Genomic DNA, 45,436 nt, shown 5'->3' on the forward strand with positions numbered 1-45,436 from the left:
GTAGAGCTTCCCATCGAGGTGGTCGCATTCGTGCTGCAGCGCCTGCGCGAGCAGCCCCTCACCCTCGATGACGATCTGTTCGCCGTCGACATCCATCCCGGTGACGCGGGCCCACGGATGCCGGAGCGCGTCGTGCCACAGCCCCGGCACCGACAAGCACCCCTCCCCCGTCGGCACCGGCTCTCCGGCGACCTCGAGGACGGGATTGAGCACGTAGCCGATCGTGCCGTCGACGTTGTAGCTGAAGGCGCGGGCGGCGACACCGATCTGGGGGGCCGCAACGCCGGCGCGGCCGGGCAGTTCGACCGAGTCGAGGAGATCCTGCACGAGCGACCGGGTGCCGTCATCGACGACGTCGACCGGCGCGCAGGTCGTCCGCAGGACCGGGTCTCCGAAGATGCGGATCGGGCGAGCGGTCACGTCAGCGCCCCGATCCCGGGTTACGGAGCCCCTCGACGACGAGCGCCGCCAACTCGCGCGCCGCGAGACGCGCACTGGGCGCCAGATCACGGAACGAGATCGCTCCACCGGTGGCGATGTGGGCGTCGTACGGCAGGGTGACGACAGCGCGGACGCGGCTGCGGAAGTGCGCTTCGAGCTCCTCCGGCTTCACGAGGCTCGCGCCCGGGCGCGAGGTGTTGAGGACGACGATCGCCGAACGCACCTGCTCGCTGTAGCCGTTCGACTCGAGCCACGTGAGCGTCTCCGACGCCAGTCGCGCTTCGTCGATGCTCCGCCCCGCGACGACCACGAGCTGATCGGCGAGTTCGAGCGTGGCATCCATCACCGAGTGGACGATGCCGGTGCCGGTGTCGGTCAGGACGAGCGAGTAGTAGTGCGCGGCCACGGCGGAGACGTCGTGGTAGTCGCGGTCGCTGAAGGCCTCGGACAGGTGCGGGTCGGCGTCGGAGGCGAGCACATCGAGGCGGGTCTCGTCGCGCGCGACGATCGACGACAGGTCGTTGAACCCGGTGACGTCCGCGCGCATGCGGACGAGATCGCGCACCGTCTTGCCGCTCGTGCGACCGATCCGCTCCGCGAGCGTGCCGCGGTCGGGGTTCGCGTCGACCGCGATGACGCGGTCTTCCCTGGCATCGGCGAGAGCCATACCGAGGAGCGTGGTGACACTCGTCTTGCCGACGCCACCCTTCCGCGACAGCACGGGGACGAACTTCGCTCCCCCGTGGAGGGGGGCGGCGATGCGCCGGTCGAGCTCCTTGCGCGCACGGGCGCGCTTGCTGTCGCCGAGGTTCACCCGACGCGCGGTGGCGGCGTAGACGAATTTCTGCCAGGGCCCGTCCGGCTCGGCGTCGGCGACGCGCGAGCGGTCGATCAGCCGGTCGGCGGTCAGCAGGTCGGCGGTCTCCCGGTCGGCGCCGAGCTGGTCGAGACGTCGGGACTGCAGCGGCTCCTCCTCGACGCGCGCGGGGTGCACGCGCTCCAGCGAGTGCTTGTCGACCTCGTTGGCGTGATGCATCGCTCGGCGGGTCTGACCCGTGACGACGGTGCCGGTCGGAGTGGGCGAGGCGACGACGTCGGCGTCGATGACGTCCTCCGCCACGGGCACATCGGAAGCAGGTGCGGGAGCGGACTCCTCGATGGGCTCTGCCGTCAGGGCCGCGTCGCCCAGGTCTTCCTCTGCGAGGTACGCGTCCTCGTCGTGGAGCGTCGGCAGGGAGACCTCGACCTGCGCGGTGGAACCGTCGACGATGCCGATCCCCGTCGTCTCGAGGCTGTCGGTGCTGGTTAGCACGCCGTTGTCGACGTCGTCCGACGTCTCGTTGTCGCGGTCACGCATCACGGGCTGTTCACTCCAGGTTCATGGCGGGCGAGAACGCCCGACCAACCAGGTTAGTCTGCGGGCCGGATGACCAGCAAAAGGTCACCCGCCTCGACCTGCGCCGTTCCGGGGATCACGAGGCGCTCCACGACGCCGTCGACGGGCGCGGTGATGGCCGCCTCCATCTTCATCGCCTCGATGGATGCCACGGGCTGACCCGCCTGAACCTTCGCCCCCTCCTCCGCCTTCAGCGTGACGACACCGGAGAACGGAGCCGCGACCTGACCGGGCTTGGAGGTGTCGGCCTTCTCGGCCTGGCGGGCCTCGACCTTGACCTGGCGGTCGCGGACGGCGACGGGGCGGAGCTGGCCGTTGAGGGTGGCCATGACGGTCCGCATGCCCTTCTCGTCGACTTCGCCGATGGCCTCCAGCCCCACGTACAGCTGCACGCCGCGCTCGATCTCGACCACGTGCTCCTGGCCCGGGACGAGGCCGTACAGGTAGTCGATCGTGTCGAGGACGCTGAGGTCCCCGTACGTGTCGCGCACCTCGTGGAACGCCTTGGTGGGAGCGGGGAACAGCAGCCGGTTGAGCCGGTCGCGGCGGGTGGCCGAATCGGCATCCAGTGCCTGCGCGTCCTCCTCGGAGATCTCCGTCACGCCGACCTTGACCGAGCGGCCCGCGAGCACCTTCGAGCGGAACGGCTCGGGCCATCCGCCCGGCAGATCGCCGAGCTCCCCCGCCATGAAGCCGACGACGGAGTCGGGCACGTCGTACTTCTCGGGATTCGCTTCGAAGTCGGCGGGGTCGGCCTTCACCGCGGCGAGGTGCAGGGCGAGGTCTCCGACGACCTTCGACGACGGCGTCACCTTGGGCACACGGCCCAGGATGCCGTTGGCGGCGGCGTACATGTCCTCGATGAGCTCGAAGTCCTCCGCGAGCCCCAGGGCGATCGCCTGCTGGCGCAGGTTCGAGAGCTGCCCACCCGGGATCTCGTGGTGGTAGACCCGTCCGGTGGGGCCGGGAAGACCCGACTCGAACGGCGCGTAGAGATTGCGAACCGCCTCCCAGTAGGGCTCGAGGTCCGAGACGGACTGGAGGTCGAGGCCGGTGTCGCGCTCCGTGTTCGCGAGGGCCGCGACCAGCGCGGAGAGGGAGGGCTGACTCGTGGTGCCCGACATCGGCGCAGCGGCCGCGTCGACGGCATCCGCTCCGGCGGCACTCGCGGCCAGCAGGGTCGCGAGCTGTCCGCCGGCGGTGTCGTGGGTGTGGACGTGGACGGGCAGATCGAACCGCTCACGGAGGGCGGTCACGAGGCGCGATGCGGCGGCGGGCCGCAGCAGGCCTGCCATGTCCTTGATCGCGATGATGTGCGCGCCGGCCTCGACGACCTGCTCGGCCAGACGCAGGTAGTAGTCGAGCGTGTAGAGGTCTTCCGCCGGGTCGAGGAGGTTGCCCGTGTAGCAGATGGCCGCTTCGGCGACGGCGGTGTCGGTGGCCAGCACCGCTTCGATGGCGGGGCGCATCTGGCTGACGTCGTTGAGCGCGTCGAAGATGCGGAAGATGTCCACACCGGATGCCGCGGCCTCGGCGACGAAGGCATCGGTCACCGTCGTCGGGTACGGGGTGTAGCCGACCGTGTTGCGGCCGCGGAGGAGCATCTGGATCGCCACGTTCGGGAGCGACGACCGCAGCGCGTCCAGACGCTCCCACGGGTCTTCGCCGAGGAAGCGGAGCGCGACGTCGTAGGTCGCGCCGCCCCACGCCTCGACCGACAGCAGCTGCGGCGTCAAGCGCGCCACGTGCGGGGCCACGCGGACGAGGTCCTTCGTGCGGACGCGCGTCGCAAGCAGCGACTGGTGGGCGTCGCGGAAGGTCGTCTCGGTGACCGCGAGGCCGGGCTGCGCGCGGAGCGCGTCGACGAAACCCTTCGGGCCGAGTTCGAGAAGCCGCTGGCGGGACCCCGCGGGGGCCTCGGCGGTGAGGTCGACGGTCGGGAGCTTGACGCCGGGGTCGGTCTGCACGGGGCTCTCGCCGTGCGGGCGGTTGACCGTGACATCGGCCAGCCAGGACACGACCTTCGAGCCGCGGTCCTTCGACTCGCGGCCGTTGACCAGCTCGGGCCGCTCGTCGATGAACGCGGTGCTCAGGTCGCCGGCGACGAACGCAGGGTCGTCGAGGACGCGCTGCAGGAACGGGATGTTCGTCGACACACCGCGGATGCGGAACTCGGCGAGGGCGCGGCGCGACCGACGCACGGCGGCGGCGAAGTCGCGGCCGCGGCAGGTGAGCTTGGAGAGCATCGAGTCGAAGTGCGGGCTGATCTGCGAGCCCGCGGCGGTGGTGCCGCCGTCGAGACGGATGCCGGCGCCGCCCGGCGACCGGTACGTGGTGATCTTCCCGGTGTCGGGGCGGAAGCCCTGCGCGGGGTCCTCCGTCGTGATGCGGCACTGTAGCGCGGCGCCGCGGAGGTGGATGTCCTCCTGACGGAGGCCGAGGTCCTCGAGGCTCTCCCCCGCCGCGATGCGCATCTGCGACTGCACGAGGTCGACGTCGGTGACCTCCTCGGTCACGGTGTGCTCGACCTGGATGCGCGGGTTCATCTCGATGAAGACGACCTCGCCCGTACGGGGGCCCGCGGTCTCCAGCAGGAACTCGACCGTGCCGGCGTTCTCGTAGGAGATGGACTTCGCGAAGGCGACGGCGTAGTCGTGGAGGCTGTGGCGGATCTCGTCCGACAGGTTCGGCGCCGGCGCGATCTCGACGACTTTCTGGTGGCGGCGCTGCACGGAGCAGTCGCGTTCGAAGAGGTGGACGGTGCGTCCGCTCTTGTCGGCGAGGATCTGCACTTCGATGTGGCGGGGGCGCTGCACGGCCTGCTCGAGGAACACCCGGGCGTCACCGAAGGCACTGCCGGCCTCGCGCATCGCCTCCGCGAGAGCGGGGGGCAGCCCGTCCTTCGATTCCACGCGGCGCATACCGCGGCCTCCACCGCCGGCGACGGCCTTCACGAAGACGGGGAAGCCGATGTCCTCGGCTTGAGCCACGAGGGCGTCGACGTCGTCGGATGCCTCGGTGGAGCGGAGCACGGGGACGCCGGCCGCGATGGCGTGCTGCTTGGCGGTCACCTTGTTGCCCGCCATCTCGAGCACCGTTTCGGAGGGTCCGATGAACGCGATGCCGTTCGCGGCGGCCTTGGCGGAGAGTTCGGGGTTCTCGGAGAGGAAGCCGTAGCCCGGGTAGATCGCGTCGGCGCCGCTCTCGATCGCGACACGGATGATCTCGTCGACGTCGAGATACGCGCGCACCGGGTGTCCGACCTCGCCGATCTGGTAGGCCTCGTCCGCCTTCAGGCGGTGCAGCGAGTAGCGATCCTCATAAGGGAAGACCGCGACGGTCCGCGCCCCCAATTCATACGCCGCTCGGAATGCACGGATCGCGATCTCACCGCGGTTCGCTACCAGAATCTTGCGGAACATGCTCTCACCTCGACTGGGTGCAGGGGGCGCCACGACATCGGGGTCACCGGAGATGTGCTGAGTACCCTCTCAGCCTAGGGGAAGGTAACGTAGTGCCTCGTGCACGTACTCTCCGTCAGCTCCCTCAAGGGTGGTGTCGGCAAGACCACCGTGACCCTCGGCCTCGCCTCGGCGGCGTTCGCACGCGGGGTGCGGACTCTCGTCGTCGACCTCGACCCTCAGTCCGACGTGTCGACCGGCATGGACATCCAGGTGGCCGGTCGACTCAATGTCGCGGACGTGCTCGCGAATCCGAAGGAGAAGGTCGTCCGTCAGGCGATCACCTCCAGCGGCTGGGCGAAGGTGCACCCGGGCACGATCGACGTGATGATCGGCAGCCCGTCCGCGATCAACTTCGACGGCCCGCACCCGAGCGTGCGCGACGTCTGGAAGCTCGAAGAGGCCCTCGCGACCATCGAGGCCGACTACGACCTCGTCCTGATCGACTGCGCGCCGTCGCTGAACGCCCTCACGCGCACCGCGTGGGCGGCATCCGACCGCGTCATCGTCATCACCGAACCGGGTCTGTTCTCGGTCGCCGCCGCCGACCGCGCGCTGCGCGCGATCGAGGAGATCCGCCGCGGCCTCTCCCCCCGGCTGCAGCCGCTCGGCATCGTCGTGAACCGGGTGCGTCCGCAGTCGATCGAGCACCAGTTCCGCATCAAGGAGCTGCGCGACATGTTCGGCCCGCTCGTGCTGACGCCGCAGCTGCCCGAGCGCACGTCGCTGCAGCAGGCGCAGGGCGCCGCGAAGCCGCTGCACATCTGGCCCGGCGACTCCGCTCAGGAGCTCGCGGCCGACTTCGACTCGCTGCTGGACCGCATCGTCCGCACCGGTCGCATCCCCGTCGCCGGAACCCCGGGCGCCGCAGCGACCCCCGCGTCCTGACGCCACGCGATCCGCGCACGACTTTCTGACGTCCGCGTCATCGGACGTCCACCGCGCCGATGCTTCGCCGCGTGACGGCTCCGTCGATGCGCTTCCGATGAGCGGATGCCGGGGCGCGTCAGGCCGTGCGCGCGGCGCGACGAGCGGCGAGCTCGTCGACGGGGTCGATGGCCTGCGGGTCGAACTCGACAAGAGTCGTCTCCACCTCGCGCAGGACCTTGCCGACGGCGATGCCGAACACGCCCTGACCGCGGCTCACGAGGTCGATGACCTCGTCGTTGGAGGTGCACAGGTACACCGAGGCCCCATCGCTCATGAGCGTGGTTCCCGCGAGGTCGCGGATGCCGGAGGCGCGAAGCTGGTCGACGGCGACACGGATCTGCTGAAGCGAGATGCCGGTGTCGAGGAGGCGCTTGACGAGCTTCAGGACGAGGATGTCGCGAAAGCCGTAGAGACGCTGCGAGCCGGAACCGCTGGCGCCTCGAACGGTCGGCTCGACGAGCTCGGTGCGAGCCCAGTAGTCGAGCTGACGGTAGGTGATGCCGGCGGCACGCGCAGCCTGTGCGCCGCGGTAGCCGACCTCGTCGTCCATCGCGGGGAGGCCATCGGTGAACAGAAGCTCTGTCGAGAACTTCTGCTCGCCCAGCGCGTCATGCGCGGTCATCGTGACCTCCTGCGGTGTTCGGTTCTTCCACGCTAGAGGAGGGAACCTCACGCGGCAACGACATCCGACTCCCGGGCGTCGGCGTGTCGCACGAGCGCATCAGGGCGTCAGCCGATCCAGCGCGGTCTGGACGAAGATCTCGCGGATCTCGTCGATGCGACGGATGAGTTCGGGGCCGAGCTCGTTCGCCCGTGCGTGCGATGCGGAGTCGTTCCGGCGCAGGAGGGGCGCCATCGCACTCTCGACGAGCGCGACCTCGCGTTCTGCGGTCTGCCGGACGCCTCGGATGTGGCGCGGTTGGATGCCGTGGGCGTCGAGCGCCACGAGTGAGCGGAGCAGCGACAGCGCGCGCTCGTCGTACATCTCCGCGGGCGCGATGAGACCGGCGGTGATGGCGTCGTTCAGGAGCCCGGTGGGGGCCCCGGCCGTGGCGATGAGCTCGTCGCGACGGTACCGCCGCGTGGACGGCATGATCGACGCCGGCGGAGCGGGCGCAACCTCGTCGCCGTGCTCCTCGAGGTACTCACGGATTCGTGCGAGCGGGATGCCGAAGTCGCGCTGCATCGTGAGCGCGGTACGCAGCCGGTCGACGTCGGCGGGTGAGAACTTGCGGTACCCCGACTCGGTGCGGACGGGCGTCACGATGCCCTGGACTTCGAGGAAACGGAGTTTGCTCGCGGTGAGAGCGGGGAATTCGGGACTCAGCCGAGCCAGGACCTGGCCGATACTCAGTGACCCCGAGGACGAGGAACGTCCACGGGGCGCGGTAGCCGGGCTCACGCGCCGATCGCCCGCTCTGCCGGAGCGACGAAGAAGTTCAGCCGGAACTTCCCGACCCGCACCTCGGCACCGTCGACCAGGACAGCGCGATCGACGCGCTCACCGTTGACGTACGTGCCGTTGAGGGAGCGCTGGTCGACGAGCTCGAACACCGAACCGGTGCGGGTGATCTCGGCGTGACGACGCGACACGGTCACGTCGTCGAAGAAGATGTCCGCCTCGGGGTGACGGCCCACGGTCGTCACGTCGGCGTCCAGCAGGTAACGGGCACCGGCGGTCGGACCCGACCGGACGATGAGGAGCGCGGATCGAGCTGGAAGCGCATTGATCGCCTCCACCTCAGCGGCGTTCAACTCGCTGCCGAACGGCACGAACGAGAGGTCGGAGTCATGTCCGAACGTCTGGGTCGCGTCCACCAGGCGCGGGTGCGCCGACGTCTCAGCGTTGCGATGAATGTCGCCGCCGGGTCGGTGAGTGTCGTCCACGATGTCCTCCTCATTCCACACTAACTGATCACCGCGTCGATCTGGGAGACGCGTCGGCCTCGAGGCGAGCCATCGCCGGGGGTCGTCACCGGAGCGAGCATGGTAGCGCCGATACGGGGCAGATGACAGACCCTGCAAGCAAATGCCCCTCCCCTCCTACGCTCGTTCCATGCCTTCCGCCACGCCCCTGCGCCCAGGTCGCATCCTGTCGACCATCGCCCTCGCCGCCGCACTCCTACTACCTGCAGCACCGGCAGCCGCGCACGACGAGCTCGTCGGCTCCGACCCCGCAGCCGACGCCGTCCTCGGCGAATCCCCCGAGCAGATCACCCTCACGTTCTCGAACGCGCCCATGACCGAAGACGGCGCCACGGAGGTCGCGGTCTTCGACGAGGAGTGCTCACCTATCTCCAGTGCCGACCCTGTCATCTCCGGCGTGGAGATCACGCAGACGGTCGACTCCCCCATCGACGGCGCCGCCGTCGTGCAGTGGAAGACGGTCTCTAGCGACGGTCACCCCATCTCCGGGCAGTTCACGTTCACCGTGGGCGCCGACGGCGCGCGAGCGGCAGCCGGCGACTGCGTCGAGAGCACCGGTCAGCAGGCCGAGGGCGGCTCCGAAGGATTCAACGCCGTGCCGTACGCGGTGGGTGGCGGCATCCTGTTCGTCGGTATCGGCGTCGTCCTCGCGATCGCGATCGCGCGAGGCCGTCGAGGCGGCGCGACGAAGAGCTGACCGTTACGGCGGAGGACTAGTCTGGGACCATGCCTCACTACGACGTCGTCATCCTCGGTGCCGGCCCCGGCGGCTATGTCGCAGCCGTCCGTTCCGCGCAGCTCGGTCTGTCCACCGCGATCATCGAAGAGAAGTACTGGGGCGGTGTGTGCCTGAACGTGGGCTGCATCCCCTCCAAGGCACTCCTCAAGAACGCGGACCTCGCGCACACCTTCACCCACAAGGCCGACCTGTTCGGCATCAGCGGTGATGTGAAGTTCGACTTCGGGACCGCTTGGGACCGCAGCCGCAAGGTGGCCGAGACCCACGTCAAGGGCATCCACTTCCTCATGAAGAAGAACAAGGTGACCGAGTACGAGGGTCGCGGTTCCTTCACGGGCCCGAAGGCCATCACCGTCACGAAGTCGGACGGTTCGACCGAAGAGGTGACCTTCGACAACGTCATCATCTCGACCGGCTCCTTCGTGCGCTTGCTGCCGGGTGTCGAGCTCAGCGAGAACGTCGTCACCTACGAAGAGCAGATCCTCACGCGTGACCTGCCCTCCTCGATCGTCATCGTCGGCGCCGGTGCCATCGGTATGGAGTTCGCCTTCGTGCTCAGCAACTACGGCGTGAAGGTGACGATCATCGAGTTCCTCGACCGCGCCCTCCCCAACGAGGACGTCGAGGTCTCGAAGGAGATCCAGCGCCAGTACAAGAAGTACGGCATCGATATCCTCACCTCGACGAAGGTCGAGTCCGTCGTCGACTCCGGCGACAAGGTCACCGTCTCGTACTCCGCGAATGCCGATGGCGCGAAGGGCCAGATCGAGGCCGACAAGGTCCTCATGTCGATCGGCTTCGCCCCGCGCGTCGAGGGCTTCGGGCTCGACAAGACCGGCGTGAAGCTCACCGACCGCGGCGCGATCGAGATCGACGACCACATGCGCACGAACGTCGAGGGCATCTACGCGATCGGTGACGTCACCGCGAAGCTGCAGCTCGCCCACGTCGCCGAGGCGCAGGCCGTCGTCGCCGCCGAGACCATCGGCAAGGCGGAGACGCAGACGCTCGGCGACTACCGCAACATGCCGCGCGCGACGTTCTGCTCGCCGCAGGTCGCCTCGTTCGGCCTCACCGAGCAGCAGGCCCGCGACGCCGGCTACGACGTGACGGTCGCGAAGTTCCCGTTCTCGGCCAACGGCAAGGCCAACGGCCTGGGCGAGCCGGTCGGTTTCGTCAAGCTGATCGCCGACGCGGAGCACCTCGAACTGCTCGGTGGCCACCTCATCGGCCCGGACGTCTCCGAGCTTCTCCCCGAGCTGACCCTCGCGCAGAAGTGGGACCTCACGGCTCTCGAAGCCGCCCGCAACGTGCACACCCACCCGACCCTGTCGGAGGGCCTGCAGGAGGCGTTCCACGGCCTCGCCGGCCACATGATCAACCTCTGACATTCCGGCCTGTCGAGACGCTCGCGTTTCGACTAGCCTGACGGTCACTGCTGACGCCGCCCCAACGAAGCCGGGGGCGGCGTCAGTTCGTTTTCCCGCGGTGTCGCGGGTTCTGCGGCGTCAGACGCCGAGGGCGCGACCGAGTTTCGACTCGGATGCCGCGACCTCGCCGCCCGCAGCGCGGACGAGCTCATCGGCGCGCGCGAAGAACGCGGCACGTGCGGCGTCGTCTGCCGGTGCCGCAGGACCCAGTTCGAGCTCCCACTCCCGCCAGGTGGTCTCCCGACCGGAGCGCTCGTCGGTCGCGGTGACGCGGTCGTCGACGAACTCCGCCAGGAGCGCACCCGAGGCATCGGTGAGCGCGTACGCGGTGCGGGTGTTGCGGATGCGCGCGAGCACGCCGAACGGCGGCGCGGCGATCTCGGCGATCGCCGCGGCGACGGCATCCGGCACCACGATCTCGTCGTCGCCGGCTTCGGTCAGCGGCCAGCGCGACTCCGCCTTGCCCGCCGGCGTCACGCGCTTGACGTGCCACCCCTCGTCAGGCCCTCCGGTGCGGCGGCGGAGCGCGATCTTCGCGCGCCCGAGCCGCCCGTCCGGGGTGTCGAGGTAACGGGCGTCGAGCTCCCGGGCCTCCGCCTCCCCGACGCCCGTCACGCCGGGCAGGGAGCTCCAGTCGGGGATGGGGGTCGCTTCGTCGACGTCGTACTTCCGCTCGATCTCGAGCGAGTGCTCCCCTGCGGAGCTCACGCGCCGGTGCGGTCGTCGCGCTCGGATGCCGCGGGGTCGATGTCGCCTTCGGCCTCGACGAAGTGGTAGTCGGCCGAGGTCGGGCCGTCGCTGTCCCCGGTGTTCTGGTCGTCGCCGGTGCGCTCGTAGACCACCTGGGTCTCGCTGTACGGCAGGATCAGCTGATCGGTCGTCTCGCCCTCGAGGGGGATCACCTGTCCGTCGAGCGGGCCGCCGTGAAGTCGTGCAATTGCCATGTCGATGCACCTCCTGCTTCGACTCTAACGGCGGGGTCCGCCACCGCCGCCCCGGTTGCGGAGCCCGTCCGCACGGTGCTAACCGCCGCGTACGCTGGCGTGGTGAAGCCCTTCCTGCTCCTGGCCACGCGCGCCGAGGATGTCCCCGCCGATGAGGAGTACGAGCTCTTCCTGCGCCACGCCGGGCTGCAGCCGAGCGAGCTCCGTCGCGTGCGGCTGGAGCGCGACCGGATGCCGCACATCGACCTCGATGCCATCTCGGGCATCTTCGTCGGCGGCGGCCCGTTCAACGCCTCGGACCCGGAAGACCTGAAGTCGGCCGTCCAGCGCCGAGTCGAAGCGGAGTTCGCGACCCTGCTGACGGAGGTGGTCGCCCGGGACGCGCCGTTCCTGGGCGCCTGCTACGGCATCGGCACCGTGGGCGCCCACCTCGGCGCCCGCATTGACCGGCAGTTCGGTGAGCCGATCAGCGTCGTCGACGTGACCCTGACCGACGAGGGGCAGGCCGACCCGCTGCTGCAGGGCGTCTCCCCCACGTTCGCCGCCTTCGTCGGACACAAGGAGGCGATCAGCCGCCTGCCCGAGACCGCGACGCTCCTGGCGGGATCACCGGCGTGTCCCGTGCAGATGTTCCGCGTCGGTGAGAACGTCTACGCGACGCAGTTCCACCCCGAGCTCGACCTGCCCGGCATCCTCACCCGCATCGACGCGTATCGCGGCTACGGCTACTTCGCCCCCGACGAGTACGCCGACACCGTCGCCGCCGTCCACCGGGCCCCGGTGACGGAGACGGCGACGGTACTGCGGAATTTCGTCGCCCGCTACGCCCGCTGACGCAGCGGACCGTGCCGATCAGACCAATGGCGGCGTGTGCCAGATCCGATCGATGTAGTCGCGCATCGACCGGTCGGAGGAGAAGAACCCGCACCGCGCGACGTTGAGGATCGCTGACCTCGTCCACGCCTCGGTGTCGGCGTAGAGCGCGTCGACCTTCTGCTGTGTCTCGACGTACGAGGTGAAATCCGCCAGCGCCATGAACGGGTCGTGGTGCAGCAGGCTCGACAGCACCGGTTCGAACACCGATCCGTCGCCGCCGGAGAACACCCCGGACGAGATGAGGTCGAGCGCCTGCGCCAGGTTCTCATCGGCTCGGACGAAGTCGATGGGGTGGTATCCGCGCTCGGAGAGCGCGGCCACGTCGGGCTCGGTCATGCCGAACAGGAAGAAGTTGTCGTCGCCGACGAGCTGCCGGATCTCGACGTTCGCACCGTCGTCGGTGCCGATCGTGAGCGCACCGTTGAGGGCGAACTTCATGTTGCCGGTACCGGAGGCCTCCTTGCCGGCGAGCGAGATCTGCTCGGACAGGTCGGCGGCGGGGACGACCCGCTCCGCGAGTGTGACGTTGTAGTTCGGCGGGAAGAGCACCGCCAGGCGCCCCTCCACGCGGGGATCGGAGTTGACGACGCTGCCGACTGCGTTGATCAGGTGGATGATCCGCTTCGCCATGTCGTAACCGGGGGCTGCCTTCGCCCCGAACACGAAGGTGCGCGGCGTGATGTCGGCGGCGGCGACGCGCCCCGAGATGATCTGGTCGTACAGGTGCACGATGTGCAGGAGCTTCAGTGTCTGCCGCTTGTACTCGTGGAGACGCTTGACCATGACGTCGAGCATGTGCCCGTCGTCGACGGTGAGCCCGTCGCGGGCGTGCAGGGCCTTCGCGAGCGCGCGCTTGTTGGCCGCCTTCACCGAGGCGAACGCGCTCCGGAACTGCGGGTCGTCGGCGTAAGGCTCGAGTTCCTGCAGTCGGTCGAGGTCGGTGAGCCACCCCGGGCCGATCGTGTCGGTGATCAGCCGCGACAGCGCCGGGTTCGCGAGTTTGATGAACCGGCGCGGCGTGACGCCGTTGGTGACGTTCGTGAACTTGCCGGGGTAGAACTCGTCGAAGTCCGGTAGCACCTTCTCGCGCAGCAGCTGCGAGTGGAGCTCGGCGACGCCGTTCACCTTGGAGCCGGCGACGGTGGCCAGGAAGGCCATCCGCACGGCACCGTCGGGCGCGATGATCGACATCCGCCGGATGCGGTCGAGGTCGTCACCGTAGGTCGCGCGCACCTCGTCGAGGAACTCATCGTTGATGCGATAGATGATCTCGAGGTGGCGGGGCAGCAGGCGTCCCATCAGCTCGGACGGCCACACCTCGAGCGCCTCGGGCAGCAGGGTGTGGCACGTGTAGGCGAAGCACTCGCGGGTGATCGCCCACGCGGCATCCCATTCCAACTTGCGCTCATCGACGAGGACGCGCATGAGCTCGGGAACCCCGATGACCGGGTGGGTGTCGTTGAGCTGGAAGATGACCCGCTCGGGAAGACGCGTGATGTCGAAATCGCGCGGCAGGATGTGGTCGACGAAATCGCTGATGGATGCCGCGACGAAGAAGTACTGCTGCTGCAGGCGCAGCTCCTTGCCCTGCGGCGTCGAATCCTCGGGGTAGAGCACCTTGGAGATGTTCTCGGCGTAGGTCTGCGCGCGGACGGCTTCCTGGTAATCGCCGGCGTTGAAGACGCGCAGGTCGAAGCCCTGGGTGGCCTGCGCGCTCCACAGGCGGAGCGTGTTCACGCGACCGTTGTGGTAGCCGGGGACCATGTAGTTGTAGGGGACGGCCTGCACGTTCCATGCGGGAATCCACCGCGTGCGCGTGACGCCCTCGTCGTCATAGGTCTCGGTGTGGCCGCCGAAGGAGATCGTCTGCGCCGCCTCGGGGTGGGGGAACTCCCACGGCGAGCCGAGGGCGAGCCACGAGTCGGCCTGCTCGACCTGGCGGCCGTCGACGAAGGTCTGCCGGAAGATCCCGTACTCGTAGCGGATGCCGTAGCCGACGTTGGGCACGCCCATCGTCGCGAGGGAGTCGATGAAGCACGCCGCGAGGCGGCCGAGCCCGCCGTTGCCGAGACCGGGCTCGATCTCGAGGGCGCGCACGTCGTCGATGTCGATTCCGCATGCCGCGAGCGCCTCCCCCGCGATGGCGGTCAGACCGGTAGCGAGGAGGTTGTTGTCGAGCTGGCGGCCGAGCAGGTACTCCGCCGACAGGTAGGCGACCCCGCGAGAGTCGCTCCCCCGCTGACGCTGCACATCTTCGAGCCACCGCGACATCAGGTAGTCGCGGACGGTGGCCGCGAGGGCGAAGTAGCGGTCGTTCGGCGTGGATGCCGAGAGGGTGACGCCTCGACCGCTGTTCAGGTTGCGGAGGAACTGCGCCACGAAGCCGTCGACGGTCGTGTCGGGGGCGGTCACGTGTGCCAGCGCGAGGGGGTGGCTGGCCTTCGGGCGGGACACGGTGCTGTCATTCGTCACGTCATCGAAGGTACACACCGATGCCTGAGAACGTGAGTCCGCGGCATCCGTCAGGCGAACTCTTCACACGCGCGTGATGTGACCGGAACGTGTCAGGGTCAGCTCGTGCGGTCGCGTTCTTCGGCGAGAGCCTCGCGCGCGGCGTGCAGCTCGTCGGTGGCGGCGCGCACCTGGTCTTCGGCGGTCTGCACACGGCGTTCGATCAGTGTGCTGGCACCGTGGACGGCGCGCACCCGATCCTCCGACTCGAGCGTCCCCGCGACGATGAAGGCGGAGGCGATGAGGATGACCTGCGACGACAGGTTGATCCACAGCAGGAGCGCGATCAGCGAGGCGAACGACGCGAGCAGCGGGTTGGACGATGCACCGCCCACGAACAGGCTCGACAGCTGCTGCAGGACGGTGAGTCCGAGCCCGCCGAGGAGGGCGCCGGTCCAGAGTGCCCGCGCGGGCGGGCGGAGACCCGACAGCACCCGGAACAGCAGCGCGACGACCAGGGTGTCGAGCACGAAAGTGATCAGGACACCGACGACACCGCTGAGCACCTTCGTGAGCGGCGCCTCGGCGGAGACCCCGATCAGGTCGGCGACGATCCCGACTCCCGCGGTGCCGACGATCGTCGCGGCAGCGGCGGCGGCCAGGCCCGCGCCGATCGCGATGGCGAGGAGGAGGTTCCGCCCCAACACGAGGAGGAAGAAGGTGTCGTCATGCACCTTGTCCGCGATGGTCCGGATCGCGAGGCGGAGCGAGCCGATCGCGCCGATCGCGGCGCCGATGAGACCGATGAGCGAGAGTGCGCCCGCGAAGGAGAGCCCGATGGGCTCCTTCAGGTCGTCGGGGTCGATGAGGTTGCCGGAGCCGATGAGTCCGGGGATCACGCTGTCGACGGCGTCGATCAGCGCCTCCCACGCCGTCGGGTTGCCGGCGAGCCACAGTGCGGCGATCGAGAAGCCGAGCAGGACGCCGGCGAAGACGCTGAACAGCGTGCGATAGGTCACGCTGTCGGCGAGCATCGGCCCGCGGTGCTCGCTGTAGCGGAGGTACGCCCGCACGATGCGCAGTGAGAGCGCCCACGCGATGATCCGCGCGAGGAGTGTCTTCTTCTCGGTGGTCTCGGTCATGTCTTCGCTCCTCGCCGTCGTGCCCGAGCGGGATGCCGCACGCCCAGGCGGCCGCCACGTTACCGATGAGCGGGCTGGGGCTTCATCCCCTTGCGCGCACGCCCGGGGCGTGTAACCGATCCCTGGTGAGGGACCTCGTTCAGATGGGGAAGGCAAGCAGCCGCGAGGCGATCTCCGCTCCGAAGAGAATCCCGATCCAGGCGCCGAGGAGCATCCACGGCCCGAAGGGCAGCGCGGTCTTCGCCGAGGCGCGGCCGAACACGATCGCGCCGACGCCGTAGAGACCGCCGAGGACGAAGCCCGCGATCGCGCCGACGGTGAGCGCCTCCCAGCCGGCCCAGCCGAGGGCCAGCCCGAGCACGCCGGCGAGTTTGACGTCTCCCCCACCCATGCCGCCCGGTCCGAGTGCGCGCAGGAGGAGATAGAAGGCGAACAGGAGGATGCCGGACACCGCGGCGCGCAGCAGCCCGCCCCACGGCGCGCCGAGGAGGCACGCCACCAGGAAGCAGGCGCCGAGCACGAGGTAGCCGGGAAGAACCCAGGCGTTCGGCAGCCGGTGCGTGCGGACGTCGACGGTGGCGAGCACGACAGACGTCAGCGCGAGCCAGAGGTACCCGAGCACCACCGCGATGACAGCGCCGGTCGGCAGGCCCTCGAGCAGGTTCACCGCCGACTACCCGTCGAGGACATCGAGATGCACCGGCACCGCATCGCCCTCCGAGATGGCCTCCGCCTCGCGGACGGCGCGCTTGATCGGGAGGACATACGTCCCGCGCTCGGCATCGGGGAAGATCGAGGTCCGCCAAGAGGAGCCGCCGATGGACGCCTGCACCGGGACGGAGCCGAAGCCGCGTCCGAGCCGCGGCACCTCTCGGACGTCGAGGCTGAGGGGTTCGGGGAGCGCGACGAAATACCAGGCATCGGTTCGGGCCTGCCAGCGGAACAGCTCGCCCTCGAAGTCGACGATCATCGTGCCCCCTTCCGCGTCCACCGTAGTGGCGGCGTGGTGTCGCCGGCCAGGCGTGTCCCCAGGTCAGCCCGCGGTCACCACTGGGGGTGGATGTCGGCGCGCAGCAGCCGGTCGTACACCTCGTGGACCGCGGCGTCGAAGCCCCTGAGATCGGTGCACTCCAGCAGCGCCGCGGCGGCGGCGTTCGCCCGCGCCTGACGCACGTTGCGGGCGCCCGGGATCACCGAGGTGACGCCGGGGAGCGCTGCGATCCACGCGAGTGAAGCCGCCGGCAGGGAGACCCCCTCCGGGAGTGCGCGGGTGAGCTCGGATGCCGCGTCGAGACCGGTCTCGTAGTCAACGCCCGAGAAGGTCTCGCCGCGGTCGAACGCCTCACCGTGGCGGTTGAACGACCGGTGGTCGTCGGCGGAGAACTCCGTCTCCCGGGTGTACTTGCCGCTCAGCAGACCGGAGGCCAGCGGCACGCGCGCGAACACGGCGACCCCCGCCGCGGCCGCGTCGGGCAGGACCTCGTCGAGCGGCTTGAGGCGGAACGGGTTGAGGATGATCTGCACGTTCGTGACGTTCGGTCGCGCGATGGCGGCGAGCGCCTGCGCGGTGGTCTCGACCGAGACGCCGTAGGCGGCGATCGACCCGGCCGCGACGAGGTCGTCGAGCGCGTCGTACGTGGCATCCGCGTCGATGACCTCCGACGGCGGGCAGTGCAGCTGCACCAGGTCGAGCGTGTCGACGCCCAGGTTGCGGCGGGAGCGGTCGGTCCAGGCGCGGAAGTTCTCGGCGCTGTAGTTCTCGGGCTCCTGCGGCATCCGCCTGCCCATCTTCGTGGCGACGGTGACGCCGTGCCCGGGACGTGCGGCGAGGAAGCGGCCGATGAGCGTCTCACTGCGCCCGTCGCCGTAGACGTCGGCGGTGTCGAACAGGGTAACGCCGGCGTCCAGTGACGCCTCGAGGACGGCGAGCGCATCCTCTTCGGACACGTCGCCCCAGTCGGCACCGAGCTGCCAGGTGCCGAGACCGATCGCGGAGACGACGCGGCCGGTGCGGCCGAGAGTGCGCTGCTGCATCCGTCCAGGCTAGCGAGGTGAGCGGCCCCTGCTCTTCTGGAAGGCGATGACGGCGCCTTGGTTCCCGCGCCGAACACGCCGTCGACGGTCACGCTGTGACCCCGGCCGCGCAGTCCGTGCTGCAGGATGACGACGGCAGCCTCTTCGCACTCCCCTGCTGCAGCGTGGGGGCGGGCTGCCCGGTGAGGTTCTTGCCGTAGGTGCCGATCGCGCTCTTCGCGCCGTCATGCCGCCGGCGCGGCATCCCCCTCATCGACAGGTTTGGCTGCGGCGATGTGCGAGATCGGGCGCCACACCAGCAGCAGCGTGATCGCAGAGCCCACGAAAGCGAACCACCACGGGGCCGTGGGCCCCCAGAACTGCGCGATGACGCCGCCGAGCGCCTGACCGATGACGAGGCCGCCGAAGACGCCGACCATGTTCACCGAGGCGATGCGGCCCTGCAGGTGGCGCGGCACGAGCCGTTGGCGCACCGTCGTGGAGATCGTCCCCCAGACGAACGCGTACGCGCCGAACGCGAACATGATGATGAACGCGACGACGCCCGAGGTCGTGAGGGCGAACGCAAGGTGCATGAGCACTTCGGCGGTGAGCACGACGCGCATGAGGACGGTGAAGGAGAAGTGCCGCTCCAGCCAGCCGAAGCCCGCGACCGAGAGCAGTCCGCCGAGGGCGGATGCCGTGGTCAGGGCGCCGTAGCCGATCGGCCCCATCTGGAGGTAGTCGGTCGCGTACAGGACGAGCACGCCCCATGGCGCGGCCCATGTGACGTTGAACGTCAGGATGATGATGACCAGGGTGCGGACGGGTGGGTTCCGCCACAGCCACCGGACGCCTTCGAGGATGTCCACGTGCACCGGCGTGCGAGGACGCGGCTCGGCGTCGTGTGCGCTCACGGTGGTGCGCGCGATGCGCGAGATGAGGACGACGGCGAGCGCGACGCACACCGCCTGGACGGCGAAGGGCCAGAAAGATCCGAGGGCGAAGAGGAACGCTCCCAGCGGCGGACCGCCGAACTGGTTCGCGACGAGATATCCGGCCTGGAGTCGAGCGTTCCCGATGCCGAGGTCGGCTTTGCGGACCATCATGGGCAGGAGGGTGCTGCTGGTGGTGTCGACGAATACCTCGGCGCAGCCGTAGAGGAACGCGACCGCGAGCACGATCCCGATGTTCGCGACGCCGGTCGTGAGGAAGACGCACAGGGCGACGAGGATCAGCGCCCGGATGCCGTTGGCGCACATGATCAGCACGCGCCGGTCGACCCGGTCGGCGATCGCTCCCGCGTGGAGGCCGAAGAGCAGCCACGGCAGGAACTGCAGCAGTGCGCCGGATGCCACGAGGATCGGCGAGTCGGTCATCGACGCGATCAGCAGCGGCGAGGCGGCGAGCGCGATGCCGTCGCCGATGTTACTCGTCCACGACGATGCCAGCAGCCAGCGGAAGTCGCGTCCGAGACGTCGCGGCGCGATCCACTCTCCGAAATTCACCGAACGAGCTTACGTGGGCGACCCGCGGCGGATGATGCGACATCTCCTCGATGGAGCGGACCGAGCCGATCGCGATGGCCGAGTCATCGAGCGCTTCGAACGTCTCGAAGCCGTCGGCTGTCCGGCTCGCCTCCACGACGATCACGTCGATCGGTTCCGATCATGCTTGGGCCACGATGTCGGGGTTCGACGCGATGAGCTCGGCCTGCTCGGTCCACGACAGGCCCACGATACTGAGCACGACTCGCGCGATGGCCGACGGACCACTCTCCGCGTCCAGGCGAGTCTGGCGCAGAGTGGCGCGGGCTGTCTCTTCGATGAGGATGGCGAGGACTTCGGGCGAAACGTCTCTTCGGAAGGCCCCCGCTGCCGTGCCGGTATCTGTGAGCTCGCGGATTCGTCGTCGAAGGGGCGCGAGCGAACGGACTGTGTCTGCGACATGGGCATCACTGAGGGCGATATTCGCGGCAGCGCGCACTGCTGAAGCTTCGCGCCAAAGGCGCACGGCGAGGCGGGCCAAAGCGACGCGCGGGTCGGTGTCGTCGATGACGTGGGCGATCGCATTGAACCGCTCAGCGCCGAGCGCGATGACCTCTCTCAGCAGGGTGTCCCTGTCGGGGAAGTGGCCGTAGAGAGCCCGTCGCGACAGTCCGGCTGCTTGCGCGATGGTGTCGAGGGAGGCCTGCGGATTCTCCGCGAGCACGGCCTGCGCAGCGTGCAGGAGTGCTTTGTGATTGGTTGTGGCGTCACTTCTGCGCTCGCGCGTAGGAACCGATTCCGGCCAGGCGGGAGACTCTTGCGTGGACATGATCACCTCTCGCGGACGCTCACATGAGCTTGGTTGATTCAAGCGCCTCCGACATGCCCCGGTTGTATGCGATCAAGGGCCGCCGCAGCACCAGGCCGAGCAGCAAGGTCGGGACGATGAAGAGGGCGAGGAGGAGAAGCGAAATCCAGAAGTCCGCCGCGTAGACGCCGGCAATCGCCGATCGCATGGCCTGGATCGCATAGGTGGCTGGCAAGAACGGGCTGATGTTCTGGAACCAATCCGGCAGCAGCTGGAGAGGGTACGCGCCGCCGGATCCGGAGATCTGGATGACGAGGAGGAGCACGCACAGCGCCTTTCCGGCATTGCCGAACATGACGACCGCGGTGTAGACGATGAGGGTGAAGACGAGGGAAGTCAGCCACCCGGCGAGGACCATGAGCAGTGGGTGTGCAGGCTCGATACGGACGAACAGGATGAGCCCGAGGGTGAGGAGCGTGCTCTGGGCGAGGCCGACGAGTCCGAAGATGCCATATCGCCCGAGGTACTTCTGGGTCGTGGTGAGTTCGGGGGCGCCAGGAAGCGTGTTGTGGTTGACGTCGACGCGGATAGTGACTGTCATCAGCAACGCTCCGACCCAGAGCGCGAGGATGGTGTACAGGGGCGCCATGGCAGCGCCGAAGCCGGCGACGGGAAATACCGCCGTGCGGTCGACCCGGACGGGTTCTGCCAGGGAGGCGGCGAGGACGCCGGGATCGCCTCCGATGATGTCGCGGAGTTCGCTGAGATCACCGGTGTCCGCTGCGGTTCCGAGCGCCCGGTCGAGCTCGTCGAACCGGTCGGCCAGTTCACCCAGTGAGGTGGAGATCCCGTTTGCGATGGTCTTTCCCCGGTCGAGGGCGGTCATCACGGAGTCCGATGAACCCGACAGGCTCGAGGTCACGCCGGCAAGGTCGTTGGACACGATGGAGATGTCCGAGTCGAGCCGTGAGAGCGTCGAAGACAGGAGGTCCAGTTGCGGCTTCAGTCCGTCGGTGTATGCGCTCTGTGCGTTCTGTACGGCGGTCTTCGCATCGGCGATCGTGGCGAGGATCTCCTGGTGAGATTCCTGCTCGGAGGCGTTGTCGTCCTGGATGTCCTGCGCAGCTTGGACGAGACTGTCGTGCACAGCCTGCTGCCTGGCGATCGCGTCGTCGAGGGCGGCGATGACGGTATCAAGGGCGCCTTCCGCGGCCTCGGGCAGCGTGGGCCGAACCTCGGTATCAAGGGCATCGCGAATGGTGCGGTATCGGTCGACCTGGTCCTGGACTCGTGCCGCTAGGTCAGCGAGCACCGTCACGCGATCGCCGCTGAGGGAATCCATGTCCACGTAAAGGTCGTCGATGCGATCGCCGACCGCGTTGTAGCTGTCGGTCGTCGCGGACAGGGCGTCGGAGACTCCTTGGGTGGCGGTGCGCAGAGCGGAGGCGAGGGACTCGACCGCGTCGCTTCCGCTGCCGACGGCGTCGGAGGCGTCGCTGAACGCGCTTCCTGCCGTGTCGACGAGTTGGGAGGCGCTGTTCACCACGGGGATGCTGGAGTCAAAGAGGGCGGAGAACATGTCGGCGGTCTGCGCACTCGACCGCAGCTGCGTCGACATGCTGGCCACTCGTGCTTGGAGCCGGGTCAGTGCGGCCTGGGTGTCGTCGTCGGTGAGGTAGTCGGATAGGGAGGAGAGCAGGCTGAGCGCGATCTCGCTGAGGGTCTGGGTGAACGTCTCGGTGATCTGCGCGGACACACCGTCGGCACCCTGTCCGGTGATCTTGGGAGCGAGGGCGTTCTTCTTCTCATTGGTGTATAGCGCGATGTCGGTGTGCTCCGCACCGTCGACGTAGAACGTCATCATGTCGGTACTGAAGGATGGCGGAAGCACGATCGCGGCGTAGTACGCACCCGACTTCGTACCGTCGATCGCATCATCTTCGGTCGTGATGACCCAGTCCAGATCGTCGTTGGCGCGCAGCGCGGACAGGACCTGCTCGCCGACGTTGATCCGGACCGGAATCAGGTCGCTCTCGTAGCCGGTGTCGGTGCTGGCAACGGCGACCTTCAGGTTGCTGGTGTTCGCGAACGGATCCCAGCTGGCGATCACGTTGAACCAGGTGAACAGGGACGGGATCACGACAAGACCGAAGATGACGATGCACGCCATCACGTTCTGTGTCGCGTGACGAACGTCGCGCCCCACCAGTCGCAGGATGACCCTCACGGCTGCTCCCCCTTCTCCGCAGGGCCGTCGTCCTCTAGCTGCGCTCCGCCCTCGTTCCCATCCGATTCCGCGGGCTCATCGTGGCGCGCCGCGTTTGGGGTCGTCGGCTCGGGCACGCCAGCGTCCGCGTGGGCGGAGTCGTCGGCTGGGGGCTCACCCTGGAACCACGTCGCTATGACATCATCCACGTCAGGGGCGTGCCCATCCGTGTCGCCGGTGGCAGCGATGTCGGCGGACGGGCATTCCTGGAGGGGATCACCGGAGCTCAGATCCTCTGCGAGCAGATGTTGCGCGCCGGGAACGGACTCGCGTCCCGTGAGCACCTCTGAGGAGACGACGGTGGCGTGCGCCTGCGCACCACCGGCGAAGACCGCTTGGCGCAGGTCGGCGTCATCGAGCTCGGCGATTTCTCCGGCTCGCGCGAAGCTCCATCTGGCGTACTCGATGGCGACGAGGAACCCGATGACCAGAAGGCACCAGAGGGTTCCTATGCCCAGCAGGAGCGCCTTGACGTCGGCGAACGTGACAGCGGCGGCGGCGAGCAACGCGAGCCCCGTGAACCCGACGACCAGGGTCGCCCGCAGCAGCACAGGATAACGGTGTGTGAACGGGCGGGCCCGGCGGGTGAGCTCGTCCCGGTAGGCGCTGCGGTTCGAGAGTGCGTGGATGATCTCGCTCAGCCGGTAGCCACTGCCGGCGACCTGGACGTTCTCGCCGATCAGCAGGTCGGTTGCGGCGACCTCGCGGTTGAACAGGATGTGGAGGCTGGCGAGTCTGCGCCGCAGGACCAATCCGAGCAGGAACGCGAGGGCGACGAAGACGGCGAGCATCCCGAGGAACCGCCAGTAGTGGCCGCCGTAGAACCCGGCGATCGTCTCCCGCATTGCGTCGATGCCGTAGGAGAACGGAAGCAGGGGATAGATCGCGCGGAAGAAGTCGGGCATCAACTCGATCGGGTACAGCCCTGACGCGCCGGGGATCTGCATGATCACCAGCAGGATGCACAGACCTCTCCCGACATGCCCGAACGCGACGCAGAGCGCGTAGATGATGCTCACGTACGCCAAGGCGATCAGCACAGCGGTCCCCACGAAGGCGACGGCGCTCACGGTCTGGACACCGATGACGAGGTTCCCGATCGAGACCACCAGCGCCTGTCCGACAGCGAGCAGCGCGAACAGGCCGAACCGTCCCAGGTAGGCCTCGCGGACCGTGACGCCCTCAACACCTTCTGTGTCAACCTCGATCTTGAAGATCACCATCAGCACGAACGCACCGATCCACAGCGACAGGTTCGTGAACAGTGCCGCCATCGCGGACCCATAGGAGGACACCGGGAACATCGTCTGCTCCTCGACGACGACGGGCGAGGCGATGAAGCGGGCGATGTCGTCCGCGTCCAGTCCGGTGATCGTGCCGAGCGCACCCCACTCCGCTGCGGCGGCGACCGCTTCGATATCGGTGCGCGCGGCCTGCAGGTTCGACTCGACGCCGGTGATGTCGGCGTCGAAGCTGTCGAGCGCCGTCGAGGTGGATGCCAGCTGCGTATCCGCGCTGCGCAGCAGGCCGCCGACTTGGGTGAGTACTTGCCGCTGTGAGGCGACCGCCGCCGAGAACTCTCCCGCACTGGAGGACAGGCGGGCCATCGCGCTGTTCAGCGCCGGAAGGTTCTCGGTGAGCACTGTCCGCAGATCGGATGCCGCAGTCTGCGTGCCTTGCGCCGCCTCATCGACGGCATCGGCAGCCGCCTGCAGCCCCTGGATGGTGTCGCCGGTGCCGGCGCTCAGTTGCGACAGATCCGCGAGGAGTTGCTGGTCGGCAGCGTTTCGCTCCTGCAGCGCCTCGATCACCCCGGACAGACGCTGCTGCGTCTCAGGATCCAGATCGAAGTTATTCATCAAAGCCTGCACCTGCGCGATCGCGGCCTCGTTCGCCTTGAGGACGGTCTCGACGTTGTCGATCGCCGCGTCCACATGCAGCCCTGCAGCAGTCAGAGCCCCCGTCACCTGGGTGATCGAGGAGTTCGCGGAGGCGGAGGCATCCGCGAGCAGTGTCGTGCCTTTGAGGTACGCGGCCGTTGCGGCATCGGTGAACCCGATCACCTGCTCCTGTGCGTCGGCGATGATCGACTGAGCTTCCGCTGTGGCCTGCTGAACGTCCGCCAGCGTCGTATCGAGATCCGTGAGCGTGTTCTGGGCGGCCGACAGCGTCGCGCGAGAACCGGCGATCCCGTCCTGGAGGTCGGTGATACTGCTCCGTGTCGATGCCAGTGACTGCGAGGTGCTGTCGAAGGTGTTCAGCGCGTCGTCTTTCGCGGTCAGCAACCGTGACTCGACGTCATCTCCGGCATCCCTCACCGCGTCTGTCGCAGCCAGGGCGACCTGTTCGGTGAAGGCGGCCGTGATCTGCTGGTCGAGCTGGGATGCCCCGACATCGGTGATCTTCGGCGCGATCGCGCTGGCCTTCTCGTTGACGTAGTACTGCAGCGCCGGCTGGGTGAACTCGCCGCTGGTGATGCTGAGGAGATCCTCGCTGAAGTCTGCGGGGATGACGATTGCCGCGTACACGTCACCGCGCCGGACGGCCTCGGCGGCCTCCTCCTCGCCCATGAAGACCCAGCCGAGCTGATCGTTCTCCTCGAGCTGCGCACTGACCTGATCACCGACGTTCAGCGCCCCGGTCAGCTCCGACGATGCGCCCTTGTCGAGGTTCGCCACTGCGACGCGAATGCTCTCAGTGTTCGCGTACGGATCCCAGAACGCGTTGATGTTGAACCACGCATACAACGCCGGCGTGATCAACACGCCGATCACGATGATCCACGCCTTCCGGACACGGATCAGTCGGGTGACGTCCCTCCTGAAAACCCGCCAGCTCATCCGCACCACGCAATCATACGCAGTTTGCACAGCTCTGTGCACGTTAACGAGTGGAACGGCTGGCCGACCATACTGGCAAGCCCTCCCTGCCCGCGGTCAAGGCAGCGCCGGAGTCCAGTCGGGTTCGGGTGCGGACGCCGTGTTGGTTGAACCAGAGGAGGTGTACGTGACCCCGTCGAGGAAGAGCTCCACGGTGTAGCTGAGCTCGTCCGTGACACCGATGGAGGCAACCTGCTCTGCCGTGAGCCGGGCGTGGAGGGTGAGGTCGCCGGGTTGGTCGCACGCCCACGCCGGGGTGAAGAGCTCCACCGTCGCTTCCCCGTCGTTCCCCTCGAGGGTGGCGGTGGCCTTCACCGCAGTGAGGGGCGTCTCCACCCCGAGGAGTCCGAGGGTGACCGACCCGTCGCTTCCGTCGGGGTAGGCGGTGATGTCGAGGTAGCTGGCGGCGGGCTCGTCGACATCGGTCTTCGTCGTCCATTCGACGTACGCCTGCGAAGCACCCACAGTCCCGCCGAACGGCAGTCCGGGTCCACTGGCCGCGTTGAGCCACAGCGCGTACGTGCCGGCGGCCGACCGGTTCGAGACCTTCCACCATCCGTTCCCGAGGTCGGTGATTTCTGGCTCACGGCGCTCCGGGCCGCATCCCACGGGATCTCCGCCGCGCTGCTCGGCGAAGAGCATCCAGCCGTCCTGCCGGACGAAGACGTAGAGCTCGTCGCCGCTGATCGTGGGGGTGCCCTCGGGCATGCCCTCGTACCCTGCTTCTTCGGTGAGGGATTCGAGGTGCAGCTCGGTGTCGGCGGTGCGCACGATGAGGTCGTCTGGTTCGGGGGTGCCGGCGGTCTCCGTCGCTGCCGGAGTGGGGACCCCCTCCGGGGCGCGTTCGATGTTCTTCGGCCCCGTGGAGATGCAGCCGGCGAGCGCGACCGCGCTGACGGCGGCCATGACGATGAGGGCAACCTTGCGGATGCTGCGGTGCGTCATCGTCGTCTCCCCCGGTTGTGGCCTCACCGTATCGCGATGTTCCTGTTCGTGGTCGGTTGTGCCACACCGTGACGCTGAAAGCGAGAAGGGCACCGGCGCGAAGCCAGTGCCCGTCTCTTTTCTCGAACGCGGTGCTCACGGCCCTCCGGGCGGGAAAAGCAGAAGGGCCGACCAGTCGGCCGACCCTTCTGCTTTTCCGGTCGGGATGACAGGATTTGAACCTGCGACCCCTTGACCCCCAGTCAAGTGCGCTACCAAGCTGCGCCACATCCCGGACGTCGTCCTCGCGGACAACTCCCCTATCCTACCCGGTCGATCACCCGCTCGCGAACCATACCGGGCCTCGCGCGTGTCCGACACCGGGGCTACCGTCCCCGGTATGACCGAGATCACGATCGAACCGGCCAGCGCCGACCGCTTCGACGATGCCGAGCGCGCGCTCACTGGCGGCGGAGACGGCGCGAGCTGCTGGTGCCAGTGGCGGCACACCGGCGGGATGGGGGAAAGTGGCGCCGCGCCCGATCGTCGCACTCACCCTCTGACGCCGCCGCGCACGGCACGCATCGCACCCCCGTTCTACGATGGTGCCGTCCCGAAGGAGCACCGTGAACACCGCCGCACCGGCATCCCTGCGCACCCGAACCCGCTGGTGGGGATTCGGGGTCTACGCTCTCATCTCCGCCATCCACGTGGCATCCATCGCCCTCGGATGGGACGTGATCGAGTACCCGACCAAGCTGGCGCTCATGCCGACGCTCGCCCTCGCCGCCGTGTGGGCACTCCCGTCCCGCCGTCCTGGCTCCGCCGCGACGGTGGTGTTCTTCGCGCTCGCGTTCTCCTGGCTCGGCGATGGCGCCGCGTTCTTCTTCCCGTTCCTCAGCGACGAGCTGCCCGCGATGCTGCTGTGCTTCGGCCTCGCGCACGTCGCGTACATCTGGCTGTTCTGGCGCCGCGTCGCCACCAGGCCGGTGCCCGCGTGGTGCCTCGTCTATGTCGCCTGGTGGATCGCGATGGTCGCGCTCCTCTGGCCGAGTCTCGGCGCCCTTGCCGTCGCGGTCGCGGTATACGGCGTCGTCCTCGGCGGCACGGCCGCGCTCTCGGCCCGCGGCGGCGCCATGACCGCGATCGGCGGCGCCGTGTTCCTCATCTCCGACACCCTCCTTGCCCTGCGCATCTTCCTGCCGGAGGTCGTCGCCGCCGCGGCGAGCGGTCCCTGGATCATGCTCACGTACACGCTCGGTCAGGGTCTGCTGGTCGCGGGCATCATCCGCCTGTCCACGGAGCGATCATGACGGATGCCGCGCGCGTCGACGCCTGGCTGTGGGCCGTCCGCGTCTACAAGACCCGCTCCGCCGCGACCACGGCCTGCCGTGCCGGGCAAGTCCGCGTCAATGGTGAGAAGGCGAAGGCCGCCCAGCAGGTGCGCATCGGCGACGAGTTGCGGGTGCGGATCGCCGGGTTCGACCGGATTCTCATCGTCCGCCAGATCCTCACCAAGCGCGTCGGCGCGCCCGTCGCCGCCCTCGCGGTGGATGAGCGCACGCCCCCGCGCGAGCCCGTCGCGCAACTGGCCGTCCGCGATCGCGGCGCCGGCCGTCCCACCAAACGCGAACGTCGCGAGATCGACCGCCTGCACGGCCGCTGAGACGAGCGAATGCCGCCGGGCTCAGATCCGGTCGAGCAGCCAGGACACCGGTCGCACCGTCGCCCCCGCTGCGGTCGCCCGGTCAGAGAGTCCGCGGTCACTGGTGACGACGATCACCCGCTCCCCCGCCGCGACCACTCCCTCCGCCCGCGCGACGAGCGCATCGTCCCCCGCGCCCTCGGCACGGACGACGTCCACCCCGGCGAGGTCGGACTCCGCGGCGCGAGCCGCGCCTTCGAGAACGGCCACCACGCGCGGGAACCAGGTCGTCCCCGGCAAATCCAGGTCCGCGGCATCGATACCCAGCCGTGCGCCGTCCAGCCGGGTCAGCAGACGCTCCGCGGCACCGGCCCGATCCCGCCACCATCCGTCGGGCACCGACCCGACGACGTTCGCCGCGTCGACGATCACGGTGACCCGGGTCGCCAGCGCGGCCCGCAGCGCGGGCCAGGACGCGGCGAAACCCGGGTGCAGCTCGAGCCCGTCGACCTCGTCCACCGCCACCCAGGCGAGAGCGGTGCTCTCGGGGTCCGTGATGCTCGGCTCGAACGGCGTCGTCACGCGAGCGATCAGCGTCGTGTACGACCAGACACCCAGGTCGAGCACACTCGTGAACACCGGCGCGAGCACACCGTTCGGGACGCCTGCCTCTTCCTGCGACTCGCGGATCGCGGCATCCGTCGCCGCTTCGCCCTGATGACGGGCGCCGCCGGGGATGCCCCACGTACCGCCGAAGTGGCTCCACGAGACGCGCTGCTGCAGCAGCACGCCGCGGTCCGGGTCATGGGCGAGCAGACCGGCGGCACCGAAGCGCCCCCAGTACCGCTCCCCCGTGTCCGCGACCACCCAGGCGTCACCCGGGTCGCGCGGTCCCTGCGGACGCGGCGGCACACCGGGATCGGGGGGACGGACGCTCACCCGTCCACCCTCTCACGCCCGGGGCGCCGCTCCGCGGCATCCGTCACCGAGCGACACGCACCGCAGACTCAGCGCTGGCGCTTCTCGCGCACCCGCATGTTCGTGACGATCGGGGTGCCCTCGAACCCGAAGATCTCGCGCAGGCGCCGCTGGATGAACCGGCGGTATCCCGGGTCGAGGAACCCGGTCGTGAACAGCACGAATGTCGGCGGCCGGGTGGACGCCTGCGTGCCGAACAGGATGCGGGGCTGCTTGCCGCCGCGCACCGGGTGCGGGTGCTCCGCGACGAGCTCGGCGAGGAAGGCGTTGAACTTGCCCGTGGGGATGCGCTGATCCCACGACTCGAGAGCCGTCTCGAGCGCCGGAACGAGCTTGTCGAGGTGACGACCCGTGCGCGCCGACAGGTTGACGCGCGGCGCCCACGTCACGTGCGCGAGGTCCTGCTCGATCTCCCGCTCGAGGTACCGGCGACGATCCGCGTTGTCCATGTCGAGATCGTTGAGACGATCCCACTTGTTGAACGCGAGCACGAGCGCCCGACCCGACTCGAGGACGAGGTCGATGATGTTGAGGTCCTGCACGCTGATCGACTCGGTCACGTCGAGGACGACGACGGCGACCTCCGCCTTCTCGAGCGCAGCGCTCGTACGCAGCGATGCGTAGAAGTCCGCGCCCTGCGACAGGTGCACGCGACGACGGATGCCGGCGGTGTCGACCAGCCGCCACAGCTTGCCGCCCAGCTCGACGACCTCGTCGACGGGATCACGGGTGGTGCCGGCGAGGTCGTTCACGACGACCCGCTCCTCCCCCGCGGCCTTGTTCAGGAGCGACGACTTGCCGACGTTGGGGCGCCCGAGGATCGCGACGCGGCGCGGACCGCCGAGTTCGTGCTTCGCGACGGCGGACACCTCGGGGAGGACCTTCATGACCTCGTCGAGGAGGTCGGCGACCCCGCGTCCGTGGATCGCGGAGACCGGGTGCGGCTCACCGAGACCGAGGTTCCAGAGCGCTGCGGCTTCGGGCTCCTGGCGGGCGTCGTCGATCTTGTTCGCGATGAGGAAGACCGGCTTGTTCGTCTTCCGGAGCAGCCGGACGACGTGCTCATCGGTCGCGGTCGCGCCGACCATCGCGTCGACGACGAACAGGACGACGTCGCAGAGGTCGATCGCGACCTCTGCCTGCGCGGCGACCGAGCGGTCGATTCCCTTGGCGTCGGGCTCCCAGCCGCCGGTGTCGACGAGGGTGAAGCGGCGGTCCATCCACTCGGCCTTGTAGCTGACGCGGTCACGGGTGACACCGGGGGTGTCCTCGACAACGGCCTCGCGACGACCGAGGATGCGGTTCACGAGCGCGGACTTGCCGACGTTCGGCCGTCCCACGATCGCGACGACCGGCAGTGCCGGCAGCATCTCGACGACTTCACCGCCGGCGGTGAAGCCGGCGAGCAGGTCGTCGTCCTCCTCGTCGAGCTCGTAATCCGCGAGCGAGGCGCGCAGTGCTGCCGCGCGCTGCTCGGCGAGCTCCTCATCGAGGTTGGCGAGCTTCTCCTCGATCTGGTCGGGTCCGCCTTCGTATTCATCTTCGGCGCTCATCGCGAGCCTCCCGTTCCTGACCGGATGACGTCCAGGACGGCATCGACGGTCTGTGCGAAGTCCAGGTCGGTCGAGTCGACGACCGTCACGCCGGGAGCGGCGGTGAGGAAGTCGACGACCTGGGAGTCGGATGCATCGCGCTGGTGCAGCGCAGCGGCCACGGCCGCGGCATCCTGTGTGGTCAGTTCTGCACTGCGTCGTGCGGCGCGCACCTCGGGTGCGGCGGTCAGCAGGATGCGCACGGGCGCATCGGGGGCCACGACCGTGGTGATGTCGCGGCCTTCGACGATGACGCCGGGGCGGCCCGAATCGGTCACCAGGCGACGGAACATCGTGTTCACGTGCTCGCGGATCACCGGCACGCGGGCGACGCCGCTGACAGCGGAGCTCACACGAGGCTCACGGATCGCGTCGGTGACGAACGTCTCGCCCACGCGCACCCAGTACTCGTCGGGGTCGAGCGAGATCGCGTAGTCGAAGTCGCCGGAGGCGTCGACGACGGCGGCCTGGTCGGACGTGTCCGCCTGGTGCTCGAGGACGTGCCACGCGAGCGCCCGGTAGGCAGCGCCGGTGTCGAGGTAGCCGAAGCCGAGCCGGCGGGCCGCCTCCTTCGAGACACTGGACTTGCCGCTGCCGGCAGGCCCGTCGATGGCGATGGTGACGGGGTCAGTCATTGAGACTCGCAATCTTCCAGCCACGGGCGGTGAGACCCTCGGTGGCGACGGTGACGGCTGAGGGGACGACGGCGATCTCGCCGAGACCGAACTGGGCGCCCGGCGAGTGCTCCATGCGGAAGTCCTCGACGTTGACCTGCAGCTCCCCCAGATCGCCGAACAGGCGGCCGAGCTGACCGGGGGTGTCGTCGACCATCACCACGACCGTCTCGAAACGGCGGTTCTGGCCGTGCTTGCCGGGGAGGCGCTCGACACCCTCGTTGCCGCGGCGGATGGTGTCGGCGATGGCGCGGCGTGATCCGGGGCTGTCCGGTGCGCGGAGCGCGGCCGACACGGAGGTCAGATCGTCGGCGAGCGCCTCGAGCACATCGACGACCGGCTCGGCATTGGCGCCGAGGATCTGCACCCACAGTTCGGGGGCGGATGCCGCGATGCGCGTCGTGTCACGGACTCCCTGACCGGCCAGACGCAGTGCCCCGTCCTGCGCGCCGACGAATCGGCCTGCAAGGAGGGATGCGACCAGCTGCGGGACGTGGGAGATGAGGGCGACCGACCGGTCGTGCTCCTCCGGCGTCATCTCGATCGGCGTCGCGCCGAGGTCGAGTGCGAGGCCTTCGACGATCGCGAGATCGGATGCCGAGGTCTCCTCGTCGCGGCAGACGACCCACGGCCGTCCGATGAAGATGTCGGCGCGCGCCGAGATCGCTCCGCCGCGCTCCCGGCCTGCCATGGGGTGCGAGCCGATGTAGCGGGTGAGGTCGGCGCCCCGGCGTCGGAGCTCTTGGAGGGGATCGAGCTTGACGCTCGCGACGTCGGTCACGACCGCGTCGGGATGGTCGGCGAGTTCGCGCTCGATGACGTCGGCGGTGACGTCGGGCGGCACCGCCACGACGACGAGGCGTGGCTTGTCGCCGGAGTCGGCGGCCCGTCCGGCGCCGTAGTCGATCGCGAGACGCAGCTGCGACGGAGAGGCATCAGCGAGGACGACGTCGACGCCGAGGGCGGTGAGCGCGTGCCCGATGCTCGACCCGAGCAGTCCCGCACCGACGATGCGGACGGTGCCGCTCGTGCGGACGGCGCGCGGGCGCGCGTCGGTGGCGTCGGTCACAGCTGCTCCTGAGTCGGGTCCCCGGGCGGGGTGTCCGCCTGGCGCGCGAGGGTCAGCAGGGCGCCGCGTTCCACTGTAGTCAATTCGCGTGCCTTGCCCGCTGGGAGCGTGCCCAGGTGGAGCGGCCCGAACTGCCGTCGGACCAGGTCGATCACGGGGTGACCGACGGCCGACATCATGCGTCGGACGATGCGGTTGCGCCCGGAGTGCAGGGTCAGTTCGACGAGGCTCGTCCCCCCGCTCGTGTCGAGGAGACGGGCCTTGTCGGCGACGATCGGGCCGTCCTCGAGGTCGACCCCCTTCGTCAGGGTGGCGATGGTCTGCGGGGTGACCTTGCCCTCGACCTTCGCGATGTACACCTTCGTCACGCCGAACGACGGGTGCGCGAGCACGTGCGCCAGATCGCCGTCGTTGGTGAGGATCAGCAGGCCGCTGGTCTCGGCATCCAGCCGACCGACGTTGTACAGCCGCTCCGGCCAATCCTTCGTGAAGCGGCGCAGATCGGGCCGCCCCTTCTCGTCCTTCATCGAGGACACGACGCCGGTGGGCTTGTTCAGCACGACATACCGCTTGCTGGTGTCGAGCTGGATCGCCGTGCCGTCGACGTCGACGAGGTCCACCTCGGGGTCGATGCGGGTGCCGAGCTCGGTCGTGACGACACCGTTCACCCGGACGCGGCCCTGCACGATGTAGTCCTCGCACACCCGCCGCGAGGCCACTCCGGCATTCGCGAGCACCTTCTGCAGGCGCACTCCTTCGACATCGCTCATCGGAGCATCTCCCCTTCGAATCCTGCGGAACCGTCGTCGAGCAGCGGCGAGATCGGCGGCAACTCGTCGAGGGAGTTGATGCCGAGGTGCCCGAGCAGCGCGTCGGTCGTGCGGTAGTTGATGGCCCCCGTCTCGGGGTCGGTGAACGCCTCGGTGATGAGCCCGCGAGCGAGCAGGGTGCGCACCACCGAGTCGACGTTGACGGCGCGGATGGAGGCGACCTGGCTGCGCGAGACAGGCTGCTTGTACGCGATCACCGCGAGGGTCTCCAGCGCTGCCTGCGACAGTCGCGTGGGCGCCTGCCCGTTGACGAACTCGGCGACGAGGTCGTCGTGCTCCTCGCGCACGTAGAAGCGCCACCCTCCGCCGACCTCTCGCAGCTCGAACCCGCGTCGGGGTCCGTTCGCGAGCCCGTCATAGTCGGCCGCGAGTCCCTCGATGGCCTGTCGCACGGCGGGCACCGGCGCACCTACGGCGGCGGCGAGCGCGACGAGACTCTGCGGCTCGTCGACGATCAGGAGGATCGCCTCCAGCCGACGCGCGATGTCAGCCGGCTCCTGCGAGCGCTGTGGCGCATCGACCTCGGTCATCTCATCGGTCATAGTCGGCTCCCAACGTGGCGAGATTCTCTTCGGACCACCGTTCGGCGGTCCACCGGAGGGTCAGTTCCCCGAGCGGCTCGAGCTGCTCGAACGTCAGCGCGGCGTGACGGTAGAGCTCGAGGACGGCGAGGAAGCGGGCGACGACGATCCCCGGCTGGGCGACGCCGGCGATGAGCTCCCGGAAGTTCAGCTGACCGGCATCCCGCAGCAGTGTCACGACGACCGCCGCCTGTTCGCGGATCGAGACCAGCGGAGCGTGCAGGTGGTCGAGCCCGACGTGCGGGATCTCCTTCGGAGCGAAGGCGAGCATCGCGATCGCGCGGAAGTCCTCCGCAGACAGCGTCCAGACCAGCTCCGGGACGGCCCGGCGGTGCTTCTCATCGAGCCGGACGGCGCGCACATGGCGACGGCCCTCCCGCTCCAGGCAGCGGGAGAACCACGCCGACACCTCTTTGAAGGCGCGGTACTGCAGCAAGCGCGCGAACAGCAGATCGCGCGCCTCCAGCAGGGCGACGGACTCGGCGTCGACCAGCTCGCCCTGAGGCAGGAGACCGGCGACCTTCATGTCGAGCAGCGTCGCCGCGACGACGAGGAACTCCGAGGCCTGTTCCAGGTCGGCGTCGTCCGACAGTCCCCGCAGGTAGGACAGGAACTCGTCGGTCACCTTGCTGAGCGAGACCTCGGTGATGTCCATCTCGTGCTTCGAGATGAGGGTCAGAAGCAGGTCGAAGGGGCCGTCGAAGTTGCTCAACGACACGCGGAAGCCGTCGTCCGCGCCATCCGTCATCAGATCTGCGGATGCCGGTGCGTCACCGTTCCCGTCCGCGTGGTCATCCGCGGGCGCGCGGGTCTCCGCGGCCTCAGGCTCGAGCTGTCGCGGGGCGTCTTCAGGCGACAGCGCCACGGGACACCAGCTCCCGGGCGAGCCGCAGATACGCCTGTGCGGCCGAGTGCTCCGGCGCGAACTTGGTGATCGGCACCCCCGCCACCGAGGCGTCGGGGAACTTCACGGTGCGCCCGATGACGGTCTCGAGGACGTCGTCGCCGAAGGCGTCGACGACACGCTCGAGCACCTCACGCGAATGCAGGGTGCGGGGGTCGTACATCGTCGCGAGCACACCGTCGAGGGTGATCGACGGGTTGAGCCGGTCGCGCACCTTGTCGATCGTCTCGATCAGCAGAGCGACACCGCGCAGGGCGAAGAACTCGCACTCGAGCGGGATCAGCACGCCGTGGCTGGCGGTCAGCGCGTTGACGGTCAGGAGGCCGAGCGACGGCTGGCAGTCGACCAGGATGACGTCATAGTCGCCCGCGACCTTCCGCAGCACGCGGGCGAGTATCGTCTCGCGGGCGACCTCGTTGACGAGGTGCACCTCCGCAGCCGACAGGTCGATGTTGGCGGGGATGACGTCGAGGTTCTCGATGGCCGTCGAGACGATGACCTCGTTCGGGTCGCGCTTGGGGTCGAGGAGCAGGTCGTAGATCGTCGGCACGTCGTGCGTGTGGATGCCGAGTCCCGCCGACAGCGCACCCTGCGGATCGAAGTCGACGGCCAGCACGCGGCGTCCGTACGACGCCAGCGCGGCCGCGAGGTTGATGGTGGTCGTCGTCTTGCCGACGCCGCCCTTCTGGTTGCACAGCGAGATGATCCGCGCCGGGCCGTGCCCGTCGAGCTTCGATGGCGTCGGGAACCCCCGATAGGGGCGGCCGGTTTCGCCGAGGATGACGTCATCCTTCTTCTTGGCCCGGGCCTTTTTTTCCGTCACCGATTCCTCCGACTTCCGCGTGCTCGCTCGATTGTAGCTATGCGGCGCGCCGCCGACCGCGAGCGGACCCGGCGATCCCCACCACCGGCACCCCGTGCGCGCCGCCGAGCCGCGTCGACACTCTGTTTTATGCTCGTTGTACGGAGGTGCCCATGGCCGATGAGCCGCGGAATCCGGCCGCTGCCCACGAGACGATCGGGCAGCTCATCGACGAGCTGCAGGCGTTGCGGGCGAGTGCCGGTGATGTGTCGTACGGCGAGATCGCGGCGCGCATCGTCCGTCGGCGTACCCACAACGGCGTCCCCGCTGGGCGGACGCAGATCGCCCGCTCCACCGTCTATGACGCGTTCCGAGCCGACCGGCGCCGACTCAACCCGAGCCTCATCGGCGAGATCGTGATGGCGCTGGGATGCAGCGAGGCCGAAGCCGCACAGTGGCGCGAGCGCTGCATCGTCGCACGCCCCGCCGCGCGGAACCCCGTCGAAGAGGGTGTCGCTCCGATCCCCGCGGCCGAGCAGCTCTCCGTCCCCGAATTGACGCGGACGACGATCTGGTCGCGCCTGCCTCCGCCCCGTCCCGACTGGTTCGTGAGCGCCGCCCTCATCGCCGCGAGCGTCGGCCTGAACCTTTTCGGAACGGTCCTCGTCCTCAAGTACAACCTCCCGGTCTTCCTCGACATGATTGGGACCGCCGTCGTCGCCTTCTGCGTCGGCCCGCTCGCGGCCGTGGTCGTCGCGATCGCGACCTCCGCTCTCGCGTCGCTCGCGACCTACCCCGCCGGCTTCGTGTGGGTGCTGGTCAGCATCACGGGGGCGCTCGTGTGGGGCTTCGGCATCCATCGGTGGAACATGGCTCGCGGCCCGGGGCGCTTCTTCGCCCTCACCCTGCTCAGCGCGGTCGCCTGCACCATCGTCGCCGTCCCCGTCGGCATCACGGTGTTCGACGGACGCACCGAGCACATCCTCTCGTCGGAGTGGTTCGCCGACCTGCAGAGTGCCGGAACAGACATGTGGTTCTCCGGCTTCGTCTCCAACATCGGCGCGTCGCTTCCGGACAAGCTGATCTCCAGCTACCTCGCCCTGTGGGTGGCGGTGACCATGGCCAACAGTCTGAGCAAGCGCATGCCGGCCGTCAGCGCGGGCCGGACCGAATCGTTCGGCTGAGCGCGCTCAACGCGCCCGAGGGTGGGAGCTGAGATAGACGTCGCGCAGCGCGTCGACGGTGACGTGCGTGTAGATCTGCGTCGTGGCGACCGACGCGTGACCGAGCAGCTCCTGGACGACTCGGACATCCGCTCCGCCCTGGAGCAGGTGTGTCGCGAACGAATGCCGCAGGGTGTGCGGCGAGACGTGGGCGGTGAGGTCGGCGCGCTCCGCGGCCTGCTGGATGATCAGCCACGCACTCTGGCGTGAGAGCGGAGCGCCACGTGCGCCGAGGAACGCCTTCGCGCTCGCGCGCCCTCGGCGCGACAGCTCGGGACGCGCTCGGGTGAGGTACGCGTCCACGGCGGCCCGTGCATATGAGCCGACCGGCACGATCCGCTCCTTGTCGCCCTTGCCCCTCACCCGCAGCACATCTCCGTGGTGGAGGTCGTCGACGTCGAGCGCCAGCACCTCCGAGATCCGCGTTCCCGTCGCGTAGAGGAGTTCGAGGAGCGCCCTGTCGCGCATGCCGACGAGCTCACCCGGCGCGGCATCCGCGGGGGCCGGCCCCGCCGCGTCGAGGAGCCGTGAGACATCATCGATACTCAGCGCCTTGGGCAGGCGCATCGGAGTCTTCGGCGGCCGGAGCCGCCCCGTGGGGTCGTCAGCGGAGAGCCCCTCCCGGGTGAGGTAGCGGTGCAGGCTCCGGACCGAGGACTGCAGCCGGGCGAGCGACGTCGCCGCCGGCGCCGGATTCGACGACGCGCGCGCCGCGGCGAAGTCCGCGACCAGGCTCGAGGTGATCTGGGTCACGTCGTCCGCGCCCTGCTCGGCGAGCCACTTCCGATAGAGCGTGAGGTCGCGACGGTACGCCGCGACGGTGTGCTCGGAGAGCCCGCGCTCGATCGTGATGTGGCGCAGGAAGGCATCGATCGCCCGATCCACCCTCACCGCGGAACCACACTCACGGGGACGTCACTCGCTCAGTGATCCCACCGGCCGCGAGCGGCCCGGCCAGGCCGCGTCCGCATCGCCGAGTGTCGCCCAGTCCCGCTGACGACCGGCTGACGCGGCGAGCACTGCGATCACGAGCGACGGGTTCTGCAGGCGCCTGGCGAGCACGGCATCCACCACCTCATCGAGGGGCACCCAGCGCACCTCGATGTCGGCCTCCTCCTCCGTGCGATCGAACACCTCCGCGGTCGCCGCGAGGTCACGCGCGAGGTAGACGCGGATGGCCTCGTCGCTGCCGCCAGGACTCGTGAAGAAGTCCGACAGCACGTGCCACCGCTGCGCGGTGAGGTCGGCCTCCTCCGCCAGCTCACGTCGCGCCGCCTCGAGCGGATCCTCGCCCGGAACGTCGAGGAGGCCGGCCGGGATCTCCCAGTCGCGGAAGCCCACGGGGTGCCGGTACTGGCGGATGAGGAGGACCCGCTCCTCGTCATCCATCGCCAACACGGCGACGGCGCCGGTGTGGTCCACGTAATCGCGGACGATCGTGTGCTCACCGTAGACGAACTCGTCGCGGCGCAGGTTCCACACCCGCCCCTCGAAGACCGTCTCGGAACGGACGATCTCGACGGGCTGGCGCTCATCCTGCAGCGGCGCTGCCGCGCCCGTCACGGGTTCAGTCCTCGTTCTCGACATCGAACAGCTCGCTCGCCCGGTGCCGGTCGAGCGCCGCAGCGATCAGACCACGGAACAGCGGGTTCGCCTCGGTCGGCCGCGAGCGGAGCTCGGGGTGCGCCTGCGTCGCGATGTAATACGGGTGCACCTCGCGGGGCAGCTCGACGTACTCGACGAGATCGAGCTCGGGGTTCAGGCCCGAGAACACCAGGCCCGCCTCCGCGATCTGCGCGCGGTACGCGTTGTTGACCTCGTAGCGGTGACGGTGACGCTCGGTGGCGCGGTCCGACCCGTATACCTCCGCGGCGACCGAGCCTTCGGCCAGAGCCGCCTCGTACAGGCCCAGGCGCATCGTCCCGCCCAGGTCGCCGCTTTCGAGAATGTCGACCTGCTCGGCCATCGTCGCGATGACCGGGTGCGGGGTCTCCGGGTCGAACTCGCTCGAGGACGCCCCCTCGATCCCGGCGACGTGGCGCGCGTATTCGATGACCATGCACTGCAGGCCGAGGCAGATGCCGAGCGTGGGCAGACCCTGCTCGCGGGCGAACTTCAGAGCGCCGAGCTTTCCTTCGATGCCGCGGATGCCGAAGCCGCCGGGCACCACGATGCCGTCGACGCCGGCGAGGGCCTTCGCGGCACCCTCCGGGGTCTCGCACAGGTCGGAGGGGATCCAGGTGACCTGGACCTTCGTCTCCTGGGCGAAGCCGCCCGCCTTGAGCGCCTCGGTCACCGACAGGTACGCGTCGGGCAGGTCGATGTACTTGCCCACGAGACCGATCGTGACCTCGTGCTTCGGGTTGTGGACGGCGTTGAGGACCTTGTTCCAGCGGGTCCAGTCGACGTCCTTGGCCTTGTCGAGGCCGAGGGCGCGGACGATGTACTCGTCGAGCCCCTGCTCGTTGAGCATCGTGGGGATGTCGTAGATCGAGGGCACGTCGACGGCGTTGACGACGGCGTCCTCGTCGACGTCGCACATGAGCGCGATCTTGCGCTTGTTCGACTCGGTGACGGGGCGGTCGCTGCGGAGGACGAGTGCGTCGGGCTGGATGCCGATGGAGCGCAGCGCCGCAACGGAGTGCTGGGTCGGTTTGGTCTTCTGTTCGCCGGACGCACCCATGAACGGGACGAGCGACACGTGGACGAAGAAGACGTTGGTGCGACCGAGCTCGTGGCGGATCTGACGCGCGGACTCGATGAAGGGCTGCGACTCGATGTCACCGACGGTGCCACCGACCTCCGTGATGATCACGTCGGGGCGGGGCTCTTCGGTCGCCTGCAGCCGCATGCGGCGCTTGATCTCGTCGGTGATGTGCGGGATGACCTGGACGGTGTCGCCGAGGTACTCGCCGCGACGCTCCTTGGCGATGACCTGCGAGTAGATCTGGCCGGTGGTCACGTTGGCGGCCTGGCTGAGCTCCACGTCGAGGAAGCGCTCGTAGTGGCCGATGTCGAGGTCGGTCTCGGCGCCGTCATCGGTGACGAAGACCTCACCGTGCTGGAACGGGTTCATCGTCCCGGGGTCGACGTTCAGATACGGGTCGAGCTTCTGCATCACGACGCGCAGACCACGCGCGGTCAGAAGGTTGCCGAGGCTTGCCGCCGTCAGGCCCTTCCCGAGGGAGGAGACGACACCTCCGGTCACGAAGATGTGCTTGGTGGTGTCGTTTTTGCGTCCCGCGCCCGAAGTTTCCGTCACGGGCTTTCACCCTATCAGCGTTGTCCGTGAACCTGCCCCGAACGTCGCCCGGGTGTCGGGAAGATCGGATGCCGTCAGCGCGTCGCGCCGAGGGCGAGCAGCTCCCGGGCGTGGTCGAGCGCGGCATCCGAGTCGGCCATGCCGGAGAGCAGTCGGGCCATCTCGGCGGCACGGTCGTCCCCGGTGAGACGGCGCACACTCGACGCCGTCACCGAGCCGTCGTGGGACTTCACGACGCTGAGGTGGTTCCCGGCGAAGGCAGCCACCTGGGCGAGGTGCGTGACTGCGATGACCTGGCTCGACTCCGCGAGCATCGCGAGCCGGCGGCCGACTTCGATCGCGGCGGCGCCGCCGATACCGGCATCCACTTCGTCGAAGACGAACGTCGGAACGGGATCGGTCCCGGCGATGACGACCTCGATCGCCAGCATGACCCGGCTGAGCTCACCGCCCGAGGCGCCCTTTGCGACCGGGCGGGGCTCGGCGCCCGGGTGCGGGGCGAGCAGGATCGTGACGTCATCGCGGCCCGTCGTCGTCTCGGCGCCGTGCTCGACGGCGACGCTGAGCGTCGCGTCCGGGAGGGCGAGGTGACGGAGCTCCTCGGTGACCGCAGCGCCCAGCCGCGCCGCCGCGTCACGTCGTGCCGCGGTGAGGACGGCTGCCGCTGCATCGAGGTCACCGCGCAGCGCGTCGCGCGCCGCGGTGAGCCGGTCGATGCGGTCGGAGTCATCGTCGAGCTCGACGAGGCGCGCGGATCCGGTCGCCAGCGTGGCGATGGCCTGCTCGAGCGACCCGTGCGTCCGGACGAGATCTGCGAGGACGGCGCGGCGCTCTTCGACGAGGGCGAGCTCGTGCGGGCCTGTCTCGTCGAGATCGGCGAGGTACCCGCTGAGCTCGGCGGCCACGTCGGCGACCCGGTAGCCGACCTCCTCGAGGACCGCGGCGTGCGCGCGGAGCGCCTCGTCGGCCACCGCAGCACGTTCGAGCTCGCGTCGTGCCGCGGCCAGGAGCGTCTGCACGTCGGGCTGGCCGTCTTCGTCGACGAGCGCGGTGTGCGCCGTCGCCGCTGCGCGGCGGAGTTCCTCCACGTTCGCGAGGCGTTCGGCGCGCTGGGCGAGTTCGACGTCCTCTCCCGGGGTCGGGTCCACGGCCTCGATCGTGGCGATCGCGGCCCGCAGCTCGTCCGCCTCGCGCGCACGGGCGTCCTGCTCGGTTGTGAGGGTAGCGAGCTCCGCCTCGGTCGCGCGCCACTGCTCGAAAGCCGCGCGGTACTGCGCCAGCGCATCGGCGACCGCCGCTCCCCCGAATCGGTCCAGCGCATCGCGCTGCGCTGCCGCTGACTTCAGTCGCAGCTGATCGGATTGTCCGTGCACGACGACGAGGCTGTCGGCGAGGTCGGCGAGCACGCCCGCGGGCGCGGTGCGGCCTCCGACCGTCGCCCGGCTCCGGCCCTCCCCCGAGATGGTGCGACCGAGATAGAGCTCAGCGCGTCCCTCACCCAGCGGCTCGATGTCGCCGCCGGCCTCTCGCACGCGTTCGACGACGGGCCCTGTCTCCGGGACGATCCATACGCCGTCGACGGACGCCTGGTCGGCTCCCGCGCGCACGGCGCCGGAGTCGGCGCGCTGACCGAGGAGCAGCCCGAGACCGGTCACGACCATGGTCTTCCCCGCGCCGGTCTCCCCCGTTATGGCCGTGAATCCGGGACCGATGGGAAGGCTCGCCGCCTCGATGACGCCGAGGTTGCGGAGCCGGATCTCCTCGATCACGAGGTGGCCTTCTCGTCGCCGCGCCATCCCGAGACGGGCAGCTGGAACTTCCGGACCAGGCGATCGGTGAACACCGACGGGTGCAGGCGCGCGAGGCGGACCGGTCGGGAAGAGCGCCGAACGACGACGGACGCGCCGGGCGGAAGGTCGTGCGATCGCCGGCCGTCGCACCAGAGCACGCCGATGCCCTGGTTGCGGTGGAGGACGTCGATCATGACCGAGGTCTCGGGGCCGAGGACGAGGGGACGGGCGAAGAGCGCGTGCGCCGACAGCGGCACGAGGCACAGCGCCTCGACCGAGGGCCAGACCACCGGGCCCCCGGCGGAGAAGTTGTACGCGGTCGACCCGGTCGGTGTGGCGACGACGACCCCGTCGCACCCGAAGCTCGACAGCGGGCGACCGTCGATCTCGATCATGACTTCGAGCATGCGCTCGCGGGAGGCCTTCTCGACGGTCGCCTCGTTGAGCGCCCAGGTCTCGTAGACGGTCTCGCCCGAACCGTCGCGCACCTGCACGGCGAGGGCCATCCGCTCGTGGATCTCGTAATCGCGTGCGACGACGCGTCCGATCGCCTCGTCGATGTCGTCGGCCTCGAGCTCGGCGAGGAAGCCGACGTGACCCATGTTGATGCCGAGCACGGGAGCCGACGCGTCACGGACGAGTTCCGCCGCCCGCAGGATGGTGCCGTCGCCGCCGAGGACGATCGCGAGTTCGACATCGGTGACGTCGACGTCGCGGCCGAGCAGCGCGATCTGTTCGTCGCCGACGGCCGAGATGAGGTCGGGGTCGTCACCGGGGAGGACGGCTTGCGCCCCGGCGGAGCGGACGGCCGCGACGACGCGCCGTGCGGCGGCGACGGTGTCCTGACGGTGCGCGTGGGCGACCACCAGGATGTTGCGCGTCACGTCGGTCATGCGGCTCCCGCCAATCGGTTCACGGTGTCCAACCATTGTGTCGGATTGCTCTTGTCGGTCATCCCGGGCACGAGATGGACGACGTACTCGTGATTCCCGTGCGTACCGGCGATGGGCGACGCGATCACGCCGTGCGTCCCCAGCCCGGCATCCCAGGCCGACCAGAGCACGCCCGCAACCGCGTCAGCACGGCGGCCCGCATCGGTGACGAGTCCTTCGCGGACGCCCGTCCGCCCCACTTCGAACTGCGGCTTCACGAGCAAGATCAGATCCGCGTCCGGCGCGCACACCGCGGCGGCAGCAGGCAGGACATGGCTCAAGGAGATGAACGACAGGTCCCCCGTCACGACGGCGGGCGCCGCTGCGATGCCGCTGGCTTCGCGCAGCGATTCGGCGGTCATGTGCCGAACATTGAAGCCCTCCACCGAGATCACGTGGTCGTCGGCTGCGATCTCCGGGCTGAGTTGCCCGTGGCCGACGTCCACCGCGATGACGGTCTCCGCGCCGCGTTCCCGCAGCACCTGCGTGAATCCTCCGGTGGAGGCGCCCATGTCCAGCGCGAGCGTGCCCGCAACGTCGACGCCGAAAGCGTCGAGCCCTGCGATCAGCTTGTGCGCGGCGCGACTCACATAGTGATCGGATGCCGCGACCGTGATCTCCGCGGCATCGTCCACCTTCGCCGACGGTTTCACCACGGGACGCCCCGCGACGCTGACCAGCCCCGCCTCGATGAGCTGAGCCGCGTGGGTGCGCGAACGCGCCAGTCCTCTCGCGGCGACGGCGGCGTCGAGACGCGAACTCATGCGAGACGGTCGCGGGGGCCGGAGTCGAGCCGGCGCGCGAGGTCGTCGTGGAGGCGCGTGTAGGCGGCGGCGCGTTCGCTCAGCGGCTGGTCCTCGATGACGTCGAGCGTCGAGACGAGGTCCTCCCGGCGGGCGTCGGGGTCAGCGGCATCCATCGACATGTCTCCACGATACTTGCCGTGGCACCGCGATCCGCGGAGGTCAGCGGCGGTGGAACGGATCCGCGTACAGGCGCTCGGGCACGCGGAACCCGTAAATCGCACGACCCGTCGCCCAGATCGCGGCAGCGCCGGCACGCACCAGATCGATCGGACGGTCACCCTCCGAGACGATGTGCACGTCGGGCCCCTCGATGCGCACCGCGGCCTTGCCGACCGTCGTCACCTCACCCTGGGTGACGGTGTCGGGGTACGGCTCGTGCAGCTCCCGCAAGTCGCCGACGATGTACGTGGGTCGCGCGTTGAAGGGTGCCGCCAGAACGTGCTTCGGCCGGTCGATGCCCGTCAGGACGAGAACGGACTCGATGCCGGCGGCCTGAGCGCCGGCGATGTCGGTGTCGAGGCGGTCTCCGATGAAGAGTGGATGCCGCGCCCCGAACCGCGCGACGGCCTCATCGAAGATGGGTCGCTCGGGCTTGCCCGCGACCGTCGCGAGGCGCCCGACGGCGGTGTGCACGGCAGACACCAAGGTGCCGTTGCCCGGCGCGATGCCGCGTGCCTGAGGGATCGTCCAGTCGGTGTTGGTGGCGATCCACGGGATGCCGCCGTCCTCCTCGGGGGTCGCCAGGGCGTACGACGCTTCAGCCAGCTGTGCCCATCCGACCTCGGGGGCGAACCCCTGCACGAGGGCCGCAGGGCTGTCGTCTGCGCTGCGGGTGACGACGTATCCGGCCTTCTGCAGCTCGTACTCGAGCCCGTCGCCACCGACCACGAGGATCGTGGCCCCCGCGGGGACGCGGTCTGCCAGCAGCCGGAGCGCGGCCTGTGGGCTCGTCACGACTTCTTCGGGCCGGGTGGGGAGCCCGAGCTGACTGAGGTGAGCGGCGACGACGCTGTCACGACGCGACGCGTTGTTGGTGATGTAGGCCAGTCGGCGACCCCGTGCGGCAGCCGTCAGCGCCTCGACGGCGTGTGGGATGGCTCCGGGACCGGCATACACGACCCCGTCCAGGTCGGCGAGGACGAGGTCGACGTCAGTGAGCGGCGTCTTCCGCGCGCGGGAGAACAGACCCATCAGGCGCGGTCGGTGTCGTCGCCCGTCGTGGGCAGCTCGGCGTCGGCAGAGGTTTCGTCGACGGAGGTCTCCGCGTCGTCGTCGGCCGATTCGTCAGCGGACGCGTCGGCGATGTCGTCCTCGGCGTCTTCCTCGACGGCCAGGTCTTCGATGATCTCGATCTCGTCGATCTCGTCGATCTCCATGGTCTCGCTGTCGGCGTCCTGCTCGGCGATAGCGGCGGCCGCGACGTCGGCGCGACGCGCCCACTCGGCTGCTTCCTCGTCACGCCCGAGTTCTTCGAGCACGGCTGCGCGAGCGGCGAAGAGCGCGGGGCTCCATGAGAACGCGCGGTCGGGGTCGAGTTCGGGGATCTCTAGCTCGAGGAGGGCTCGCTCGGTTTCGCCGAGGTCCAGTCGTGCCCCGGACATCGCGATGGCGAGCCCCACCCGCACCTCGACCGGCAGGGATGCGCGGTCCACAGCGCGCCCGACCTCGAGCGCGCGGTCGGGACGTCCGACGCCACGCTCGCTGTCGACCATGAGGGCGATCTGATCGTCGTTTCCGGAGATGCGCCGGTAGGTGCGCAGCTCGCGCAGGGCGAGAGCAAAGTCACCCAGCGCGTACGCCGTGATCGCGACGGTCTCACGGACGACGGCGATGCGCCCGGCGGACCGGGACGCAGCCAGCGCGTGCTCGTGTGCGAGCTGGGGGTCTTCATCGATGAGCCGCGCCGCCATCGCGAGGTGGCGGGCCACCTGCTCGGCGTTGTCCTTGCTCAGCGTCTTCAGCTCGTTGCGAGCGGGGCCGTTCAGGTCGCGCGCGGTGATCTCATCGGGCACCACGGGGCCCTCAGGAGCCTGCCGGCGCTCGGAATCCTGCGGCGGACGCGAGGGGCGGCGCTCCGAGCCGCGAGCGCGGTCTCCGAAGGGGCGCCCGCCGTCACGCTTCGCGTACGGGCGGTCACCATCACGCTTCGCGTACGGGCGGTCACCATCACGCTTCGCGTACGGGCGGTCACCATCACGCTTCGCGTACGGGCGGTCACCATCACGCTTCGCGTAC

41 protein-coding genes, 1 tRNA gene and 1 pseudogene (1 of these 43 running past the window's edge) are annotated in these 45,436 nt (G+C 69.2%); 7 read left to right on the forward strand and 36 right to left on the reverse strand.

Going from position 1 to position 45,436, the window contains the following annotated elements; all coding sequences use genetic code 11:
- The 3 genes in view from ACHFGS_RS13280 to ACHFGS_RS13290 are tightly spaced (at most 53 nt apart) and all read right to left on the reverse strand, a layout consistent with a single transcriptional unit that may run on beyond the window.
- Positions 1–420, reverse strand: the 5' portion of a protein-coding gene (locus ACHFGS_RS13280; protein ID WP_394278118.1) for a peptide deformylase. It extends 69 nt beyond the left edge of the window; the window shows 420 of its 489 coding nt (coding positions 1–420); the start codon lies at positions 418–420; its stop codon lies off the left edge, out of view.
- Between the two features lies 1 nt (position 421).
- A complete protein-coding gene (locus ACHFGS_RS13285) occupies positions 422–1,798 on the reverse strand; it encodes a MinD/ParA family protein (RefSeq protein WP_394278117.1) in 1,377 nt (458 codons plus the stop codon).
- A gap of 53 nt (positions 1,799–1,851) precedes the next feature.
- A complete protein-coding gene (locus ACHFGS_RS13290; RefSeq protein WP_394289544.1) occupies positions 1,852–5,259 on the reverse strand; it encodes a pyruvate carboxylase in 3,408 nt (1,135 codons plus the stop codon).
- Positions 5,260–5,358: 99 nt separating this feature from the next.
- On the opposite strand from ACHFGS_RS13290, the gene ACHFGS_RS13295 reads away from it, so the two are divergent.
- Entirely contained in the window at positions 5,359–6,186 is an 828-nt protein-coding gene (locus ACHFGS_RS13295) for a ParA family protein (protein ID WP_394289545.1), read from the forward strand.
- Between the two features lie 118 nt (positions 6,187–6,304).
- On the opposite strand, the gene ACHFGS_RS13300 is transcribed toward ACHFGS_RS13295, so the two are convergent.
- From ACHFGS_RS13300 to ACHFGS_RS13310, 3 genes are all read right to left on the reverse strand, one after another.
- Positions 6,305–6,850 carry a MerR family transcriptional regulator gene (locus ACHFGS_RS13300; RefSeq protein ID WP_394279101.1) on the reverse strand — a complete coding sequence of 182 codons (546 nt, stop codon included), beginning with the start codon at positions 6,848–6,850 and terminating at the stop codon, positions 6,305–6,307.
- A gap of 99 nt (positions 6,851–6,949) precedes the next feature.
- Positions 6,950–7,630: a MerR family transcriptional regulator gene (locus ACHFGS_RS13305; RefSeq protein WP_394279102.1), complete on the reverse strand. Its 681-nt coding sequence runs from the start codon at positions 7,628–7,630 to the stop codon at positions 6,950–6,952.
- Complete coding sequence (locus ACHFGS_RS13310) at positions 7,627–8,115, reverse strand: FHA domain-containing protein (RefSeq protein ID WP_394279103.1); 489 nt, start codon at positions 8,113–8,115, stop codon at positions 7,627–7,629. Before ACHFGS_RS13310 ends, ACHFGS_RS13305 begins: the two co-directional genes overlap by 4 nt.
- A 169-nt stretch (positions 8,116–8,284) precedes the next feature.
- Between ACHFGS_RS13310 and ACHFGS_RS13315 the strand changes: the two genes are divergently transcribed.
- Both ACHFGS_RS13315 and lpdA read left to right on the forward strand, forming a co-directional pair.
- Positions 8,285–8,851 (forward strand): copper resistance protein CopC, encoded by a 567-nt coding sequence (locus tag ACHFGS_RS13315; RefSeq protein ID WP_394279104.1) that lies wholly within the window; start codon positions 8,285–8,287, stop codon positions 8,849–8,851.
- Between the two features lie 29 nt (positions 8,852–8,880).
- Complete coding sequence (lpdA, locus tag ACHFGS_RS13320; RefSeq protein ID WP_394289546.1) at positions 8,881–10,281, forward strand: dihydrolipoyl dehydrogenase; 1,401 nt, start codon at positions 8,881–8,883, stop codon at positions 10,279–10,281.
- 120 nt (positions 10,282–10,401) lie between these two features.
- On the opposite strand, the gene ACHFGS_RS13325 is transcribed toward lpdA, so the two are convergent.
- A complete protein-coding gene (locus tag ACHFGS_RS13325) occupies positions 10,402–11,031 on the reverse strand; it encodes a CYTH domain-containing protein (RefSeq protein ID WP_394279106.1) in 630 nt (209 codons plus the stop codon).
- On the reverse strand, positions 11,028–11,267 hold the full coding sequence (locus tag ACHFGS_RS13330; RefSeq protein ID WP_394279107.1) for a response regulator: 240 nt from the start codon (positions 11,265–11,267) through the stop codon (positions 11,028–11,030). Before ACHFGS_RS13330 ends, ACHFGS_RS13325 begins: the two co-directional genes overlap by 4 nt.
- A 102-nt stretch (positions 11,268–11,369) precedes the next feature.
- Here ACHFGS_RS13330 and ACHFGS_RS13335 point away from each other — a divergent pair, with 102 nt between their 5' ends.
- Positions 11,370–12,101, forward strand: coding sequence for a glutamine amidotransferase (locus ACHFGS_RS13335; protein WP_394279108.1), 732 nt, complete (start codon positions 11,370–11,372; stop codon positions 12,099–12,101).
- An 18-nt stretch (positions 12,102–12,119) separates the two neighbouring features.
- On the opposite strand, the gene ACHFGS_RS13340 is transcribed toward ACHFGS_RS13335, so the two are convergent.
- The 11 genes from ACHFGS_RS13340 to ACHFGS_RS13390 form a co-directional block, all read right to left on the reverse strand.
- Positions 12,120–14,615 carry a glycogen/starch/alpha-glucan phosphorylase gene (locus ACHFGS_RS13340; protein ID WP_394279109.1) on the reverse strand — a complete coding sequence of 832 codons (2,496 nt, stop codon included), beginning with the start codon at positions 14,613–14,615 and terminating at the stop codon, positions 12,120–12,122.
- Between the two features lie 98 nt (positions 14,616–14,713).
- Positions 14,714–15,736: a YihY/virulence factor BrkB family protein gene (locus ACHFGS_RS13345; RefSeq protein WP_394279110.1), complete on the reverse strand. Its 1,023-nt coding sequence runs from the start codon at positions 15,734–15,736 to the stop codon at positions 14,714–14,716.
- A 139-nt stretch (positions 15,737–15,875) separates the two neighbouring features.
- Positions 15,876–16,403 (reverse strand): prepilin peptidase, encoded by a 528-nt coding sequence (locus ACHFGS_RS13350; protein WP_394279111.1) that lies wholly within the window; start codon positions 16,401–16,403, stop codon positions 15,876–15,878.
- A gap of 6 nt (positions 16,404–16,409) precedes the next feature.
- Positions 16,410–16,706, reverse strand: coding sequence for a DUF1905 domain-containing protein (locus tag ACHFGS_RS13355; protein ID WP_394279112.1), 297 nt, complete (start codon positions 16,704–16,706; stop codon positions 16,410–16,412).
- A 74-nt stretch (positions 16,707–16,780) separates the two neighbouring features.
- Positions 16,781–17,770, reverse strand: coding sequence for an aldo/keto reductase (locus tag ACHFGS_RS13360; RefSeq protein ID WP_394279113.1), 990 nt, complete (start codon positions 17,768–17,770; stop codon positions 16,781–16,783).
- 224 nt (positions 17,771–17,994) lie between these two features.
- Positions 17,995–19,257, reverse strand: a complete 1,263-nt coding sequence (locus ACHFGS_RS13365; protein ID WP_394279114.1) for an MFS transporter — start codon at positions 19,255–19,257, stop codon at positions 17,995–17,997.
- 160 nt (positions 19,258–19,417) lie between these two features.
- Positions 19,418–20,065: a TetR/AcrR family transcriptional regulator gene (locus tag ACHFGS_RS13370; protein ID WP_394279115.1), complete on the reverse strand. Its 648-nt coding sequence runs from the start codon at positions 20,063–20,065 to the stop codon at positions 19,418–19,420.
- 19 nt (positions 20,066–20,084) lie between these two features.
- Positions 20,085–22,250 carry a YhgE/Pip family protein gene (locus ACHFGS_RS13375; protein ID WP_394279116.1) on the reverse strand — a complete coding sequence of 722 codons (2,166 nt, stop codon included), beginning with the start codon at positions 22,248–22,250 and terminating at the stop codon, positions 20,085–20,087.
- Between the two features lie 17 nt (positions 22,251–22,267).
- Positions 22,268–25,150: a YhgE/Pip family protein gene (locus tag ACHFGS_RS13380; RefSeq protein ID WP_394279117.1), complete on the reverse strand. Its 2,883-nt coding sequence runs from the start codon at positions 25,148–25,150 to the stop codon at positions 22,268–22,270.
- Between the two features lie 96 nt (positions 25,151–25,246).
- Complete coding sequence (locus ACHFGS_RS13385; RefSeq protein WP_394289547.1) at positions 25,247–26,134, reverse strand: hypothetical protein; 888 nt, start codon at positions 26,132–26,134, stop codon at positions 25,247–25,249.
- 200 nt (positions 26,135–26,334) lie between these two features.
- A tRNA-Pro gene (locus tag ACHFGS_RS13390) sits at positions 26,335–26,408 on the reverse strand.
- Positions 26,409–26,739: 331 nt separating this feature from the next.
- Between ACHFGS_RS13390 and ACHFGS_RS13395 the strand changes: the two genes are divergently transcribed.
- Together ACHFGS_RS13395 and ACHFGS_RS13400 are read left to right on the forward strand one after the other, a co-directional pair.
- On the forward strand, positions 26,740–27,426 hold the full coding sequence (locus tag ACHFGS_RS13395; RefSeq protein WP_394278474.1) for a lysoplasmalogenase family protein: 687 nt from the start codon (positions 26,740–26,742) through the stop codon (positions 27,424–27,426).
- Positions 27,423–27,779 (forward strand): RNA-binding S4 domain-containing protein, encoded by a 357-nt coding sequence (locus tag ACHFGS_RS13400; protein WP_394278473.1) that lies wholly within the window; start codon positions 27,423–27,425, stop codon positions 27,777–27,779. The genes ACHFGS_RS13395 and ACHFGS_RS13400 overlap by 4 nt, the downstream gene beginning before the upstream one ends.
- 21 nt (positions 27,780–27,800) lie before the next feature.
- Here the strand turns inward: ACHFGS_RS13400 and ACHFGS_RS13405 are convergent, their stop codons facing one another.
- The 8 genes from ACHFGS_RS13405 to ACHFGS_RS13440 all read right to left on the reverse strand — a co-directional run bounded on the left by ACHFGS_RS13405 (position 27,801) and on the right by ACHFGS_RS13440 (position 35,209).
- The gene (locus ACHFGS_RS13405) at positions 27,801–28,697 is read right to left on the reverse strand and encodes an NUDIX domain-containing protein (protein WP_394278472.1); all 897 of its coding nucleotides are present in this window, start codon (positions 28,695–28,697) and stop codon (positions 27,801–27,803) included.
- A gap of 68 nt (positions 28,698–28,765) precedes the next feature.
- On the reverse strand, positions 28,766–30,289 hold the full coding sequence (gene der / locus ACHFGS_RS13410; protein WP_394278471.1) for a ribosome biogenesis GTPase Der: 1,524 nt from the start codon (positions 30,287–30,289) through the stop codon (positions 28,766–28,768).
- On the reverse strand, positions 30,286–30,963 hold the full coding sequence (gene cmk, locus ACHFGS_RS13415; RefSeq protein ID WP_394278470.1) for a (d)CMP kinase: 678 nt from the start codon (positions 30,961–30,963) through the stop codon (positions 30,286–30,288). Before cmk ends, der begins: the two co-directional genes overlap by 4 nt.
- Positions 30,956–32,071 carry a prephenate dehydrogenase gene (locus tag ACHFGS_RS13420; RefSeq protein WP_394278469.1) on the reverse strand — a complete coding sequence of 372 codons (1,116 nt, stop codon included), beginning with the start codon at positions 32,069–32,071 and terminating at the stop codon, positions 30,956–30,958. The genes cmk and ACHFGS_RS13420 overlap by 8 nt, the downstream gene beginning before the upstream one ends.
- Positions 32,068–32,841 (reverse strand): pseudouridine synthase, encoded by a 774-nt coding sequence (locus ACHFGS_RS13425; protein WP_394278468.1) that lies wholly within the window; start codon positions 32,839–32,841, stop codon positions 32,068–32,070. The genes ACHFGS_RS13420 and ACHFGS_RS13425 overlap by 4 nt, the downstream gene beginning before the upstream one ends.
- Positions 32,838–33,443, reverse strand: a complete 606-nt coding sequence (locus ACHFGS_RS13430; protein ID WP_394278467.1) for an SMC-Scp complex subunit ScpB — start codon at positions 33,441–33,443, stop codon at positions 32,838–32,840. The genes ACHFGS_RS13425 and ACHFGS_RS13430 overlap by 4 nt, the downstream gene beginning before the upstream one ends.
- Positions 33,433–34,230 carry a segregation and condensation protein A gene (locus ACHFGS_RS13435; protein WP_394278475.1) on the reverse strand — a complete coding sequence of 266 codons (798 nt, stop codon included), beginning with the start codon at positions 34,228–34,230 and terminating at the stop codon, positions 33,433–33,435. The genes ACHFGS_RS13430 and ACHFGS_RS13435 overlap by 11 nt, the downstream gene beginning before the upstream one ends.
- A 100-nt stretch (positions 34,231–34,330) precedes the next feature.
- Positions 34,331–35,209 (reverse strand): ParA family protein, encoded by an 879-nt coding sequence (locus ACHFGS_RS13440; protein ID WP_394278466.1) that lies wholly within the window; start codon positions 35,207–35,209, stop codon positions 34,331–34,333.
- Between the two features lie 152 nt (positions 35,210–35,361).
- On the opposite strand from ACHFGS_RS13440, the gene ACHFGS_RS13445 reads away from it, so the two are divergent.
- Complete coding sequence (locus ACHFGS_RS13445) at positions 35,362–36,372, forward strand: hypothetical protein (protein ID WP_394278465.1); 1,011 nt, start codon at positions 35,362–35,364, stop codon at positions 36,370–36,372.
- A gap of 6 nt (positions 36,373–36,378) precedes the next feature.
- On the opposite strand, the gene xerD is transcribed toward ACHFGS_RS13445, so the two are convergent.
- The 9 genes and pseudogenes from xerD to ACHFGS_RS13490 all read right to left on the reverse strand — a co-directional run.
- Positions 36,379–37,302, reverse strand: coding sequence for a site-specific tyrosine recombinase XerD (gene xerD, locus ACHFGS_RS13450; RefSeq protein ID WP_394278464.1), 924 nt, complete (start codon positions 37,300–37,302; stop codon positions 36,379–36,381).
- Positions 37,303–37,326: 24 nt separating this feature from the next.
- Positions 37,327–37,998 (reverse strand): NUDIX domain-containing protein, encoded by a 672-nt coding sequence (locus tag ACHFGS_RS13455; RefSeq protein ID WP_394278463.1) that lies wholly within the window; start codon positions 37,996–37,998, stop codon positions 37,327–37,329.
- Positions 37,979–39,673: a CTP synthase gene (locus tag ACHFGS_RS13460; protein ID WP_394289548.1), complete on the reverse strand. Its 1,695-nt coding sequence runs from the start codon at positions 39,671–39,673 to the stop codon at positions 37,979–37,981. Before ACHFGS_RS13460 ends, ACHFGS_RS13455 begins: the two co-directional genes overlap by 20 nt.
- A gap of 74 nt (positions 39,674–39,747) precedes the next feature.
- Complete coding sequence (gene recN, locus ACHFGS_RS13465) at positions 39,748–41,442, reverse strand: DNA repair protein RecN (protein WP_394278164.1); 1,695 nt, start codon at positions 41,440–41,442, stop codon at positions 39,748–39,750.
- A complete protein-coding gene (locus ACHFGS_RS13470; protein WP_394278165.1) occupies positions 41,439–42,356 on the reverse strand; it encodes an NAD kinase in 918 nt (305 codons plus the stop codon). The genes recN and ACHFGS_RS13470 overlap by 4 nt, the downstream gene beginning before the upstream one ends.
- On the reverse strand, positions 42,353–43,159 hold the full coding sequence (locus tag ACHFGS_RS13475; RefSeq protein WP_394278166.1) for a TlyA family RNA methyltransferase: 807 nt from the start codon (positions 43,157–43,159) through the stop codon (positions 42,353–42,355). Before ACHFGS_RS13475 ends, ACHFGS_RS13470 begins: the two co-directional genes overlap by 4 nt.
- Complete coding sequence (locus ACHFGS_RS13480) at positions 43,156–43,320, reverse strand: hypothetical protein (RefSeq protein WP_394278167.1); 165 nt, start codon at positions 43,318–43,320, stop codon at positions 43,156–43,158. The genes ACHFGS_RS13475 and ACHFGS_RS13480 overlap by 4 nt, the downstream gene beginning before the upstream one ends.
- A 40-nt stretch (positions 43,321–43,360) precedes the next feature.
- Positions 43,361–44,392, reverse strand: coding sequence for an HAD-IIA family hydrolase (locus ACHFGS_RS13485; RefSeq protein WP_394278168.1), 1,032 nt, complete (start codon positions 44,390–44,392; stop codon positions 43,361–43,363).
- Positions 44,392–45,436 (reverse strand): annotated as a pseudogene (locus ACHFGS_RS13490) (primosomal protein); the annotation flags it as partial. The gene ACHFGS_RS13485 and the pseudogene ACHFGS_RS13490, both read right to left, overlap by 1 nt.

The sequence above is a fragment of the Microbacterium sp. genome, assembly GCF_043427715.1.
In the GTDB taxonomy this organism is placed as follows: domain Bacteria; phylum Actinomycetota; class Actinomycetes; order Actinomycetales; family Microbacteriaceae; genus Microbacterium.

What these genes read in the sequence shown, in the direction of transcription:
- ACHFGS_RS13425 (WP_394278468.1), bottom strand. Translation starts at nt 32,841, where the DNA reads ATGAGCGATGTCGAAGGAGTGCGCCTGCAGAAGGTGCTCGCGAATGCC.
- ACHFGS_RS13455 (WP_394278463.1), bottom strand. Translation starts at nt 37,998, where the DNA reads ATGTCGAGAACGAGGACTGAACCCGTGACGGGCGCGGCAGCGCCGCTG.
- ACHFGS_RS13435 (WP_394278475.1), bottom strand. Translation starts at nt 34,230, where the DNA reads ATGACGGATGGCGCGGACGACGGCTTCCGCGTGTCGTTGAGCAACTTC.
- der (WP_394278471.1), bottom strand. Translation starts at nt 30,289, where the DNA reads ATGAGCGCCGAAGATGAATACGAAGGCGGACCCGACCAGATCGAGGAG.
- ACHFGS_RS13485 (WP_394278168.1), bottom strand. Translation starts at nt 44,392, where the DNA reads ATGGGTCTGTTCTCCCGCGCGCGGAAGACGCCGCTCACTGACGTCGAC.
- ACHFGS_RS13445 (WP_394278465.1), top strand. Translation starts at nt 35,362, where the DNA reads ATGGCCGATGAGCCGCGGAATCCGGCCGCTGCCCACGAGACGATCGGG.
- ACHFGS_RS13290 (WP_394289544.1), bottom strand. Translation starts at nt 5,259, where the DNA reads ATGTTCCGCAAGATTCTGGTAGCGAACCGCGGTGAGATCGCGATCCGT.
- ACHFGS_RS13345 (WP_394279110.1), bottom strand. Translation starts at nt 15,736, where the DNA reads ATGACCGAGACCACCGAGAAGAAGACACTCCTCGCGCGGATCATCGCG.
- ACHFGS_RS13360 (WP_394279113.1), bottom strand. Translation starts at nt 17,770, where the DNA reads ATGCAGCAGCGCACTCTCGGCCGCACCGGCCGCGTCGTCTCCGCGATC.
- cmk (WP_394278470.1), bottom strand. Translation starts at nt 30,963, where the DNA reads ATGACTGACCCCGTCACCATCGCCATCGACGGGCCTGCCGGCAGCGGC.
- lpdA (WP_394289546.1), top strand. Translation starts at nt 8,881, where the DNA reads ATGCCTCACTACGACGTCGTCATCCTCGGTGCCGGCCCCGGCGGCTAT.
- ACHFGS_RS13475 (WP_394278166.1), bottom strand. Translation starts at nt 43,159, where the DNA reads ATGAGTTCGCGTCTCGACGCCGCCGTCGCCGCGAGAGGACTGGCGCGT.
- ACHFGS_RS13480 (WP_394278167.1), bottom strand. Translation starts at nt 43,320, where the DNA reads ATGTCGATGGATGCCGCTGACCCCGACGCCCGCCGGGAGGACCTCGTC.
- ACHFGS_RS13330 (WP_394279107.1), bottom strand. Translation starts at nt 11,267, where the DNA reads ATGGCAATTGCACGACTTCACGGCGGCCCGCTCGACGGACAGGTGATC.
- ACHFGS_RS13315 (WP_394279104.1), top strand. Translation starts at nt 8,285, where the DNA reads ATGCCTTCCGCCACGCCCCTGCGCCCAGGTCGCATCCTGTCGACCATC.
- ACHFGS_RS13430 (WP_394278467.1), bottom strand. Translation starts at nt 33,443, where the DNA reads ATGACCGATGAGATGACCGAGGTCGATGCGCCACAGCGCTCGCAGGAG.
- ACHFGS_RS13400 (WP_394278473.1), top strand. Translation starts at nt 27,423, where the DNA reads ATGACGGATGCCGCGCGCGTCGACGCCTGGCTGTGGGCCGTCCGCGTC.
- ACHFGS_RS13380 (WP_394279117.1), bottom strand. Translation starts at nt 25,150, where the DNA reads ATGAGCTGGCGGGTTTTCAGGAGGGACGTCACCCGACTGATCCGTGTC.
- ACHFGS_RS13385 (WP_394289547.1), bottom strand. Translation starts at nt 26,134, where the DNA reads ATGACGCACCGCAGCATCCGCAAGGTTGCCCTCATCGTCATGGCCGCC.
- ACHFGS_RS13300 (WP_394279101.1), bottom strand. Translation starts at nt 6,850, where the DNA reads ATGACCGCGCATGACGCGCTGGGCGAGCAGAAGTTCTCGACAGAGCTT.
- ACHFGS_RS13370 (WP_394279115.1), bottom strand. Translation starts at nt 20,065, where the DNA reads ATGTCCACGCAAGAGTCTCCCGCCTGGCCGGAATCGGTTCCTACGCGC.
- ACHFGS_RS13470 (WP_394278165.1), bottom strand. Translation starts at nt 42,356, where the DNA reads ATGACCGACGTGACGCGCAACATCCTGGTGGTCGCCCACGCGCACCGT.
- ACHFGS_RS13285 (WP_394278117.1), bottom strand. Translation starts at nt 1,798, where the DNA reads ATGCGTGACCGCGACAACGAGACGTCGGACGACGTCGACAACGGCGTG.
- ACHFGS_RS13355 (WP_394279112.1), bottom strand. Translation starts at nt 16,706, where the DNA reads ATGATCGTCGACTTCGAGGGCGAGCTGTTCCGCTGGCAGGCCCGAACC.